This is a genomic window from Cereibacter azotoformans, assembly GCF_021391315.1.
Classification (GTDB): domain Bacteria; phylum Pseudomonadota; class Alphaproteobacteria; order Rhodobacterales; family Rhodobacteraceae; genus Cereibacter_A; species Cereibacter_A azotoformans.
The window spans coordinates 943,806-995,450 of record NZ_CP090021.1 but is presented as its reverse complement, the minus strand read 5'-3'; the positions used below and the strand labels follow the sequence as shown (position 1 = coordinate 995,450).

General features: G+C 67.4%; 74 protein-coding genes (2 of these 74 running past the window's edge). 28 read left to right on the top strand and 46 right to left on the bottom strand.

Features of this window, described 5'->3' with window-relative positions; genetic code table 11:
- The 10 genes from LV780_RS05035 to fabG form a co-directional block, all read right to left on the bottom strand.
- Positions 1 to 1,013 carry the 5' portion of a phage major capsid protein gene (locus LV780_RS05035; RefSeq protein WP_044247934.1) on the bottom strand. Its footprint begins 184 nt before the window's first position, so the window shows 1,013 of its 1,197 coding nt (coding positions 1-1,013); the start codon lies at positions 1,011 to 1,013; the stop codon falls past the left edge of the window.
- A 32-nt stretch (positions 1,014 to 1,045) separates the two neighbouring features.
- Positions 1,046 to 1,609, bottom strand: a complete 564-nt coding sequence (locus LV780_RS05030; protein WP_108220824.1) for an HK97 family phage prohead protease — start codon at positions 1,607 to 1,609, stop codon at positions 1,046 to 1,048.
- A 4-nt stretch (positions 1,610 to 1,613) separates the two neighbouring features.
- On the bottom strand, positions 1,614 to 1,847 hold the full coding sequence (locus LV780_RS05025) for a GTA head formation protein, RCAP_rcc01685 family (RefSeq protein ID WP_011908114.1): 234 nt from the start codon (positions 1,845 to 1,847) through the stop codon (positions 1,614 to 1,616).
- A gap of 1 nt (position 1,848) precedes the next feature.
- On the bottom strand, positions 1,849 to 3,015 hold the full coding sequence (locus tag LV780_RS05020) for a phage portal protein (protein WP_108220825.1): 1,167 nt from the start codon (positions 3,013 to 3,015) through the stop codon (positions 1,849 to 1,851).
- Positions 3,016 to 3,103: 88 nt separating this feature from the next.
- Positions 3,104 to 4,474 (bottom strand): DNA-packaging protein, encoded by a 1,371-nt coding sequence (locus LV780_RS05015; protein ID WP_233863954.1) that lies wholly within the window; start codon positions 4,472 to 4,474, stop codon positions 3,104 to 3,106.
- Positions 4,395 to 4,712 carry a hypothetical protein gene (locus LV780_RS05010; protein ID WP_233863914.1) on the bottom strand — a complete coding sequence of 106 codons (318 nt, stop codon included), beginning with the start codon at positions 4,710 to 4,712 and terminating at the stop codon, positions 4,395 to 4,397. Before LV780_RS05010 ends, LV780_RS05015 begins: the two co-directional genes overlap by 80 nt.
- Before the next feature lie 200 nt (positions 4,713 to 4,912).
- On the bottom strand, positions 4,913 to 6,091 hold the full coding sequence (gene mltG, locus LV780_RS05005) for an endolytic transglycosylase MltG (RefSeq protein WP_101340369.1): 1,179 nt from the start codon (positions 6,089 to 6,091) through the stop codon (positions 4,913 to 4,915).
- Positions 6,091 to 7,353, bottom strand: a complete 1,263-nt coding sequence (gene fabF, locus LV780_RS05000) for a beta-ketoacyl-ACP synthase II (RefSeq protein WP_108220826.1) — start codon at positions 7,351 to 7,353, stop codon at positions 6,091 to 6,093. Before fabF ends, mltG begins: the two co-directional genes overlap by 1 nt.
- A gap of 442 nt (positions 7,354 to 7,795) precedes the next feature.
- The gene (locus LV780_RS04995; RefSeq protein WP_002719616.1) at positions 7,796 to 8,029 is read right to left on the bottom strand and encodes an acyl carrier protein; all 234 of its coding nucleotides are present in this window, start codon (positions 8,027 to 8,029) and stop codon (positions 7,796 to 7,798) included.
- 177 nt (positions 8,030 to 8,206) lie between these two features.
- Entirely contained in the window at positions 8,207 to 8,944 is a 738-nt protein-coding gene (gene fabG, locus LV780_RS04990) for a 3-oxoacyl-[acyl-carrier-protein] reductase (protein WP_011908108.1), read from the bottom strand.
- A gap of 259 nt (positions 8,945 to 9,203) precedes the next feature.
- Here fabG and alr point away from each other — a divergent pair, with 259 nt between their 5' ends.
- The 8 genes from alr to LV780_RS04950 all read left to right on the top strand — a co-directional run bounded on the left by alr (position 9,204) and on the right by LV780_RS04950 (position 16,570).
- Positions 9,204 to 10,253 (top strand): alanine racemase, encoded by a 1,050-nt coding sequence (gene alr / locus LV780_RS04985; RefSeq protein ID WP_011908107.1) that lies wholly within the window; start codon positions 9,204 to 9,206, stop codon positions 10,251 to 10,253.
- Positions 10,250 to 11,032, top strand: a complete 783-nt coding sequence (locus LV780_RS04980) for an MlaE family ABC transporter permease (protein ID WP_011908106.1) — start codon at positions 10,250 to 10,252, stop codon at positions 11,030 to 11,032. The genes alr and LV780_RS04980 overlap by 4 nt, the downstream gene beginning before the upstream one ends.
- Entirely contained in the window at positions 11,029 to 11,775 is a 747-nt protein-coding gene (locus LV780_RS04975; protein WP_108220827.1) for an ABC transporter ATP-binding protein, read from the top strand. Before LV780_RS04980 ends, LV780_RS04975 begins: the two co-directional genes overlap by 4 nt.
- A gap of 1 nt (position 11,776) precedes the next feature.
- Positions 11,777 to 12,202, top strand: a complete 426-nt coding sequence (locus LV780_RS04970) for a paraquat-inducible protein A (RefSeq protein WP_101340365.1) — start codon at positions 11,777 to 11,779, stop codon at positions 12,200 to 12,202.
- A 66-nt stretch (positions 12,203 to 12,268) separates the two neighbouring features.
- Positions 12,269 to 13,627: a DNA repair protein RadA gene (gene radA / locus LV780_RS04965; RefSeq protein WP_101340364.1), complete on the top strand. Its 1,359-nt coding sequence runs from the start codon at positions 12,269 to 12,271 to the stop codon at positions 13,625 to 13,627.
- 18 nt (positions 13,628 to 13,645) lie between these two features.
- A complete protein-coding gene (locus LV780_RS04960; RefSeq protein WP_011908102.1) occupies positions 13,646 to 14,230 on the top strand; it encodes a CvpA family protein in 585 nt (194 codons plus the stop codon).
- Positions 14,231 to 14,313: 83 nt separating this feature from the next.
- The gene (purF, locus tag LV780_RS04955) at positions 14,314 to 15,774 is read left to right on the top strand and encodes an amidophosphoribosyltransferase (RefSeq protein ID WP_011908101.1); all 1,461 of its coding nucleotides are present in this window, start codon (positions 14,314 to 14,316) and stop codon (positions 15,772 to 15,774) included.
- 130 nt (positions 15,775 to 15,904) lie between these two features.
- On the top strand, positions 15,905 to 16,570 hold the full coding sequence (locus LV780_RS04950; protein WP_011908100.1) for an SDR family oxidoreductase: 666 nt from the start codon (positions 15,905 to 15,907) through the stop codon (positions 16,568 to 16,570).
- A gap of 718 nt (positions 16,571 to 17,288) precedes the next feature.
- On the opposite strand, the gene LV780_RS04945 is transcribed toward LV780_RS04950, so the two are convergent.
- The 10 genes from LV780_RS04945 to LV780_RS04900 form a co-directional block, all read right to left on the bottom strand.
- Positions 17,289 to 17,543: a hypothetical protein gene (locus LV780_RS04945; RefSeq protein ID WP_117344941.1), complete on the bottom strand. Its 255-nt coding sequence runs from the start codon at positions 17,541 to 17,543 to the stop codon at positions 17,289 to 17,291.
- A 205-nt stretch (positions 17,544 to 17,748) separates the two neighbouring features.
- Positions 17,749 to 20,025 (bottom strand): hypothetical protein, encoded by a 2,277-nt coding sequence (locus LV780_RS04940; protein ID WP_117344940.1) that lies wholly within the window; start codon positions 20,023 to 20,025, stop codon positions 17,749 to 17,751.
- 153 nt (positions 20,026 to 20,178) lie between these two features.
- A complete protein-coding gene (locus LV780_RS04935; RefSeq protein WP_117344939.1) occupies positions 20,179 to 20,640 on the bottom strand; it encodes a hypothetical protein in 462 nt (153 codons plus the stop codon).
- 12 nt (positions 20,641 to 20,652) lie between these two features.
- The gene (locus LV780_RS04930) at positions 20,653 to 21,453 is read right to left on the bottom strand and encodes a M15 family metallopeptidase (protein ID WP_117344938.1); all 801 of its coding nucleotides are present in this window, start codon (positions 21,451 to 21,453) and stop codon (positions 20,653 to 20,655) included.
- A 79-nt stretch (positions 21,454 to 21,532) separates the two neighbouring features.
- The gene (locus tag LV780_RS04925; RefSeq protein WP_117344937.1) at positions 21,533 to 21,733 is read right to left on the bottom strand and encodes a hypothetical protein; all 201 of its coding nucleotides are present in this window, start codon (positions 21,731 to 21,733) and stop codon (positions 21,533 to 21,535) included.
- 64 nt (positions 21,734 to 21,797) lie between these two features.
- Positions 21,798 to 23,972 carry a phage tail protein gene (locus tag LV780_RS04920; RefSeq protein WP_181969636.1) on the bottom strand — a complete coding sequence of 725 codons (2,175 nt, stop codon included), beginning with the start codon at positions 23,970 to 23,972 and terminating at the stop codon, positions 21,798 to 21,800.
- Positions 23,965 to 24,384 (bottom strand): DUF6950 family protein, encoded by a 420-nt coding sequence (locus LV780_RS04915; protein ID WP_233863912.1) that lies wholly within the window; start codon positions 24,382 to 24,384, stop codon positions 23,965 to 23,967. Before LV780_RS04915 ends, LV780_RS04920 begins: the two co-directional genes overlap by 8 nt.
- Positions 24,381 to 24,968, bottom strand: a complete 588-nt coding sequence (locus LV780_RS04910) for a hypothetical protein (protein ID WP_117344936.1) — start codon at positions 24,966 to 24,968, stop codon at positions 24,381 to 24,383. Before LV780_RS04910 ends, LV780_RS04915 begins: the two co-directional genes overlap by 4 nt.
- The gene (locus tag LV780_RS04905; RefSeq protein WP_117344935.1) at positions 24,965 to 25,615 is read right to left on the bottom strand and encodes a hypothetical protein; all 651 of its coding nucleotides are present in this window, start codon (positions 25,613 to 25,615) and stop codon (positions 24,965 to 24,967) included. Before LV780_RS04905 ends, LV780_RS04910 begins: the two co-directional genes overlap by 4 nt.
- Complete coding sequence (locus LV780_RS04900; protein ID WP_117344934.1) at positions 25,615 to 28,371, bottom strand: tape measure protein; 2,757 nt, start codon at positions 28,369 to 28,371, stop codon at positions 25,615 to 25,617. The genes LV780_RS04905 and LV780_RS04900 overlap by 1 nt, the downstream gene beginning before the upstream one ends.
- A gap of 11 nt (positions 28,372 to 28,382) precedes the next feature.
- On the opposite strand from LV780_RS04900, the gene LV780_RS04895 reads away from it, so the two are divergent.
- Complete coding sequence (locus LV780_RS04895) at positions 28,383 to 28,871, top strand: hypothetical protein (RefSeq protein WP_117344933.1); 489 nt, start codon at positions 28,383 to 28,385, stop codon at positions 28,869 to 28,871.
- On the opposite strand, the gene LV780_RS21915 is transcribed toward LV780_RS04895, so the two are convergent.
- From LV780_RS21915 to LV780_RS04790, 22 genes are all read right to left on the bottom strand, one after another.
- A complete protein-coding gene (locus LV780_RS21915; RefSeq protein WP_267964960.1) occupies positions 28,840 to 28,974 on the bottom strand; it encodes a hypothetical protein in 135 nt (44 codons plus the stop codon). The genes LV780_RS04895 and LV780_RS21915 overlap by 32 nt on opposite strands.
- Before the next feature lie 20 nt (positions 28,975 to 28,994).
- A complete protein-coding gene (locus LV780_RS04890) occupies positions 28,995 to 29,411 on the bottom strand; it encodes a gene transfer agent family protein (RefSeq protein ID WP_117344932.1) in 417 nt (138 codons plus the stop codon).
- Complete coding sequence (locus LV780_RS04885; RefSeq protein WP_117344931.1) at positions 29,408 to 29,854, bottom strand: phage tail tube protein; 447 nt, start codon at positions 29,852 to 29,854, stop codon at positions 29,408 to 29,410. Before LV780_RS04885 ends, LV780_RS04890 begins: the two co-directional genes overlap by 4 nt.
- A gap of 68 nt (positions 29,855 to 29,922) precedes the next feature.
- On the bottom strand, positions 29,923 to 30,366 hold the full coding sequence (locus LV780_RS04880; protein ID WP_117344930.1) for an HK97-gp10 family putative phage morphogenesis protein: 444 nt from the start codon (positions 30,364 to 30,366) through the stop codon (positions 29,923 to 29,925).
- 141 nt (positions 30,367 to 30,507) lie between these two features.
- Positions 30,508 to 30,921, bottom strand: a complete 414-nt coding sequence (locus tag LV780_RS04875) for a DUF3168 domain-containing protein (RefSeq protein ID WP_205029381.1) — start codon at positions 30,919 to 30,921, stop codon at positions 30,508 to 30,510.
- Positions 30,921 to 31,277 (bottom strand): head-tail adaptor protein, encoded by a 357-nt coding sequence (locus LV780_RS04870; protein WP_117344929.1) that lies wholly within the window; start codon positions 31,275 to 31,277, stop codon positions 30,921 to 30,923. The genes LV780_RS04875 and LV780_RS04870 overlap by 1 nt, the downstream gene beginning before the upstream one ends.
- Complete coding sequence (locus tag LV780_RS04865) at positions 31,277 to 31,759, bottom strand: head-tail connector protein (protein ID WP_117344928.1); 483 nt, start codon at positions 31,757 to 31,759, stop codon at positions 31,277 to 31,279. The genes LV780_RS04870 and LV780_RS04865 overlap by 1 nt, the downstream gene beginning before the upstream one ends.
- Positions 31,756 to 31,944 (bottom strand): hypothetical protein, encoded by a 189-nt coding sequence (locus LV780_RS04860; protein ID WP_117344927.1) that lies wholly within the window; start codon positions 31,942 to 31,944, stop codon positions 31,756 to 31,758. Before LV780_RS04860 ends, LV780_RS04865 begins: the two co-directional genes overlap by 4 nt.
- Positions 31,941 to 32,402 carry a hypothetical protein gene (locus tag LV780_RS04855; protein ID WP_117344926.1) on the bottom strand — a complete coding sequence of 154 codons (462 nt, stop codon included), beginning with the start codon at positions 32,400 to 32,402 and terminating at the stop codon, positions 31,941 to 31,943. The genes LV780_RS04860 and LV780_RS04855 overlap by 4 nt, the downstream gene beginning before the upstream one ends.
- 69 nt (positions 32,403 to 32,471) lie before the next feature.
- The gene (locus tag LV780_RS04850) at positions 32,472 to 33,776 is read right to left on the bottom strand and encodes a phage major capsid protein (protein ID WP_117344925.1); all 1,305 of its coding nucleotides are present in this window, start codon (positions 33,774 to 33,776) and stop codon (positions 32,472 to 32,474) included.
- A gap of 2 nt (positions 33,777 to 33,778) precedes the next feature.
- The gene (locus LV780_RS04845; RefSeq protein WP_117344924.1) at positions 33,779 to 34,723 is read right to left on the bottom strand and encodes a S49 family peptidase; all 945 of its coding nucleotides are present in this window, start codon (positions 34,721 to 34,723) and stop codon (positions 33,779 to 33,781) included.
- Between the two features lie 14 nt (positions 34,724 to 34,737).
- Positions 34,738 to 36,000 (bottom strand): phage portal protein, encoded by a 1,263-nt coding sequence (locus LV780_RS04840; protein WP_117344923.1) that lies wholly within the window; start codon positions 35,998 to 36,000, stop codon positions 34,738 to 34,740.
- Positions 36,001 to 36,002: 2 nt separating this feature from the next.
- Positions 36,003 to 37,715: a terminase large subunit gene (locus LV780_RS04835; RefSeq protein ID WP_117344922.1), complete on the bottom strand. Its 1,713-nt coding sequence runs from the start codon at positions 37,713 to 37,715 to the stop codon at positions 36,003 to 36,005.
- Positions 37,715 to 38,209: a hypothetical protein gene (locus tag LV780_RS04830; protein WP_117344921.1), complete on the bottom strand. Its 495-nt coding sequence runs from the start codon at positions 38,207 to 38,209 to the stop codon at positions 37,715 to 37,717. Before LV780_RS04830 ends, LV780_RS04835 begins: the two co-directional genes overlap by 1 nt.
- Before the next feature lie 100 nt (positions 38,210 to 38,309).
- Positions 38,310 to 38,489 (bottom strand): hypothetical protein, encoded by a 180-nt coding sequence (locus LV780_RS04825; protein WP_117344920.1) that lies wholly within the window; start codon positions 38,487 to 38,489, stop codon positions 38,310 to 38,312.
- Positions 38,486 to 38,806, bottom strand: coding sequence for an HNH endonuclease (locus LV780_RS04820; RefSeq protein ID WP_233863910.1), 321 nt, complete (start codon positions 38,804 to 38,806; stop codon positions 38,486 to 38,488). Before LV780_RS04820 ends, LV780_RS04825 begins: the two co-directional genes overlap by 4 nt.
- Positions 38,807 to 38,990: 184 nt before the next feature.
- Complete coding sequence (locus LV780_RS04815; protein WP_117344918.1) at positions 38,991 to 39,515, bottom strand: hypothetical protein; 525 nt, start codon at positions 39,513 to 39,515, stop codon at positions 38,991 to 38,993.
- Positions 39,512 to 40,099: a hypothetical protein gene (locus LV780_RS04810; RefSeq protein WP_117344917.1), complete on the bottom strand. Its 588-nt coding sequence runs from the start codon at positions 40,097 to 40,099 to the stop codon at positions 39,512 to 39,514. The genes LV780_RS04815 and LV780_RS04810 overlap by 4 nt, the downstream gene beginning before the upstream one ends.
- Before the next feature lie 219 nt (positions 40,100 to 40,318).
- Positions 40,319 to 40,963 carry a DUF1376 domain-containing protein gene (locus LV780_RS04805; protein WP_117344916.1) on the bottom strand — a complete coding sequence of 215 codons (645 nt, stop codon included), beginning with the start codon at positions 40,961 to 40,963 and terminating at the stop codon, positions 40,319 to 40,321.
- A complete protein-coding gene (locus LV780_RS04800) occupies positions 40,953 to 41,246 on the bottom strand; it encodes a helix-turn-helix domain-containing protein (RefSeq protein WP_117344915.1) in 294 nt (97 codons plus the stop codon). The genes LV780_RS04805 and LV780_RS04800 overlap by 11 nt, the downstream gene beginning before the upstream one ends.
- Positions 41,243 to 41,710: an AsnC family protein gene (locus tag LV780_RS04795; protein WP_117344914.1), complete on the bottom strand. Its 468-nt coding sequence runs from the start codon at positions 41,708 to 41,710 to the stop codon at positions 41,243 to 41,245. The genes LV780_RS04800 and LV780_RS04795 overlap by 4 nt, the downstream gene beginning before the upstream one ends.
- A complete protein-coding gene (locus LV780_RS04790) occupies positions 41,707 to 42,225 on the bottom strand; it encodes a DUF1937 family protein (protein WP_117344913.1) in 519 nt (172 codons plus the stop codon). The genes LV780_RS04795 and LV780_RS04790 overlap by 4 nt, the downstream gene beginning before the upstream one ends.
- A 248-nt stretch (positions 42,226 to 42,473) precedes the next feature.
- Between LV780_RS04790 and LV780_RS21910 the strand changes: the two genes are divergently transcribed.
- Positions 42,474 to 42,599 (top strand): hypothetical protein, encoded by a 126-nt coding sequence (locus tag LV780_RS21910; protein WP_267964959.1) that lies wholly within the window; start codon positions 42,474 to 42,476, stop codon positions 42,597 to 42,599.
- Positions 42,600 to 42,609: 10 nt separating this feature from the next.
- On the opposite strand, the gene LV780_RS04785 is transcribed toward LV780_RS21910, so the two are convergent.
- From LV780_RS04785 to LV780_RS04770, 4 genes are all read right to left on the bottom strand, one after another.
- Positions 42,610 to 43,176 (bottom strand): hypothetical protein, encoded by a 567-nt coding sequence (locus LV780_RS04785; protein ID WP_181969635.1) that lies wholly within the window; start codon positions 43,174 to 43,176, stop codon positions 42,610 to 42,612.
- Positions 43,177 to 43,331: 155 nt separating this feature from the next.
- Positions 43,332 to 43,607 (bottom strand): hypothetical protein, encoded by a 276-nt coding sequence (locus tag LV780_RS04780; RefSeq protein WP_117344911.1) that lies wholly within the window; start codon positions 43,605 to 43,607, stop codon positions 43,332 to 43,334.
- Positions 43,604 to 43,945 carry a hypothetical protein gene (locus tag LV780_RS04775; RefSeq protein ID WP_117344910.1) on the bottom strand — a complete coding sequence of 114 codons (342 nt, stop codon included), beginning with the start codon at positions 43,943 to 43,945 and terminating at the stop codon, positions 43,604 to 43,606. Before LV780_RS04775 ends, LV780_RS04780 begins: the two co-directional genes overlap by 4 nt.
- Positions 43,945 to 44,169: a hypothetical protein gene (locus LV780_RS04770; protein ID WP_147326418.1), complete on the bottom strand. Its 225-nt coding sequence runs from the start codon at positions 44,167 to 44,169 to the stop codon at positions 43,945 to 43,947. The genes LV780_RS04775 and LV780_RS04770 overlap by 1 nt, the downstream gene beginning before the upstream one ends.
- Positions 44,170 to 44,259: 90 nt before the next feature.
- Here LV780_RS04770 and LV780_RS04765 point away from each other — a divergent pair, with 90 nt between their 5' ends.
- The 18 genes from LV780_RS04765 to LV780_RS04685 form a co-directional block, all read left to right on the top strand.
- Positions 44,260 to 44,637 (top strand): hypothetical protein, encoded by a 378-nt coding sequence (locus tag LV780_RS04765; RefSeq protein WP_117344908.1) that lies wholly within the window; start codon positions 44,260 to 44,262, stop codon positions 44,635 to 44,637.
- Between the two features lie 174 nt (positions 44,638 to 44,811).
- Complete coding sequence (locus LV780_RS04760) at positions 44,812 to 45,324, top strand: hypothetical protein (RefSeq protein WP_117344907.1); 513 nt, start codon at positions 44,812 to 44,814, stop codon at positions 45,322 to 45,324.
- Positions 45,297 to 46,064: a hypothetical protein gene (locus LV780_RS04755; RefSeq protein WP_147326417.1), complete on the top strand. Its 768-nt coding sequence runs from the start codon at positions 45,297 to 45,299 to the stop codon at positions 46,062 to 46,064. Before LV780_RS04760 ends, LV780_RS04755 begins: the two co-directional genes overlap by 28 nt.
- Before the next feature lie 197 nt (positions 46,065 to 46,261).
- Positions 46,262 to 46,459: a hypothetical protein gene (locus tag LV780_RS04750; RefSeq protein ID WP_117344905.1), complete on the top strand. Its 198-nt coding sequence runs from the start codon at positions 46,262 to 46,264 to the stop codon at positions 46,457 to 46,459.
- Complete coding sequence (locus tag LV780_RS04745) at positions 46,456 to 46,695, top strand: hypothetical protein (RefSeq protein ID WP_117344904.1); 240 nt, start codon at positions 46,456 to 46,458, stop codon at positions 46,693 to 46,695. The genes LV780_RS04750 and LV780_RS04745 overlap by 4 nt, the downstream gene beginning before the upstream one ends.
- On the top strand, positions 46,692 to 47,015 hold the full coding sequence (locus LV780_RS04740; protein WP_117344903.1) for a hypothetical protein: 324 nt from the start codon (positions 46,692 to 46,694) through the stop codon (positions 47,013 to 47,015). The genes LV780_RS04745 and LV780_RS04740 overlap by 4 nt, the downstream gene beginning before the upstream one ends.
- Positions 47,016 to 47,132: 117 nt before the next feature.
- Positions 47,133 to 47,408, top strand: a complete 276-nt coding sequence (locus LV780_RS04735) for a DUF2312 domain-containing protein (protein ID WP_117345043.1) — start codon at positions 47,133 to 47,135, stop codon at positions 47,406 to 47,408.
- Positions 47,409 to 47,509: 101 nt separating this feature from the next.
- A complete protein-coding gene (locus tag LV780_RS21905; RefSeq protein ID WP_267964958.1) occupies positions 47,510 to 47,641 on the top strand; it encodes a hypothetical protein in 132 nt (43 codons plus the stop codon).
- Complete coding sequence (locus LV780_RS04730) at positions 47,641 to 47,790, top strand: hypothetical protein (RefSeq protein ID WP_181969634.1); 150 nt, start codon at positions 47,641 to 47,643, stop codon at positions 47,788 to 47,790. Before LV780_RS21905 ends, LV780_RS04730 begins: the two co-directional genes overlap by 1 nt.
- Entirely contained in the window at positions 47,787 to 47,948 is a 162-nt protein-coding gene (locus LV780_RS04725) for a hypothetical protein (protein WP_181969633.1), read from the top strand. Before LV780_RS04730 ends, LV780_RS04725 begins: the two co-directional genes overlap by 4 nt.
- Positions 47,945 to 48,202, top strand: coding sequence for a hypothetical protein (locus LV780_RS04720; protein ID WP_117344902.1), 258 nt, complete (start codon positions 47,945 to 47,947; stop codon positions 48,200 to 48,202). Before LV780_RS04725 ends, LV780_RS04720 begins: the two co-directional genes overlap by 4 nt.
- 4 nt (positions 48,203 to 48,206) lie before the next feature.
- On the top strand, positions 48,207 to 48,404 hold the full coding sequence (locus LV780_RS04715) for a hypothetical protein (RefSeq protein ID WP_117344901.1): 198 nt from the start codon (positions 48,207 to 48,209) through the stop codon (positions 48,402 to 48,404).
- Complete coding sequence (locus LV780_RS04710; RefSeq protein ID WP_117344900.1) at positions 48,391 to 49,083, top strand: hypothetical protein; 693 nt, start codon at positions 48,391 to 48,393, stop codon at positions 49,081 to 49,083. The genes LV780_RS04715 and LV780_RS04710 overlap by 14 nt, the downstream gene beginning before the upstream one ends.
- A complete protein-coding gene (locus tag LV780_RS04705) occupies positions 49,076 to 49,279 on the top strand; it encodes a hypothetical protein (protein WP_117344899.1) in 204 nt (67 codons plus the stop codon). The genes LV780_RS04710 and LV780_RS04705 overlap by 8 nt, the downstream gene beginning before the upstream one ends.
- A complete protein-coding gene (locus tag LV780_RS04700; protein ID WP_117344898.1) occupies positions 49,272 to 49,682 on the top strand; it encodes an ASCH domain-containing protein in 411 nt (136 codons plus the stop codon). Before LV780_RS04705 ends, LV780_RS04700 begins: the two co-directional genes overlap by 8 nt.
- Positions 49,679 to 50,197, top strand: coding sequence for a hypothetical protein (locus LV780_RS04695; RefSeq protein ID WP_117344897.1), 519 nt, complete (start codon positions 49,679 to 49,681; stop codon positions 50,195 to 50,197). Before LV780_RS04700 ends, LV780_RS04695 begins: the two co-directional genes overlap by 4 nt.
- Positions 50,190 to 50,543 carry a DUF4326 domain-containing protein gene (locus LV780_RS04690; RefSeq protein WP_117344896.1) on the top strand — a complete coding sequence of 118 codons (354 nt, stop codon included), beginning with the start codon at positions 50,190 to 50,192 and terminating at the stop codon, positions 50,541 to 50,543. The genes LV780_RS04695 and LV780_RS04690 overlap by 8 nt, the downstream gene beginning before the upstream one ends.
- 107 nt (positions 50,544 to 50,650) lie before the next feature.
- Positions 50,651 to 51,645, top strand: partial view of a DNA cytosine methyltransferase gene (locus tag LV780_RS04685; RefSeq protein WP_117344895.1) — the 5' portion only. 1,054 nt of this gene lie beyond the right edge of the window; 995 of the gene's 2,049 nt are visible here — the first part of the coding sequence; the start codon lies at positions 50,651 to 50,653; its stop codon lies beyond the right edge, outside the window.

The following is a 51,645-nucleotide window of genomic DNA, read 5'->3' as shown; positions in this document are numbered from 1 at the left end:
TTGGCGGCGATGTCCGGCATGTCCTCGCACAGCAGCACCGGATAGCCCATCAGCCGCGCGGGCTCGGCCGCGGCCAGACCATCCGACCACAGGAAGCGGCCGTCCGAGTCCTTCATCTTCCGCACCGCGCCCGCGGTCTTCGAGTTCATCACGAAGGTCGCGTTGGCGCGGTAATCGGCGCCCAGCGCATAGATCAGGTTGATGATGCAGTCGGCCGGGTTCGTTCCAAGAAAGTCGTTCGTCGCGCCCGTGGGAATGTATCCGATGTTGCCCCAGGTCCAGGACGCGTTCGGCACCTTCGCAGGCGCGAGGAACCCGCGCGGCTTGTCGGCGCCGTCGCCGCTCACGAAGGCCGCGCTCTCGGCCCGCATGAAGCGTGTGGCAATCTTGCCCGCAAGCCACCCCTCCACGTCGAAGGCCGCGTCGTCCAGAAGCCGCTGGCTCGCCTTCGGCATGGCCGACAGCTCGTGGAGCTTGATCGAGATGCGTTCGATCGCGGGCGTCGCACTCTCGCTGATGGCGCTCGCCTCGGTTGCCCAGCCCGAGCCCACTTCGGTACGGTCGATGAGAACCTCGAAGCTCGTGGCCTCCACATTGACCACACCGGCGATCTGCCGGATCGAGGCCGTCGAGAGCAGCATCGAGCGGATCGTGTCCGACGTCTGGGAATCCACCAGATAGCCGCCGTCCGCCGCCACCGCAGTCGTCATCGCCTTGCCCTCCAGGACAAGCCCGCGCAGCCCGTCGTCGTCGCCCGAGCGGAGATAGGCCCCAAAGGCCTTGCGATGCGGGGCCTCCTGGTCGGCAGCGGCCGAGAGCGCCGGGCGCCCGTAGATCATGGTTTTGCGGTCCAGCATGGTCAAACGCTCTTCCTGTTGTTGCAACACGGTCTTCACCTCATCCTGAAAGAGCTTGATCTCCCTCAGGAAGCCGGCCATTGCGGCTTTCGCCTCTCCAGCCGGGTCGGGGCCTGCGGACATGCCTGTCCCGGCCCGAGCCCAGGTCTCGGTCATCCTCATCTTCCTCTGGCTTGTGGTGGTTCGGGTCAGACGCCGGACAGGCTCTGCCGCGCGTCCTCGAAGAGTTCGGCGATGTCGTGCCAGTCCAGCTCGTCGTGGTCCTCGCCCTTCGCGGCGACGCGCGCCTCGGGCAGCATCGGGAAGGTGACAAGGGACACCTCCCAGAGTTCGATCTCGGCCAGCACGCGGTGCCCCTTCGCGTCCCGCTCGGACCGGACGGTGCGATAGCCGATGGACAGACCGTCGATCGCTCCTGCCGCAATGAGGGCCGCCGCCTCGCGCCCCCGGCCGATCTCGGTCAGGATGCGGCCCTTGACCCACAGGCCGGTTTCATCCTCATGCACCTCGTCCCAGACGCCGATCACCTCGGCCGGATCGTGCTGCCAGAGCATCTTCACCCGCCGGCCCTGCAGCCTCATCGCCTCGAGCGAGGCCGCATAGGCATTGCGCGCCACCACGTCGCCGCCATGGTCGGGGCGGCCGAAGATCGAGGCATATCCCACGATCATCGAGCCCTCCGACAGGACGAGGCCCGTCTCGGGCCGGTGGAACTTGCGCTCCGGGGCACCGAATTCGTCTCTCATTCGCATCCGCTCACTCCAAAAGGGCCCGCGCCACGGCCTCCGCCCCCTGCATCAACAGGAAGGCGGCGACACCGTAGAGCCAGAGCCACATGCGCTGCTCCACCCGCTCCAGCCCGTTCTCGATCCGCCCCAGCCGGAAATCGATCGCCGTCAGGCGCTCACCCGCAACGCGCTCGTTGGCATCGATACGCGCATGCGCCGCGTCGAAGCTCTGAAACAGGTAGCGCGAGCCGCTCTGGTCCATCTCATTCGTCCTCCGCGATCCGTGGCAGCCCCAGCAGCATCCGCTTCTCCGCCTCGGTCAGGAAACCCGCGTCCGAAACCCGCGCCCATTGCTGATCCCGCTCGGCCGCCAGCGCCGGCACCTGATCGAGATCCGGGCGAAGCTCCACCGCCTCTCCGGTGAAGCCGGCCAGCCAGTGCGAGATCGCCGCCGTGACCCGTGCCGCCAGAGGCAGCACCGTCAGCCGGTAGAAGGCGCGGTGGGCCTCCTGATAATTCGCGTAGGTCGCCTCGCCGGGTATGCCGAGCAGCATCGGCGGCACGCCGAAGGCAATGGCAATCTCGCGCGCGGCCGCCTCCTTGGTGGTGTGAAACTCCATGTCCGAAGGCGAGAAGCCCATCGGTTTCCAGTCGAGCCCCCCTTCCAGCAACATGGGCCGGCCGGCGTTGCGCGCCCCCTGATGGTTCGCCTCGATCTCGCTCACCAGCCGGTCATATTGCTCGGCGGAAAGCGCGCCCTGCCCGTCCACACCCCTGTAGATGATGGCGCCCGAGGGGCGCGCGGCATTGTCCAGCAGCGCCTTCGACCAGGCCGAGGCCGAGACATGCACATCCAGCGCCACCGCCGCTGCCTGAAGCGGCGAAAAGCCGTAGTGGTCATCCTGTGGATGAAAGGTGCGGATATGGCAGATCGGCATCGTCTCGGTCATGTCGAACCGGATGCGCCGTCCCCCCACCGCATAATCGTAGGCCACCGGCCATCCATCCGGCCCCGGCACAAGGCTCATCCGGTCCGACCGCAACAGATGCAACTCGCCCGGCAGCCGCGACAGACCCGCCACCGCCTCCAGATAGGCGTTGCCGGTCAGCAGCAGTTGCCCATAGACCGCCTCCAGCAGTTCCGCCCGGCCCTGAAGCGGGTTCGGACGGGCGATCAGCTCCAGGATCGGGTGGCTGTCATAGCGCCGCTCGTGATCCTGCAGCAGAAGCGGAAGCGCCGCCGCCGCCTCCGAGATCAGCTTGACCGAACGGAAGGCGATCGGGTTGCCGAGAAACCCGTTGCGGGTCAGCGACACGGTATCCCGCGGGCTCCAGGCCACGCGCCCCGTGCTCCAGCCCACCAGCGGGCCGGTGGCCGAGGCCTTCCGCTCGGGCGGCTCGGCCTTTTTCCTCAGGAAGTCGAACAGCATCGGCAAGAACTCCTCTGTCGCGCGGACATGCGCCGCCGCGCCGCGGCCCTTGCAGGCCGCGGATCCCCCCGCTCTCCGGGGTCAGCCGTTACAGCAGGCGCATCCGCGGGTTCACCCAGGCCCGCGCCGGCTCGATCATCAGGTCGGTCAGCGCCCAGACCAGCGCATCCAGCCGGTCAGGCGAGCCGCGGCCGTCGTAGCCGCGCACCGTCATCCGGCACATCTGATCCTCGAGATCGCCCAGACCCCGCAGATGCCGGACCCGCCCCTGCTCGTAGAGCGCGGCAACGGGTTCCGCCCGCGCCGCCTTCCCGCGCGAGGCATGGACAGCCCGGAACGGCACGAGCGGGTCGATCTGCCGGATCACCGTTTCCACCAGATCACCTCCCTGGTTCACCTCCGCCACCAGCCGATCCGCCCCATGCCGATGCAGCGCATCAAGCGCCGCCCGTGCCCAGCGATCCGGGCTCGCAGCCCCGACCGAGGCATCCTCGAGCACGACCGCCTGCCAATCCTGAGGCGGGCCGTCGGTCCGCGCGCCCACCACCACGATGCCGCATTCGTCCGAGGCTTCGTGCCCGGTCACGGGCGGATCGACCGCCACCACGATCCGGTCGAGGGGACCGGCCTCCTCGGCCCGCAGCGCCTCGATCCGCACCGTGGTCCAGAGCGCGCCCTCGACATCCTCCAGCAACAGCCCCTCCAGCTCCTGCCGCCCGAGGCGCGTGCCGTCGTAACGGGCATGGACCTCGTCGAGGAAGGACTTGGCCAGATAGGCACGGTTCGCCTCGGTCGGCGCATGCGTGACCACCGTCGAGGGGTTGTCGAGGATCTGGCGCAGCACCGGCACGTTGCGCGGCGTCGTCGTCACCACCTGCCGCGGCTGATCGCCCAGCCGCAGCGAGAATTGCAGCATGTCCCACGCCTCTTCGGCGCGGGCCCATTTGGCCAGTTCGTCGGCCCAGGCGGCGTCGAACTGCGGTCCGCGAAGGCTCTCGGGATCGTGGGCCGAAAACACCTGCGCCACCGCCCCGTTCGGCCACACGAGGCGCTTGCGCCCCGCCTCCCATTCGGGCCGCCGATCGGGGGGCGAGCAGGCCAGCAGGCCGCTCTCGCCGAAGACCATCACCTCGCGGGTCTGATCGACCGTCTCGCCCACCAGCGCCACATGGCGCGACCGGCCCGGATCTCCGGGCCTCGGGCCCTCGACCTCCGAGCGGACCCACTCGGCCCCCGCCCGGGTCTTGCCCGCGCCCCGGCCGCCCATCACCACCCAGCTCTTCCACCCGCCCTCGGGCGCAAGCTGGTGCGGCAGCGCCCAGAACTCGAACATCCAGGGCAGCGCAAGCAGCGCATCCCCGCCCAGCCGCCCCAGGAACTCATCCGCCCGCTCCTGCGTCACGGAGGCGAGCCAGGCGGCGCCCGACCTCAGCCCGTGCGGCCTCGAGGTCGAGGGCATAGTCATGGACGATCCCGCCCGCTGTCCTGCGTAGCCGTTCAACCCTTGCCCTTTCATCCATCACCAGTTGAAGCGCGACCTTGAGATCCTTCACCGCCTGCACGGCGGCGCGAACCTCCTCGGCCCGGCCTTCCGTCAGCTTCCTGCGGGCGCGGACCAGATCCTCGGCCGCCTCGCGGTAAAGCTCTTCCGTCTCCGCCAGCAGATCCACCGGCGGGGGTTTCTTCACGATCGTCATGTGCAGCTGCTTCCGCCTCCCGAGGCTCGGCCGGCCAAAGGAAAAGCGGCCCCGGGTTGCCCCGTGCCGCTTGCCCACCTCTTCCAGCATGTCACAAGGGATACATCGGACCGCCCGCCAAGTCAAGCGGAAAACCGTTCCCCGTCAAAGACTTATCGTGCGATCCCTTAACCTTTCGGCAAGGATCGCGCCCCGCCCGGTCACTCGCCCTGGATCCCCACCGGAGGCGGCATCCCGCGCTCGGCCTCGATCCGCCGCCAGGCAGCCACATTGCGGTTGTGCTCGGCCAGGGTCCGCGCGAAGGCGTGGCCCCCGCTGCCATCGGCCACGAAATAAAGGTAATCCGTCTCGGCCGGGTTCAGCGCCGCCTCGATCGAGAGCCGGCCCGGATTGGCAATGGGCGTGGGCGGCAGCCCGTCGATCACATAGGTGTTGTAATCGGTCCGGCGGCGTAGCTCGCTCTGCCGCAGACCGCGGCCGAGGACGCCCTTGCCCTCGGTGATGCCATAGATCACCGTCGGGTCCGTCTGCAGCCGCATCCCCTGCGCCAGCCTGTTGACGAAGACGCTCGCCACCTGCGGCCGCTCCGAGGAAATGCCGGTCTCCTTCTCGACGATGCTCGCCATGATCATCGCCTCTTCGGGCGATCCATAGGGCACGCTCGGGGACCGCGCGGCCCACAGCTCGGCCATGATGCGCGCCTGCCGCTCCTGCATCTGCGCCAGAAGCGCCGCCCGGTCATCCCCCCGCGCCACCTCGTAACTGTCCGGGGCCAGCGAACCCTCCGGCGGAACCTCCTTGATCTCGCCCTCGAGGAACTCGGCCTTGCGCAGGCTCTCGACCACCTGCCAGCTCGTCACGCCCTCCGCCAGCGTCACACGCCAGCGCAGGTCGCCTTCCCCGGCCGCCTCCCGGTAGGCTTCGGGCGCCTCACCCTCCCCCGGCACGAACTTCGCCACCTCGACATAGCGGCCCTCGCCCGCGTCGAACTCGCGCAGGATGATCTCGGCCGCCACCACGCCGATCCGGTAATTCACCTCGCGCCCGCAGGTCGATTGCCCGCCCGCCGTCAGAATGTCGAGGATCTGGGCCATCGAGGCGCCCGGCGGCAGCAGATAGCTGCCGAACTTGAGCCCCGCGGCCTTGTCGGAATAGTCCGCCCCGATGCGGAAGATGCGCGCATCGCTCACCGCGCCCTGCGACTCGAGCCGCCGGCTCACGACCGACAGCGAGTCTCCCCGCTCGACCCGCAGGCAGACGGCCTCGGTCAGCGGCCCGGGGCCGATGTATTCCTGCCGCCCCCAGGCCAGCAACCCTGCCGCCGCCACCAGCACCACGATGAACAGGGTGAGCGCGTTGGAGGCGACAGAGCGCCACATCACGAAGTGACCCGCCCGAGGATGAGCGACGCGTTGGTGCCGCCGAACCCGAACGAGTTCGACAGCGCCACGTCGATCTTGCGCGGCCGCGCCACCTTCGGCGCGAGGTCGATCTTCGCCTCGACCGCGGGGTTCTCGAGGTTCAGCGTCGGCGGCGCCACCTGATCGCGGATCGCGAGCACGCAGAAGATCGCCTCGACCGCACCGGCCGCGCCCAGCAGATGGCCGATGCTCGACTTGGTCGAGGACATGGTGGCCTCGGCCGCGGCATCGCCCAGAAGCCGCTCGACGGCGCCCAGCTCGATCACGTCGGCCATGGTCGAGGTGCCGTGGGCGTTGATGTAGTCGATGGCCGAGGCCTCGAGACCCGCGCGCTTCAGCGCCATGGTCATCGAGCGGAAGCCGCCGTCGCCATCCTCGGAAGGCGCGGTGATGTGGTAGGCATCGCCCGACAGGCCATAGCCCAGCACCTCGGCATAGATCTTCGCGCCCCGCGCCACGGCATGCTCATACTCCTCGAGCACGACGACGCCCGCACCCTCGCCCATCACGAATCCGTCGCGGTCGGCGTCCCAGGGCCGCGAGGCGGCCTCGGGCTCGTTGCCCCGCTTGGTCGAGAGCGCCTTGCAGGCGTTGAAGCCGGCGATCCCGATCTCCGAGATCGGGCTCTCGGCGCCGCCCGCCAGCATGACGTCGGCATCCCCCAGCTGGATCAGCCGCGCCGCGTCGCCGATCGCATGGGCGCCGGTCGAGCAGGCGGTGACGACCGCATGGTTCGGCCCCTTGTAGCCGAAGCGGATCGAGACCTGCCCCGAAGCCAGGTTGATGAGCGCCGAGGGGATGAAGAACGGCGAGACGCGCTTGGGCCCCTTCTCCTTGATCAGGACGGCCGTGTCGGCGATGGCCGAAAGCCCGCCGATGCCCGAGCCGATCATCACGCCCGTGCGGCAGCGCTGCTCCTCGGTCTCGGGCACCCAGCCCGAGTCCGTCACCGCCTGCCCGGCCGCGGCCATGGCATAGAGAATGAAGTCGTCGACCTTGCGGCGGTCCTTCGGCTCCATCCAGTCGTCGGCGTTGAAGGTGCCGTCCGTGCCGTCGCCCAGCGGGATCTCGCAGGCATATTGGGTGGTCACGCTGGACGCGTCGAAGCGCGTGATGGGCCTCGCACCGGACTTCCCGGCCAGCAGGCGTTTCCACGTCTCCTCGACGCCGCACGCCAGCGGCGTGACCATGCCCAGCCCCGTGACAACCACTCGACGCATGCCATGACTCCTCTGCCAGCCCGTGCCCGGGCCCTTGTGGGTTGCGGTCTTACACGCGGCCACCGTCCTTCGCAACAAGCGCGGCCGCGGCCATGCGCCTGTCCGCCGCTCTCCGGGGATGCCGCGAGAGGGGGCATCGACCCCCCTCCCGCGGCGTTGCCACGGACCGGGAACCCGCGGTCCTTCGAAGGGCGATGGGGGAGCTGCCGCGCGTCCCGCCGCGGCAGCTGCGCGCCGATGGCCGATCCGGGGCCGGTCGATGGGCCCGGCCCCGGCAGGGCCGGTTGCGGGGGTTCGATGCCCCCGCAACCGGCACCTCCCCGTCCGGCCGTTCACAACTGACCGGGGTGCAAGGGCCCGAGCCTGTGCCGCACGCAACGAAAACCCCCGCCGAGCACGCTCGACGGGGGCCAATGTCGCGGACCCGAGGTCCGGTGGAAGCTCAGGCGGCTTCCGAGATGAACTTCACCGCATCGCCGAAGGTCTGGATGGTTTCGGCCGCATCGTCCGGGATCTCGATGCCGAACTCTTCCTCGAAGGCCATCACGAGCTCGACCGTGTCGAGGCTGTCCGCGCCGAGGTCGTCGATGAACGAGGCATTCTCGGTCACCTTTTCCTCTTCGACGCCCAGATGCTCGACGACGATCTTCTTCACGCGATCAGCGATGTCGCTCATGTCACTTCCTCATTCGTTGCGGGAGGGTTCCCGGCTCGTTGTCCCTTGCCCTGCGGCAACTGGTGCAGTTCAGCCGGCGGCGTCAGCCCCGGCAACTCTGACGGGCCTATAGCAAGGCTCCTTCGCCAAGGCAAACGCTTTCCCGCGCCGAAAGTGCCGCATCCCGCCGGCGCTTTTTCAGAGCATGGCCATGCCGCCGTTCACATGCAGCGTGGCCCCCGTGACATAGCCCGCCTCGAGGCTGGAAAGATAGAGAACGGCCGCCGCGATGTCCTGCGCCTCGCCCATCCGCCCCATCGGAACCTGGCCGAGGATGCGTGCCTTCTGCTCGTCGTTCAGCTTGTCCGTCATGGCCGTCCCGATGAAGCCCGGCGCCACGGCATTGACCGTGATGCCCCGGCTCGCGACTTCGGCGGCCAGGCTCTTCGACATGGCGACCACTCCCGCCTTCGAGGCGGCATAGTTGGCCTGTCCCGTATTTCCCGTCGCGCCCACGATCGAGGTGATGTTGACGATGCGCCCCCAGCGCGCCTTCATCATGCCGCGCAGCACGCCCCGGCAAAGGCGGAAGGTCGAGGTCAGGTTGACCTCGATCACCTGCGTCCAGTCCTCGTCCGACATCCGCATGGCCAGCTGGTCGCGCGTGATGCCCGCGTTGTTGACCAGGATATCCACCGCGCCCATGGCGTCCGCCGCCTGCTTCGGCAGCGCCTCGACCGCCGCGGCGTCCGAGAGGTTGCAGGCCAGCACATGAGCCCGCCCGCCCAGCTCCGCCGCCAGCTCCTCGAGAGGGCCCGTCCGCGTGCCCGACAGCGCGACCGTCGCCCCCGCCGCATGGAGCGCGCGCGCGATGCCACCGCCGATACCGCCCGAAGCGCCTGTGATCAGCGCAGATTTTCCCGTCAGATCGAACATGGTCCGTCTCCTCGCATTGGCTTTGGCGCCCTTTACCAGCGGCAGGACAGGCGCGCCACCCGACTTCGCCGCCGCAACGCCGCGACAGGATGCACGCGATCTTCCGCCGCCTCGCCTGCCTCGCAGAGGCTCGCCGGAGACGCCGTCCGCGAACAGGCCGCAAAGGCTTCCGGTTTTCGTGATCATCCGCCGGGCGGCGGACCGCCCGGCCGGGGCTTTCTCCCCTTGACGTCGCACTCGCGGCGGTGAAAACACCGCCATGGCCACCGCGACCCTCACCATCGACCTGGACGCCATCGCCGCCAACTGGCGCGCGCTCGACCAGATGACCGCCTCCGACTGCCAGACCGGCGCCGTCGTGAAGGCTGACGCCTACGGGCTCGGCGCGGCCAAGGTCGCCCATGCCCTCGCCCGGGCCGGCGCCCGGCGCTTCTTCGTCGCCGCCTGCGAGGAAGGGGCCGAGGTGCGCCGCGCGCTCGGCTCCGGCCCGCAGATCTGCGTCTTCTCGGGCCATATGGAGGGCGACACCGCCCTCATCCGCGACTTCGACCTCACGCCCATGCTGAACTCGATCGAGCAGCTCACCCGGCATTTCGAGACGCTCGGCGGCCAGCCCTTCGGGCTTCAGCTCGACAGCGGCATGAACCGGCTCGGGCTCGAGCCCGGCGAGTGGGAGGCCGTGGCCGCCACCGCCCTCGAGGCGGGCCCGGAACTGCTGATGAGCCATCTCGCCTGCGCGGACGAGCCCGACCATCCGATGAACACCGAGCAGCTCCGCGCCTTCCGCGCCATGACCGACGGGACCGGCGTTCCCCGCTCGCTCTCGGCCACCGGCGGCATCCTGCTTGGCCCCGCCTGGCATTTCGAGCTGACCCGCCCAGGCATCGGCCTCTACGGCGGCCGCCCGTTCGAGGAGGCCCGCCCGGTGGTGCATCTGTCGCTTCCGGTGGTGCAGGTGCGCGAGGTCGAGATCGGCGAGCCCGTGGGCTATTCCAACAGCTGGACGGCCGAACACACCTCGACCATCGCCACGGTCGCCGCGGGCTACGCCGATGGCCTGCCGCGCACGCTGTCCTCGAGGGCTTCGCTCTTTGCCGGCCGCGTGCCCTGCCCGCTCGTCGGCCGTGTCTCGATGGACCTCATCACCGTGGACGTGAGCCATCTCCCCGAGGTGCCGGACGCGCTCGACATCCTGTGCCGCCACCAGACGCCCGACGATCTGGCCGACACGGCGGGAACCATCGGCTACGAGATCCTCACCAGTCTCGGGCGCCGCTACCAGCGCCGCTACGGGGCGCTCGCGGCGTGAGCCCGGCCGCTCCCATCGCGGCGCTCGGGCGGGCGACGCTCGGTGCGCTGGCGGCCATCGGCCGGATCGCGCTCTTTGCGGCCGCGGTCATCAGCCACCTCTTCCGGCCGCCCTTCTACCCGCGCGAGTTCCTCAACGCGCTGATCCAGATCGGCTGGCTCTCGCTGCCGGTCGTCGGCCTCACCGCGATCTTCACCGGGGGCGCCCTCGCGCTCCAGATCTACGCGGGCGGCGCGCGCTTCTCGGCCGAGGCGGTCGTGCCCTCGATCGTGGCCATCGGCATGACGCGCGAGCTTGGCCCCGTCCTCGGCGGGCTGATGGTCGCGGCCCGCGTGGCCTCCTCGATCGCGGCCGAGATCGGCACCATGAAGGTGACCGAGCAGATCGACGCCCTCGTGACCCTCTCGACCAACCCGCTGAAGTATCTTGCCGTGCCCCGCGTGCTGGCCGCCACGCTCGCCGTGCCGGTCCTCGTGGCCGTGGGCGACTCGATCGGCATCGCCGGCGGCTGGCTCGTGGGCGTGAACCGGCTCGACTTCAACTCGGCCACCTACATCAAGAACACCGTGGACTTCCTCGAGGTGTGGGACGTGGGCTCGGGCCTCGTGAAGGGCGCGGCCTTCGGCTTCATCGTGGCCCTGATGGGCTGCTATCACGGCATGAACTCGGGCCGCGGCGCGCAAGGCGTCGGCCGCGCCACCAAATCCGCCGTCGTCGCGGCCTCGGTCCTGATCCTTGCCGCGAACTACCTGCTGACGGAGGTGTTCTTCACCTCATGATCGAGCTTTCCGGCGTCACCAAGAGCTTCGGCTCGAACCAGGTCCTGCGCGGCATCGACCTGCGCATCGAGAGCAACAGCTCGATGGTCATCATCGGCGGCTCGGGCACGGGCAAGTCGGTGCTGCTCAAGTGCATCCTGGGCCTTGTCGCGCCCGATGGCGGCCGGATCCTGCTGAACGGCGAGGATGTGACCCGCGCCGAGCGCGACGCCTTCCTGGCCCGCTTCGGGATGCTGTTCCAGGGCGCGGCGCTCTTCGACTCGCTCCATGTCTGGGAGAACGTGGCCTTCCGCCTGCTGCGCGGCGCGCAGAAGCGGCCCAAGGCCGAGGCGCGCGAGATCGCCATCGAGAAGCTGCGCCGCGTGGGGCTCGGCCCGCAGGTGGCCGACCTCTACCCGGCCGAACTGTCGGGCGGGATGCAGAAGCGCGTGGGCCTCGCCCGCGCCATCGCGGCCGAGCCCGAGATCATCTTCTTCGACGAACCCACCACCGGGCTCGACCCGATCATGGCCGGCGTCATCAACGACCTCATCCGCGAGATCGTGACCGAGATGGGCGCGACCGCCATCACGATCACCCACGACATGACCTCGGTCCGCGCCATTGCCGACAACGTGGCGATGCTCCACCGTGGCAAGATCCGCTGGACCGGCCCGGTCTCCGAGCTCGACACCACACCCGATCCTTACGTCCAGCAGTTCATCCACGGCCGCGCCGAGGGCCCGATCGAGGCGCTGCGCTAGGATGCTGCGCGCGGCCAATCTCGCGCTGCTGCTTCTTTTTCCGATGGCCTGGTTCGCGCCCCTGATGCGGGCGGGGATGCTGCCACTCTTCGGCCTGTCCGAAATATCCGTCGTCTCGGGCCTCCAGTCGCTCTGGGGCACCGACGTCGGTCTTGCGCTGCTCGTGACCTTCTTCGCGATCTTCGCGCCCTACCTGAAGACCATCGGCCTCGCGCTCCTCCACGCCCGGCTGCTCTCGCCCCGCGTCCTGCCCGCGCTTCACCTGCTGGGCCGGCTCGCCATGGCCGACATCTTCCTGATCGCGCTCTATATCGTGCTCATCAAGGGTGTGGGCCTCGCCACGGTCGAGACCGCCTGGGGCCTCTGGTTCTTCACCGGCTGCATCCTCGCCTCGCTCGCCATCTCGTTCCTGACGCCCTCGCGTTGAACAGGCGCCGTGGCGGGCCTCCGCCTGCCGGCTTGCGCCCCCCTGCCCGAGCGGGCAAAAGGCGCCATGGCCAAATCCTCCCCCGTCTTCACCTGCCAGACCTGCGGCGCCGTCCACCGCAAGTGGGCCGGCCGCTGCGACGCCTGCGGCGCCTGGAACTCGATCACCGAGGAGACGCCGCTCTCGACCGGGCCGAAGGCGCTCGGCTCCAAGGGCCGCACCATCGCGCTCACCGACCTTGCCACCGAAGAGGCGCCCCCGCCGCGCACCTCCTCGGGCATCGACGAGCTTGACCGCGTGCTCGGCGGCGGCCTTGTGCCCGCTTCGGCGATCCTTGTGGGCGGCGATCCGGGCATCGGAAAATCCACGCTCCTCCTGCAGGCGGCCGCAAGCTTCGCCAACGGCGGGGTGAAATGCCTCTACGTCTCGGGCGAAGAGGCCCCGGCGCAGGTGCGGATGCGCGCCCAGCGGCTCGGCCTCGGGCAGGCCCCGGTGGCGCTCGGCGCCGAGACGAACCTGCGCGACATCCTGACAACGCTCGACGCCGAGCGCCCGGCGCTCGCCATCATCGACTCGATCCAGACCATGTGGCTCGACAATGTCGAGTCGGCCCCCGGCTCGGTGGCCCAGGTCCGCGCCTCGGCCCACGAACTCGTGACCTTCGCCAAGCGGCGGGGCGTGGCCATCGTCATCGTGGGGCATGTGACGAAGGAGGGCCAGATCGCCGGCCCCCGCGTGGTCGAGCACATGGTCGACACCGTCCTCTATTTCGAGGGCGAGCGCGGCCACCAGTTCCGCATCCTGCGTGCCGTCAAGAACCGCTTCGGCCCCGCCGACGAGATCGGCGTCTTCGAGATGACCGGCGGCGGGCTCGCGCAGGTCTCCAACCCGTCCGCGCTCTTCCTGTCGGACCGCGACCAGCCCGCTCCCGGCTCGGCCGTCTTCGCGGGCATCGAGGGCACGCGCCCCGTCCTCACCGAGATCCAGGCCCTCGTCGCGCCCTCGCCGCTCGGCACACCGCGCCGGACGGTGGTGGGGCTCGACAGCGGCCGGCTCTCGACCATCCTCGCCGTCCTCGAGGCGCGCTGCGGCATCCCCTTCGCGGGCCTCGACGTTTTTCTGAATGTGGCCGGGGGCATGCGCGTCTCGGAACCCGCCGCCGACCTCGCCGTGGCCGCGGCCCTCGTCTCGGCGCGCGAGGATGTGGCAATTCCGCCCGACATGGTGCTTTTCGGCGAGATCTCCCTCTCGGGCGCCCTCCGCCCCGTGACGCAGACGGAAAGCCGCTTGAAAGAGGCCTCGAAACTTGGTTTCTCGCAGGCAGTTGCGCCGACCCGCTCGAAAGTGGGCCAGGATGCGGGGATGCGGGTGCGCCAGATGCCCGACCTCGCGGCATTCGTGGGTGAGATGTTCGGGGCAGGGTAACGCCGAAGGAGCGGGCACATGGAAGGCTTCACCATCATCGACGCCGTGGTTGCGGCTGTCATCGTGCTGTCGGCGATCCTCGCCTATTCGCGCGGCCTCGTCCGCGAGGTCATGGCGATAGCCGGCTGGGTGGCGGCGGCGGTCCTCGCCTTCGTCTTCGCGGCGCAGGCCCAGCCCCTGATCAAGGAGGTGCCGGTCCTCGGCGACTTCCTCGGCGACAGTTGCGAACTGTCGATCATCGCGGCCTTCGCCGCGGTCTTCGCCCTCGCCCTCGTGCTCCTGTCGCTCTTCACGCCGCTCTTCTCCTCGGCGATCCGCAATTCCGCCCTTGGGGGCCTCGACCAGAGCCTGGGCTTCCTCTTCGGCGTCCTGCGCGGCGTGGTGCTCGTGGCGGTGGCGCTGATCGTCTATGACCGCGCCGTGGCCTCGAACACGGTCCCGATGGTGGACAATTCCCGCTCGGCCCGCGTCTTTGCCTCCTTCCAGGAGAACATCGACCAGTCCATTCCGTCCGACGCGCCCGGCTGGATCGTCGCCCGCTACGAACAGCTGGTGAGCAGCTGCACCGCGCCCGCCACCCCCGCCCCGGCACCCGCGAACTGAGGGGAACGGCTTTGTGAGGGTGACAGCGGCGTGACAAGCCACTACATGAGGGGCCAATCTCCCCTCGGATTCGGAGCCCTCCCATGCGCCCCTTCCTGAGCCACCCCTTCGACGATGACAAGTTGAAGGAAGAGTGCGGCGTTTTCGGTGTCATCGGCGTATGTGACGCAGCAAATTTCGTGGCCCTCGGCATGCATGCCCTGCAGCACCGCGGGCAGGAAGCCGGCGGCATCGTTGCCTACGATCCCGAACACGGCTTCAACTCGGCCCGCCGCTTCGGCTATGTGCGCGACAACTTCACCGACCCCGCCACGATGTCCACCCTGCCGGGTGCGCTCGCCATCGGCCATGTCCGCTATTCCACCGCCGGCTCCAAGGGCGCGACCGCGATCCGCGACGTGCAGCCCTTCTTCGGCGAGTTCGCGATGGGCGGTGCGGCGATCGCCCACAACGGCAACCTGACCAACGCCGCCGCCCTGCGCCGCGAGCTGATCGAGCGCGGCTCGATCTTCCAGTCCTCCTCGGACAGCGAATGCATCATCCACCTGATGGCGCGCTCGATCCAGAAGAACATCCCCGAGCGGATGAAGGACGCGCTGCGCCGCGTCGAGGGCGCCTTCTCGGTCGTGGCCATGACCCGCACGAAGCTGATCGGCGTGCGCGATCCGCTCGGCGTGCGCCCGCTGGTGATCGGCCGGATCGGAGAGGGCTGGGCGCTGTCGTCGGAGACCTGCGGCCTCGACATCATCGGCGCCGAGTTCATCCGCGAGGTCGAGCCGGGCGAGATGGTGGTGATCGACGAGAAGGGCATCGAGAGCTTCCACCCGTTCGACCGTCGCGCCGCCCGCTTCTGCATCTTCGAGCATGTCTATTTCTCGCGGCCCGACTCGATCCTCGGCGGCCGCTCGGTCTATGAGACCCGCCGCCAGATCGGCGTGGAACTGGCCAAGGAAGCGCCCGTTGACGCCGATCTGGTCTGTCCCGTCCCCGATTCCGGCACACCGGCCGCCATCGGCTTCAGCCAGCAATCGGGCATCCCCTATGCAATGGGGATCATCCGCAACCAGTATATGGGCCGGACCTTCATCGAGCCGACTGAGCAGATCCGCAACATGGGCGTGCGGCTGAAGCTCAACGTCAACCGCGCGCTGATCAAGGGCAAGCGGGTGATCCTCGTGGACGATTCGGTTGTCCGCGGCACGACGTCGCGCAAGATCAAGGACATGATCCTCGATGCGGGCGCGGCCGAGGTGCATTTCCGCATCGCCTCGCCCCCCACGGCCTGGCCCTGCTTCTACGGGGTGGACACGCCGGAACGTGCCAAGCTTCTGGCCGCCAACATGTCCGAGGACGAGATGCGCGACTGGATCGGCGTGGATTCTCTGCGCTTCATCTCGCTTGACGGCCTCTACCGGGCCGTGGGCGAGGCCGCGGGCCGCGATCCCAAGGCCCCGCGCTATTGCGACGCCTGCTTCTCGGGCGATTATCCCGTGGCCCCCTCGGACAAGATCGATCAGGGGTTCGAGATGAAGGCGGCCCAGTAGGCCGTCCTTCGCGCGGCGCGCACCTCCTGCCCGCGCCGCCCGCCGCTTGCGCCCACCCGTGTTTTTGGCCATAGGCTGAAGCGCCGCAGACCCGGAGTCGCGGCGTTTTTCCAGTCAGAAGGCCGCCCCGATGAGCACCCTGCCCTCGCCCCGCATCGCCCTTGTAACCGGAGCCTCCCGCGGGCTCGGCACCGCGATCGCCGAGGAACTCGGCGTTGCGGGCTGGCATGTGGTCGCCGTCGCTCGCACCACCGGCGGGCTCGAGGACATGGACGACCGCATCCGCGGCCGCAGGCCGGGCGCCGAGCCCGCCACGCTCGCACCGATGGACGTGACCAACGACGACGCGATGCGCCACCTCTGCCGCTCGATCTATGACCGCTGGGGGGCGGTGCATCTCTGGGTCCATGCGGCCATCCATGCGGCACCGCTCTGCCCGTCGGGCCATATCGAGCCCAAGGACTGGGACAAGTCGATCGCGACCAACGTGCGGGCCACCGGCATCCTGATCCCCATGGTCGAGCCGCTGCTGCGTGCCGGACAGGGCACCGCGCTCTTCTTCGACGATCCGCGGGGCGGCGAGCCCTTCTTCGGCTCCTATGGCGCGACCAAGGCCGCACAGATGGCCCTCGTGCGGAGCTGGCAGGCCGAGACCCGCAAGATCGGCCCGCGCGTCCAGATCGAGACCCCGAATCCGATGCCGACCGCCACCCGCGGCCGTTTCTACCCCGGCGAGGATCGCGCGAAACTCGCCGACATCCACACCGAGGCGCAGCGGATCCTGGCGCTGATCTGATCCCTGATCCCGCGTGCAGCCGTGCCTTCCGCGCGGCTGCCGTTGCCGGCACGGAAGCGTCCCCACGCGACGCCGAAAGCCCGCGCTCTTGCGCGGGCGTCTGCATGGCGACTGTGCCGGGAATGTGCGGTATGATGGTGGGCGATAACGGATTTGAACCGCTGACATCTTCGATGTGAAAAAAGCAGCCGTAGCGCAACCTATTGAAACCTATTGATCTGCACGCTTTTTATTTCATGCCGAAAGGCAGGTTTCGCGATTTACCCCGGTTCACGCAGGTTCAATGAACCGGGGAGCGCTTCGTATGGCCGGACCACAGGCCCGGATCTCGTCGTCACTCACCTCGGGCACCGGCCCTACAACGCGGTCACTCACGCAACATAGGCGGGGGCGAAACCCGATGTGCGAGTTCGCGTTCGACCGCGCGTAGGCCGCGCTCAGCGCCCACACACCCGCCGAGGCACCGGTGTTCCAGTTGCCGCCGCGGATTTGCAATCAGCGCCGATCTGTTGATTTCGCGGGATAAAATTGGGCAATCGCGCTCGGACATAGATCGAACATTTAGAGAATGTCGGAAACGCGTCCGCGCTTCTTTTCGTGTGGGGCTGCGCGCGCGACGAGCTCATAGCCGACCCGCCCCGCGGCCCTAGATCACCCCCAATGCGCTGGACACGCCGCCCCACCGTCATCTCCGGCCGCACCTATCCTGACGACTGGCCTACCGCCACTCCACCGTCACAGCCCCGCCAGTGACGCGCACCTCGGCATCCGGCTCGCCGCCCAGATGCACCACCCCCGCACGCTCGGCCAGCACCCCGTCGCGAATGCGCCGTTGCTCCGCGGCAAGCCAGCGCATGAGGCCGCCGGCGCCGCCAGCGACGGCCACCCGGCCGGCCTCTCCTCCGATCCACGCGGCGATCATGCTGCCGCTGAGCAGCACCGTCTCCCACGCGCCCGGGCCACTATCAGGCATCACGCCGCACCCCGCTCATCTTGCGGAATCACCCGCACGTCATCATTCGGCGATCAGCCATGATCGAGGCTCCTATGCTCGGTGGTGGTCAGGCCGCGGGCGGGGTGGCTGCCCTGTCCGCGGCCGCTTGTCGTGGATCAATGGCTTGCGCTGGAAGAGAGACACGCTAGCCGTACTCTCCGGTCTTGAGCCGAGAGTACTGGTATCAGGCCGCAAGTTCGGCAGCGAACAGCGCGTCCAGATCGGCTGTGCTCAGCGCGCCAGAACCTGCACCGATTGCCCACACTGGCGAGGCAAACGAGCATTTAGGCTTATCGATGCGGCCTCCATGCGAGATTAGTGGATCAGACACCACTGAGGCCGCATCGAGGCTTGTGCCAGCCTTGTATGCCGCGATGTCCGTATATGCTGTCCCACCAACCTCAGCATCCATTGTAGCCGGATAGAAGCTGTTAAGGTCCGAGATGAGAGTGGCCCCCGACGGAAGCGTGAATGCTTTTGCGCCGCCATAAACGAGGTTTCTTCTGAATGTGACTGCCGCAGATGCGGAAAGAGCTTGCAGTGCGGTCGTCGGTACGCCGGACGGATCTGCAAAAATCAGGTCGCAGTTCTGGATGTCGATCCCGTCAGCAAACGCGCCGTACACCTGCGCCCCGATGACGGCGCGAGAAACGATTGTGACGCCCCGCAACAGCCAAAACCCGCCACCACCGTCTGAGGATATTGGCCGACCGGCAAGCGCGCTTGCCGCATCCCAGGTTGACAACAGGCCGCCCAGAACAACCGTCCTGTCGGTCGATGTTGTGCCGTCGTTCGAAATGCCCCTCTTGCAGCGCAGGGCCACGCAGTCGCGGTGGATCGCGAGCTGGTAGTTGGCACCGGCAAATCCGCTGGCGCAGTCCATCGCCATGCACCGCTCGTAGATGATTGCCGCGTGCTTTGTCGCCCCGGCCGTGTGGGAGTAAAAGCCGACGTGGCCGGCAGTCGCGCCCCGCCCGATGGCAACACAATCGATGAACCGCGCAGACTTGCCAGTCCCGACATCGTTATAAGCCACAAACAGCGTCGAGGCCCCGGCCGTTACGAATGTCTCGGCCAGATAGGCGAGGCACCTCTCCATAGTCCCTTGGTTGAAGAAGTTGTGTTTCGTGCCGTCTTGAGCGACACACCCGTAGGCGTAGTCATAGCTGATCAGGCTGCCGTCATTGTGCCCCTGCCGACCTGTCCATATGCCGCTGATCTCGCCCGCCCGTGCGCCGACGAGGCAATAGGCTCTGGTAGCCGCCTCGTAGAGAGCGCCATCCGCCGAAGGATCGACACTGCCCGGCGCATGGACGGAAATCGTCGATGCCGACCCGGACGGAGCGGGGGCGTAGAAGGCGCCTGGCGTGCTGTCGAGTGCCGCCTTGGAGGTCACGCGCGTCAGGCGCGCGCCGTTCCTCCAGACGGAAAATGTCTGGTTTGACGATGTCATGGTATGAGGCACCGTCACGTCGTATATGTTCGCGTATCCGGCAGCCTTGGAAAATCCGCTGTTTGCGACCACATCGGCGCCATCGATCATCGGGTGCTCTCCGCTGGCGCCATACGCCAGCACATAGCCTCGCGCAAAACCCATGCCCAAGACCAGCGACTCGCGCCAGTATGATCCGCGCATGAGCCAGATGCGATCTCCGGGCTGCACCAGCGCCCGCGCCGCCGCGAGGGTCGCCAGCGGCTTGTCTGCGGTCAGGCCGCTGTTACTGTCCGATCCGGCCAGCGAGCGCACTCTACCAAACCGATCGAGGGCGCTGGAAACATGAATATCCCGCCCCCGCAGTGCCGATGCGGCTCTGTCGAGCCTCACCCCGCCTGCGGTCGCAAGTGCATATGTCGATGCACTCGATGCCAGCACAGAGAAACTGTACCCCTCGGCCCGCGTTCGCACATACTGCCCGACCGTGACCTGCCCCGGCCCTGACGTGTATTTCAGCGTGGTATCAGCCAGAAGGGCGGCTACGTCGTTGAGCCAGACGCCCTCGTAGAGCGCGGCCTGTGACGCCGAGAGCGCCGCTGCAGATGCCGCTGGCGCAGCTATTTCGGCCGCCACCTCAGCCACCGCCGCCGCCGCGAGGCACTGCGCCAGCGCGTCGGGCTGGGTGGACTCGGGCGGGCTGACGGCGAGCAGCGTCCCAAGCGCGACGGGTCCGGTGGCCGGGACGGCGATGCGGCCCAGGCGCGTCTCGCGCTGCTGGCGGACGGCATCGGAGTAATAGCGCAGCGTGACGTCGTAGAGCGCGCCGCCGGAAAGCGTCGTCGTCGTCTGCAGATCCGCCTCGATCGTGCCGTCGGACGCAACCTGCACCTCGACCGGGCCGGGCACGAAGATGTTGGCGCCATTCTTGTCCCACTTCGACAACACGAAGCGGACACGGGACATTTGCGGGGTCGCCCCGTCGGGCAGATCGACGGTGCCGGTGATGCGCGTCGTCGTGAGGGTCATTCGGTGCTCCGGTGATCAGATGGTGCGGTGCGGGCCGCGAGGGCGAGGATGCAGTCCGCCCACAGCACGAGGGCGGACCATTGGTCAGCGCGGGTCATGATCTGGATCGGCCCCAGCGCCTCGGCCGGGGGCGCAGCGGGACGGGCGGGCGCATCAGCGTCCGGCGGCATCGATCAGCTTGGAGCGGATCAGCCCGTCCAGCGTCTCGGCCGACGGCGACAGCCGCTTGAGCGCGTCCGGGACCGAGGCGCGGACATAGGCGGCGATGAACTCGGTCGCGACCTCGCGCGTGAGCCCGCGGGCGATGGCCGTGCGCGCCGCGGTCATGATGGCCGAATGCAACGCCTCGCGGTGCCGTGCCTCGATCTGGACCCCGGTCCACGCCGCCCACTGCCGCGCCGCTGCGCCGATGATCAGGGTCAGGATAACGCCGGCCAGATCGAGCAGACCGGGCGCAAGGGGCGTAAGGAACTCGCCCACCGTGGTGGCGGCGGCCGGGTAGGCGAGCGCCGAGAGGATCACGGCCGAGACGAGGACGCGCGTCGCGACCAGAGGCCAGCCGACCAGCGGGAAGAAGGCCAGCGCGCAGAGCGCGAAGGCGAGGACGATGGACATGGTTTCTCTCCTTCAGAGGCGGGCGAACTGGAAGTGCATCCAGTCGCGATTGCAGGCGCGGCCGAGGCTGGTGGCGCCGGCGGCTTCGACGATGTTCCAGAAGGCGTCGTAGTGGCCGACCGCGAAGCTCGCCCGGTCGCGGCCCCACCGGAGCTGGTTGCGCTCGGGGTCCAGATCGACGGCGATGCCCCAGGCATGCATCGAGAGGCTCGATCCGCCCCGCATGTTGCGGTAGTTGTAGCAGCCGCCGAAGATGTTCAGCCGCAGGCTCTCGAACTGGTCCGCGCCGTAGTGCGACACCGCCTCGCGGAAGATCCGCGTCATCGGCGCGGCGACGAGCTTGTGGCAGCGGAAGCTCGTGATGCTCGTGTTGAGATCCCAGGCGAGCCGGAACGGGATCGGCAGCTCGACGATCCCGCCGGTGCAGTCCGGCCCGCCGGCCGTGCCGTAGAAGGTCGCGACCGACTCCTGCCGCGGATAGGTGCCTTGGGCATCGGCGACCGAGTAGCCGGCCCCGACGATGCGCTCGACAGCGGCCTTGAGGGGACCCGACGCCCACTCGGTTAGGGCCTCGCGCGTGTTCGGCCCCATGAGCCCGTCGATCTTGCCGGGCTCGTGCCCGAGGACCAGGAGCACGGCCTGCCCGGCGGCGATGAGCTGGCGGCTCTTTGGCCAGGCTTTCCACGGCACCGCATCATGCCGGCCCAGGATGACGGCGGCTGCCGCCATGGTGAGCGGGCCGGGGTCGCCGTCGATCGCGCCCCTGTAGAGCCCCACGGCCGCAAGCAGCCGCTGGATGTCCCTCACGTCCACATCATTCTCCCATGAAAAAGCCCCGCGCGATGGCGGGGCGGATGATCGGCTTGCCGGCGCCGGCAAGGTGATGGGCGGTTCAGACCTTCGGCGGCTTTGCGGGTCCGGCCAGAGCCCGCACGATCTGAACGACGAGCCAGATCACGCCGAAGATCGGCATGAGCATCCCTGCGACCTCGGACGCCGATTTGAGAGACGGCAGCCATGCCGCACTGGTCACCCCGGCCACGGCTATGGCGTTCGTCGTCTGTGTGGTGGCGGTCTCGATCCTGTCGGCCACTGCTGGCTCTCCTGTCCCGGTGGTGGCGCGCAGCCCGTTGGCCGGGCCGTCGCAGGTCGTCGTTCTAGACGACAGTCTTCGTGACCGGCCCGGACCTCGGGCCGGCGATGCCAGAGGCGTTGATGCCCTCGGCCCAGTAGGTCCAGGTGCCCACGCCCGGATTGTCCACGTAGCCGTCCGGGTTCGACGGGATGCCGTATTCCGTGCGCACCACGATCGCGTCCGCAAAGACCGTCGTTTCCGAGCGCCAGATCCGCGCCGCGAAATACCGGGCGTCGTTCGGGGCCTCCCAGGTCAGGGAGACCGCGCCGCCGATCACCAGACCATCGAAGCCGCTGAGTGAGCCGGGAGGGGTCGTGTTCGCGATGGCGGTCACCGACACCGGATCGGTCGGATACCATGAGGATGTCCGCCCTGATGCCGTGCGGTTGCGGATCTGCGCCTCATAGACGCCACCATCGACCAGCCCGCCTTGCGTCAAGCTCGTCTGGTCCCGGCCCGCCGTCAGCACCTCCCAAGGCCCGCCGTTCACCCGCCACTGCAGCTGCTGCACGTAGTCCTCGTCCTGCGCTGGCCACAGCCATCTGATGATCGCGGTGCCCCCGGTCTGCGTCACGACCTGCCCCGTGAGGCTCGCCGGGGTCTCAATGTCATCAGAGGACTCCACGCTCCCACGAGCCGGGCGCGGAGGCTCCTCGGTGGCCGCCACAAACGCGAAGTCTTCGGCAGTCGCGGATGTCGCCTCGAGGCTGAACGAGATCCTGCTGCTCTCGCGCACGAGCCGCCCCACCTCGACATTGCAGGAAATGCCCAGCTCCGCCAGCTCGATCCGAACGAACCTCTGGCCGATCAGCTCGTAGCCGATGAGCTTGAGCTGGCCTGCGATGGTGTATTTCGGGCGCTGCGCGCGCCCCAAGCGCTTGGCAATGCGCACCGCCTGGTTATGCGAGGTAATCAGATCGGAATCGGCCACGGAGCGCGCGCTGTTGGGCTCCATGACGATGGCGCCGCAGGTCTGCTCGCCATAGTCATAGGCCGGCTCGATGTAGCGCACGGCGAACTCTCCCGGCACGTCCGGCGAGCTGTCGCCCTCACTGATCTCGATCGACAGGAAATCGCGATCGGTCAGCGTGACCGTCGGCTCCTCCCACGCCCCCACCTTGAAGCCCACGGAGCCGTCGGGCCGCTCATAGAACCAGGCGTCGCAGGCCAGGGCCAGCCGGTCCCGCACCTGTTCCCACGGTTCGGTCGAAAGGAACACGCCGTCGATGGTCCAGCGCGGCTGCGTGCCGCCGGAGGCATTGGTCACCGTCTGGTCGCAGATGTCCGCCTGTGCGGCCACCTCTGGCCAGTGGACCGCCTTGCCATAGCGCAGGCAGTTGTGGGCGATGATGAGCGCGGCATTGCGGGTCCAGCCGTAGGCGCCGGTCCGCGGATCATAAATCCGATCATGGCCGTCCCAGATCGGGTTGTACGTCCATTCGCGGGCGTTCGGGAACACCTTCTGGAAGTCGCCATCCTTTGCGGGCCGGCCGGCGTAGAGGACGGCATAGCTCAGGCCTGCGAAGTCGTGTGCGCTGGTCACGGCGGGGAAGGTCTCGACCAGCAGCGGATCGGCGGCCTGGGCAGGCTTGCCGGTATAGGGGCGGATGGACGCGAGGACACCGTCCTCCCCGCCGGCGGGCGTCGAGATCACGGCGCCGGTCGCGTTCACATCCACTTCCCACTTGTCGAGGTAGTGGGTCACCGGCCCCTTCGTCCGGTGCGCGGCGATCAGCACGGCATAGTGCCGCCGGGACTTCTTCTTCGTCAGCGTTACGCCGATCGAGGTGTTGATCTGGACAGTCGTCCGCGCGAAGCCGGTGAAGGCCAGCGGCCCGCCCTTGCGGACGCGGCCATAGACCCATTCCATCGGCGCCAGGTCCTGCGCGAAGTTGACCTTCCGCTCGGCCGGGCTCGGGATGTCGAAGCTCTTCTGTGTGAGCTTCTGCGCGATGATCGACAGGCCGATGGAGAGCAGCGTCTTGCCGACGATGGTCGTCAGCAGGAACGTGCCCGTAGCAAAGCCGGCGGCCGCAGCGCCGCCGAGGGCCGCGGCCACCGCACCCGTGGCGGCGGTCGCCCCGATCGAGGCGAAAAATCCGCCAATGAACGCGCTCACCGGGTCCGCGTGCGCCTCATCCGCCGAGCTCACGATGGCGGTCGTGGAGAGCAGCGCTGCAATGATGACCCTACGCACGATACCCCATCCCCCATGCAGCGATGATTTCCGGGCGGTAGCAGGTGATCCCGCGCTCGCTCTTGACCGCCCATGTCTCGCCCAGGCAGATCGTGCCGTGCGGGCGCATCTGCCCCTCGATCATCGCCAGCGCGATGCCGACATCCCCGGTCACCGGCCCCTCGGTGCGGCCGATGCCAAGTGGCTCGAGACGGCGCGCGAAGGCGCCCACGGGGTCGGTGAAGAAGCGCGTGGCGCGCTGGCATTCTCCGGCCGAACCATAGGTCAGCCGGTCGTCGGCCATCGGATCGACCCCGCGCAGATGCAGCACCCAGTCGGCCACGATCGTGCAGCAGTCGCACGAGCCCCACACGAACGGGCGGCCGGCCCACAGATGCAGGTGCGCGAAGAGAGGCGACATCGTGCAGGTCATCCGAACAGCTTCTGCTCTTGATAGTTATCGCGCGGCATGAACTGCAGGCTCGGGTTCGGCGCCCCGGTCAGACGCGCGTGATCCTCGGTCGTGTAGAAAAGGTTCGGCGCCGTGTTGCGGCCCGCGAAGGGCGTCTCGAACCCGACCGTGATCCTCCGCTCGAGAGAGCCCGACGCGGAGAACGTGAGCCGCGTCATCGTCCGGCGGGCCCACGGGATCGGCGGCAGGGCTGGCGCGTGGAACTCCTCAAACGAGCGCAAGGGCTGGAAGAGAAGCGTGATCACCCGCCCGCGCACATAGTCGATCCCGAGCTCGCGCACCTCCTGCACGAGGTCCGGCGCGTCCGGGTCCTGGAAGAAGGTCAGGCCGATCTCTCCGGCCGGCGCCGTCCCCTGGATTGCACTCTCGATCTCGGAGCACGAGACGAGGCTCGACCCGACATAGGTGACGCCATCCGTGGCCGTGAACGTCCCGTCCACGCCGCAGAGGAACCCGAACACCCCGTCGGGCGTGTCGATCTGCACGAGATCCAGCGCGCCCACCACATCGGCGCGCGGGTCGAAGCCGGCAGGAAAGAAGCTCATCGGCCGATCCACTCGATCACGGAGAGGGGCACCCCGAAGGACCCGCGGCTGAAGGCCGGCAGGCCCATCGCGTCCTCTGTCGAAAGGAAGATCCCGCGCGCGAACACGTCGATCAGCGCTCCGTCCGGGATGGCCTTGCGCAGCATCCGCACGGTGAGCGTCACAGCCGAGCCGGAGCCGCTCCGGGCGACGACCGCGAAGGGCCAGTCATTGTGGCTCAGGTAGCCTCCGACGCGGATCGGGGACGGCAACCCGGTCTCATCGACGACCAGCGATGTCTCACCGGCCGACACGGCCCCCACGACCGGCACGCGAGGGCGAGGCTCGACGTAGTGCCCGGTGAGGAATGCCGCGATGTCGTCGCGCAGCCGGCCGCTCCGAGGCATGCCGTAGCTGACCGGATCCACCATCCGCATGCGGTAGGCGTTCCGGCGGCCCTCACCGCGCATGATCAGCGCCCGCCAGTGGCCGCGGAGGTCGCGTGGTATCTCGAGCACGGGGGCGCCCACGAACCGCGGCAGGCGGTTGTAGACGATCTGCTCCCCGTCGATGCCTTCGCCGGCCGACTGGCCCCGCCAGTCGATCCGCCAGTCGTGGGCGGACGGCCGCATGAAGATGCGCGGCACGTCGATGATCGTGCGGTTCATCAGGTCGTTCCCCGCGCGCTGTAGTTGTTGATGGACGATCCGAGCTGCCGCTGCTGCCCGGCCGCGGTGGCGGCTGACGTGGCCAGGGCGACGCGCCGCATCGTGCCGATGATCCGGCCGTCATCATCGGCCGAGACCTGCGCCACATAGGGCTGAGGCACATAGACCACGCGCGGGGCCTGCGCCTTGGCCGCCATGGCTGCGATCGCCTTCGGCGCCGGGACGCGCGGCATCTCGGGTATAACGACCCCGCCGGACGCATAACCCTTGGCGCCGCGCCGCATCGCCTCGACCACGGCCACGCCGCCGGCCCGCGCCACGTCACGCTGAGACCAGACCACCTCGCCCCGGTGCACCACGCCGGCCGGCTCGTCCTTCGCGCCCGCGCCGGTATAGCCGCCTTCGGAGAACCCGCCGAGCCCGCCGACGAGCCCGCTCACCGCATTGCCGATCACGCCGTTCCACATGGCGTTGAACGCGGCGTTGAGGGCGATATCGGCGAGCTTGTCGATCACCATCGAGAGCGCGTCGCTGAAGCCATGGGCCCCCTTGATGAGACCGGAAAATGCCTGGCTCATCGTGCCCTTCGCATCCTGCAGGTTACTCTGGAACTCCTCATGCCGCTCGGTCGCCATGGCGTTCGCCTCGGCCTCGCGCTGCCAGTCATCTGCGAGACCTCGAACCTGCTCGCGCAGGGCAGGCGTGATCGTGAGCCCCTTGTTCTGGAGGTCCTGCAGCATTTCGGCTTCCTTGCGGGCGCGAGCCACAGCGGTGCCGTACCTGTCCTGTCCGAGCTTCAGTTGATTGAGCGCGTCAGTCTCCGCCTTGAGCCCCTCGGTCTCCTTGAGGATCCGGTCGTCGAAGCGCTCGACGGCCTTGGCCTCGCGACCTCCTCCACCGCCGCCACCCTTCCGGCCCTCCTCGGCGCGACGCGCGGCCGCGGCCAGGTTGCCCCGCGCAGCCTCGGTCAGGTCCTCGTCGCTGACGGTCGCGCCGTCGGGCACGCTCTTGCGCAGGCGCGCGATTTCCGTCTCGAGCGCGAGTTGCTCACGGGTGAGGCCTTGCAGGCGGCGTTGCTCATCGAGGTAGGCGCGACCTGCCCGGGAGGCGGCCACTTCAGCTTCCTGTCGGGCATAGGGATTGCCGAACCGGCCCATGTCCGGCGCATAGGCCCCTAGCGCCGCCTGAATGTCCGACTGAACCTGCCGCGCCGCGGCCGATGTCAGGTTGAGCATGTTCCAGAGCTGCGTGATCGAGGAGATCAGGCCCTGACCGAGCCCATTGATCTCTCCGAGGCTGGTCAGGGCGGCGTCAAGATCTTTCGCACTGGCGGTGCCGTCCATGGCACGGCGATTGAAGTCCTCGAGCGTCTCACGCTGCTCGTCGGTGATGATGCCGAGCCCATTCAGGTGCTGCACCTGCTCCATGGCCAGCCGCAAGTTGGTGCGAATGGCATCGAGGTTCGCCTCGGCTGCATCGCTCTCAAGTTCGAGCTTGAGCACCTCTGGCCGAGATATGCTCTCCATCGCCTCCTTCGCACGACGCGCGCCATCCTCCACAGCCGTGGCCATCTGGGGCGCCGTTTCACGGATCGAATTCAGCCGCTTCTCGAAGGCTTCCGAAGCCTCGCGCGCGTCGGCCGTGCTGGCCGAGTACAGCATCAGCGCGCCCACCGCGGCCACGCCAACCACGGCCCCGATCGGCCCCGCTGCCGCGCTCAAGCCGCCGATGGCCGACGCCACGCCAGAGACGGACGATGCCGCCCGGATTGCGGCGACGAACTTCGTTGCGGCCATCCCGGCGAGGCCGAGATTGCCGACCATTCCGGCGATGGACCGGCCGAGCAGGCCGGCCCCGATCAGGGCGGCCACCTTCACAGTGATATCGGCAATGGCGTCGAAGTTGTCGGCCAGCTCCGACAGGCCCTCTACCAGCCGCTGCGAGGCCCCGAGGCTCTCATCGGTCTGGCCGATGTAGCGCGTGAACGCGTTCTCGACCTTCGTGATGCCCTGCTCGATCGTGGTCGTGGCATTGGCCGCCATGCTCTGGATGGTGGGCAGGCCGCGCAGGAATGCCTGGAAGAACTGCTGTCCGCTGACCTTGCCGTCGATCACCATCTGCCGAAGCTTCGAGACAGACCCGGCCGCACCGTCCATACCATTTGCGACCGCAATCAGGATTGGCCTCGCACCCTCGTTGATCGAGTTGAACTCTTCCGCGAAAACCCGCGTCGAAGAGATGGCTTGACCAAGTTGCGTCAGAGCCCCCTGTGCCGTCGTCACATTGGTGCCGGCGACACGAAGAGCCGTTCCAACACCCGCGGAGAACTTGATCAGATCCTTCTGAGAGGCTCCCAGCATGTCAGCGGACTGTGCGGCACGGCCATAAAGCGTGGTTAGGGCGGTCAGGGGAGCTGCGTTATCCTGTGCCGCGCGATACAGCTGATTGAGCACCTCCGTCTGGTTTTTGCCCACCACTCCAGCGACTGCCAAACTGTTTTTGGCCCCTGTCCAAGCGTCAGCATATCGGGCGACCTCGCGAACCGAGAGAGCAGCGCCGATGCCGAGCAGGGGCGTCACCAGCGACCGGGCGGCGGTGCGGCCGATGTTGTCGAGGTTCCGGTTCATCAACTTGAAGCGGTTCTCGATCTCGCGGGCCTGCTTGTTCGACACCCCAACGGCCTTGTTCATCTCGCGCTGATACTGCTTGATGTCCGCGGAGAGCTGGACGACCAGCTTTTCGAGATCAGTTGCCAAGGGGTATCTCCATGCGCAGGACCATGCTGCTCATCTGCTTTCTCGCCGCGGCTGGCGCCGCTCACTCTCAATTCAGGCTCGACGTGACGCCCGACGAGTACCGGGCGTGGAAGGGCGCCGTGACGCTGGATCAGATCTCGGTAGGCGAGAGCATCATCGCCATGACGCCGGGCTGCACGAGCGACGGCCAGCTGTTCATGCCGCGAGACACCGAGGCCATGGATAGGCCCGCCCAGTTCCTGACCCGCTACCGCGTCGAGCGCCTTCCGGGATCGAAGGTGGCCGTGACGATCATCCCCGGCGCCGGAAGCGAAAGTACCGAGCGCATGATCTCGGATGCCATGGCCGGGATTGTGGCACTGACCCTTCAGCCGGACAGCTGCGCCAGGCTGGCCGTTCCACTCGACCGGCTATTTCCGATCGCGAGCATCAATGGCCACACCAGCACGAAGCAGATGATGGACGCAATCACCGCTCCCCCATCTTCTGCTGCACCATAGCCCACAGGTCGTCCTCGTCCTCAGGCGTGAGCTTGCCGGCCTCTTCCGGACAATTCGCCTCGATCCACCCATCCACGGCGGCGGCGTACTCCCAGACCGACATGTCCTTCACCTCGGCTACGCTCAGGCCGATGGCGGCTCCGGTGCCGTAGATTCGGGCGAAGCGGATCTTTCCGCGCGGGAGCGCGTCGCCCTCCGGCCTCCCGCGCGCGGCTTTCCCGTCCGCTCCTCCGGCGCGCCCAGCAGCGCCGCCGACAGGATGGCCTGCGCGTGCTGCAGGTTCTCGAAGGGCGGGCGGTCCTCGACGTAGGCTCGGACCTTCTTGAGCGCAGCGGCGGGCGCCATGCCGCCGCCGATCAGGCCGAGGCGGATCGTGTCCGAGATGTCGCCGACCTTCCAGGAACCATCCGCAAGACGACCCAGAACCACGTAGGGACCGGCGTCGCATTTCTCCTGCAGCTCGCCCAGCTGGCCCCATTTCAGTGCGAACAGGTACGTCCCGTCCGCCCAGTCGAGGGTGATTTCCGCGCTGCGGCTCACGGCGTCGCCGTCCAGGTTCCGACCATCTCGCCGTCGGACTGCATCGAGACCGCGATGGTGCAGCGCTGGCCACGCTCCGCGCCGATGGTCAGGGACTCGACGTGCATGCGCCCGAGATACTTGAGCACACCGGCCGAGAACGCGATCTCCACCTCGACCTCGATGCTGTCGGTGCTCTCGTACGCGGCCAGCCACGCCGGGATGGCCGAGGCGGCGAGCACGCCCTCCCCGCTGACAGATGCCGACAGGCTCTGCACATCCCGACCGAGCCAGTCGGGCGCGTCCGGATCGTCGCAGTCCGGGATCGAGATCTCCGACAGGTTCTTCGAGAGGGCCAGCGACTTCGAGGTGAAGCCGCAGGGGGCGGCGAAGACGGCGGGCGTGGCACCGTTCGACAGCGACACGGTGAAAGCGCCCGCCTTGGCGGTGACAGGTCTGGCCATGTGTGGTTCTCCATGTGAAAGGGCCCGCCGCGGCGGTGCCAGTGAGGCCGATGCTGGCCGGTGAAAAATCAGCCGCCGGCGGCGACCTTCTTCGCCGCGCGCCGCACGCCTGCGCGGATCTTGCGGCCGGCGGATTTCTTGTTGGCGCGGTAACTCACGTAGAAGTAGGGGCGAGCCGTCATCTTCTGCGTGCCGAACTCGACCCACCGCGCGTAGTAGGCGTCCATGTCGCCGAGGCCCTTGTCCCGCGAGCCAGCGTAGATCGTGATCGTCAGCTCGCCCCCGAGGCTCGCCTTGACCGCCGCAATGACCATGGAGCCCTTCGGAGCCTTGCCCCAGGTCCAGCCGATGCTGTCCTTCAGGGCGCCCGTGTCTTCAGGGACGAGGCTCTTCATCATCGCGACCATCTCCTTGGCCGCCGCCTCCATCGCCGGCTTGATCTCGGCCAGCGCGGCCGTGGGCAGGCGCCGCAGCTTTCGCTCGAGCCGGGCGAGGTTCAGGATCCTTGCCACGCCGCACCTCCTCCGCGGCGCCCGCCGCGATTGCTGCCGATGCGCAGGCCCGCGTCACGTTCAGCTTCATGCCGGGAAGGTAGCGGATCTTTGCCTGGGGCGTTGGGCGCCACCAGAACTCCCGCGAGAACTGGACCCACATCAGACCTCCTCGATCGTCGCTTCGATGGGTACCACCGCATGCCCGGTGATCCCGTCCGGATCGCGAAACACACGCACCGGGCGGACGCGGATCTGCACCAGGGCGTTGGCCGTGAACTCGACCGATGCTCCATGCAGGTCTGCCTTGATCGCGTCCGCCAGTTCCCGCGCGCCACGGAGCTTGCCGCTGTCGCGTGTCCAGCCGTCGAGCTGGAGCGTCTCGATGCGGGCCGGGATGCCGTCGGCATCGTCCTCGACATGATCGGACGGGCCGAAGGACACATAGGGAAAGGCCGCTGGGGACGGCACGTTGTCGTAAACACGCCCGGCGGTGAGCGCCAGCGTGGCGCTGCCCGGTGCGGTCAACAGTTGGTAGACGGCAGTTTGCAGCTCGACGGATGGGCTCACAGGCATCAGACAGCCACCCCAGATTCCGCGGTGATCTCGAGCCAGCGACGATCATCGCTCGGCACGATTGACCGGATATTGTAGACCACGCCGCGCCCAACGTCGCGCATGCGCCAGTCCGTCCCAACCGCCCGCGCCTCGACGCTGTCTCTGATCGAGACCACCACCGGCTGTCGGCCAGCCAGGCGGGCCGCCTGTATCGTCTCCCCGCCCCTGAGATAACGGATCGAACCTCGGCAGATCAGGCGCTCGCCCCAATCAGCCGTCGTCCCGCCCGATCCGTCGGCAATCTCGATCGGCGCGTCAAATGCGACTTCATCCAGAAGGCGCGCCGCGCCATCACGTTCGCTGATCCTATCCATCAGACGCGCGCCCAGCAGAGCTTGTCGACCAGTTCGTGATAGGCCGGCGAAAGATCAGAGCGGTCGAACAGGTGCTCGACATACAGACAGATGACCACCTTCGCGATTTCCAAATCGCCGGCACCGAGCCCGCAGGTAAACTCGACCGTCACCTCGCGCGCGGCGCCAAACAGGGAGACGACCGTCCTCCGGCCATTGAGGGCGACAGCAGCTTCGACCGGCTCACCATCGGCCGTCACAGAGACATCCGTCACGTCAGGCATGGCCAGGATGTAGGGGCCGGACGTGAAGGTCTGGCGCCACGTCTGCGGGAGGATGGCCCGGCCGAGGATGCCGCCGGGCCCATCCAGTCTCGCGACCGCCGCCGCCTCCAGCGCCGACAGCTGAGCATCGTCTGCGCCCGTGCTTATTCGCAGATGGCTCTTCAGTCGCGGCAGATCCACGACTGGCGCCGACGGAGGGGTGACGATCACGAGGCTCATTTGCGGGCCGCCTTCGGCTTTGGCATCGGGTCGGACGGCTCCGCCGCTTCTTCGTCAGCGGCGGGAGCATTCAGCGGCGATGCGACGCCGGCGGCGACCAGCTCGGCAGCCTCGGCATCAGGGAAGCCGGCGACCTCCCCGCTGTTGTAGCGCCCGTGGTGCTTCGTGAACCTCACGGGCGTCATTGCGGCAGGCTCTCCGCGCCGCCGAACGCGATGACGCCAGAGAGGGCGGCGGTGTCGGTAGCCGTGGCCGAGAGATCGGGCGTCACGTTCAGCCGGACGTAACGCTTGGCGCCCGCCAACGAGACGTTGACCTCGAAAGTACCGGCCAAGGTCCCGCCGCCGGTCGGCCCGGTCGCGACCACGGCCGCGTCGGCACTGGCGAGCGCGCTTGCGTCCGCGAGATCCGAGGCATCGCCGTGCTGCAAGGCGTACGCGAGCGAAAGCGTCTTTCCTGCGGCCAGGGTCGCGGTGTAGGGAACGGCCAGCACAGCCGATTTCGGCCACCCGAGGGCAGCGCGGTCGATGATGGCGCCAGTGACGGCGGTCGCATCGCCGGTACCTCCGGCGGTGGCGGCGGTGTTCGCAATCGCGCGGCGCACGCTGATCTTGTCGCCGATCGAGCGGATTTCGGTGGTCATGAAAGTCTCCTCTCCGGGCGTCAGCCCTCTGCAGGTGGCGGAGCCGTCAGCGACGGCCCCGACGGTTCATCAGGCGGACGGCGACCAGGTCACGCCGGTGAGGATCGCGACCGCAGGCAGATGCCGCAGTCCGATGTCGTGCTGCATGATCATCCGCATCAGCGTCTCGTCGCGCGAGAAGGCCGCCTGCATGGTTCCGGAGGCATCCTTGTAGGCGGCCTCGGTGGACATCGCGACCTCGATGCCCATGTGCTCGCCCACCATGATGTGGGTCGGGTCCGCGAGCATGATCTCCGTCTCGCTGCCGCTGGCGCCAAGGTTCTCCGGGATCTCGGTCGTGACGTGCACGGGCTTCCGGCGCAGGCGGCCGTTCTGCATTTCGGGGAAGGCGAGGTTGCCGTTCCCGTCGCGCAGGTTCGAGAGATAGCTCTCGGTGCGGGGCGACATGATCCAGTGGGCATTGGTCTGCACCACGTTGTGGGTCGCCAGCGCGAGCTCGAGACGCGCCAGGTCGTTGGTCACTTTCTGCAGGTCCGGCGACGCCGTCATGACCAGGACATGGGTCGCCTCGAACGGACTCCCGAGATGCTGATAGCGCAGGCCACGGGGCGAGAACTCCGTCCCGGCACCGCGCAGGAAGTGGCGGTCCTGGATCAGAGCCGCGTCGGCGATCGCATCGTCACGGATCATCCGGTCGACCGACACGGATGCGGAACGCAGCAGGTCGTTCGAGACGGGGATGATGCCTCTGAGCTTCTTGGCGGAGAGCTTCACCTGTCCATAGGTGTAGCCGGTCGCCGGAGCGTCCGTCTGCTCGCCGCCGTAGCCGAACGTCGCTCCGGTCGCGCGCCGGTTGGTGGTCAGGTTGCCGTTCGGCATCGGCACGATGCGCGGCCCCATCGCCGTGACGACGCTCGCCGGGCGGAGGAGCTCGATCACCTCAGCCGAGACATCCTCGGGCACGAGGAAGCCACCCGCGACGCCAGACCCCATGTTCTGGTTCGCGAAGAGGCCGCTGTCCCCGTTCGCCTCGGCAATCTGCTGGGCGACATAGGCATTGCCGCCGGCAGCGGCGATCGTGCGTATCATGCGCGCGAAGGTAATGCCCTTCTCGGCCGCCTGGGCCGGCGCGGGCGCCGCCGGAGTGACGCCGGGCAGCGGCTGCACCGGCCGGGCGGCGGCGGCGCGACGACGTTCGAGATCCTCGGCCCGCGCGAGGTCCGCGGCCACCTTGTCATCTTCAGCCTTGAGCGCGTCGAACTGCGCGGCCTGGTCGGCAGTCATGTCTTCGCCATCGGCGACCGAGGCGACCAGCGCTTCCATCTGGTCAATGATGCCCGCGCGGCGGGCTCGCAGGGCCGTGATCCGGTCCATTCTCAGCTCCAATCTGCGGCCCGACGCCGCGTTTCGACTTCGGCGGCGGCCAGCGCACGGCGACCTCCGGTGTTGACCCGGGTGCGCCCGGGATTGCGCAGCACGCCCTCGAGCGTGCCGATCCTGTCGGCCATGCCAGCATCAATGGCGGCGCCAGCGGGGACCATTGCTCCGCGGCCAAAGCTGGCGAGCACATTGGCCGCAGTCGTCTTCCGGCCTTTCGCCACGTCGCCGACGAATACGGCTTCGATGGCGTCAACCTCCTCCTGGATCGCGGCCCGACCCTCATCCGTTGACGGATCGGGGCGCTTGCGAGGCGCGCCAGAACTGACAATTTCGTAGCTGCGGCGGCCGTCCGCGCCGGGGCCCTCCTGCCTCGATGTCGAGGCAACCACACCGATCGATCCGACAGAAGCCGCGCGTTCGACCACCAGCTCTGCCGTCTGGCTGGCCAGCCAGTAGCCGGCGCTGGCGGCGATCCCGGTGACAAAGCCGGAAATCGGCTTGCTGGCGCCCCGGATGGCTTCGGCCGCCTCGCCCAGACCGGACACGACGCCGCCGGGAGTGTCGAAGAGCATGACGATCCGCTCGACGTTGCCGTCGGCCAAAGCCACCCGCATGTCGCGCATGATCGCATCGAGCGATGTCCCGCCCGCCGAACTGTTGATCATGTTGGCGCGGGGAAAGATGGGGCCGAAGACAGGCACCACCGCCACGCCATCCCGCACGGTGCTCATGCGCGCCCCTTCGAGAGGAGTTCCGACAGCCGCCACCGCCGAAAGGCTATCCTGCAGCCGCGCCTGATGGCCGTCATTCGCCACCGGGCGCAGGGCTCCCGATTCGAAAGCGCGCGCCGCGACGGCCTCGATTGCCTCCAGATAGGCGGGCTGGATAGCCCAGGGATGCGCGCGGATAGCCGCGACGAGCGCGGTGATGTCGTTCGTCATCTCGGGAGGTCCTTTCAGGTTTCCACCGCTGCCTGCGGCGCTTGCTGCGCCGGCGGCGTCCCGGCCAGCGTCATGTTGCCTGGGCGCCAGTATTCCTCACCGGCGCCACCTTCGATCGGCGCGAGGTTGTCGCGACGGCGCAGTTCGTTGGCGTTGACCATCCCCATCTGCCGCTGGAGCCAGTAGGCCTCCATGCGGCTCTTCACATCGCCCTTCACCAGAGCGTCGGTGACATGTTCGAAATAATAGGCATCCGCGGCGAACTGGCGCGTGGCCGACTGGCTCACCCGCTCGTAGTGCGGGCCGAGGTGGAACACGATGAACTCGAGGCTCTGCTGCTCGATATTCGAGAAGGTGGCTCTCGACAGGTCGAAGATCAGATGCGGCGGCACGCCCCAGAGGCGCGCCAGGTCCATGACCTGAAAGCCGCGCGTCTCAAGGTACTGCGACGCCTTGTTGTCGTGGCTGAGGAACTGGGCCTCCAACTCCTGGTCGAGGACGGCAATGTCGTCGCCGAACGGACCGCCGTAGATCGCCTTCCAGTCGGACTTGATCTGCTTTCGCGCGATCGGGTCCACCTTGTGCTTGGTCTTCAGCAGGGTGCTTGGCCGCCCCCCGTTCCCCCAGAACTTCGCGGCATGGTCAGCCGTGGCGATGGCCCCGCCGATGGCGTCGCGCGCGAACTGGATCGGGTTCAGTCCGGCCAGCCCATCACGGCTCATGCCTGCAATGTGCCAGATGTCCCGGGCGGGAAACCTCTCCCGCGACCCGTCCGGCAAGGTTGCATCATAAAAGAGCGTGACCCCCTCCGAGCGATCGAAGTACTCCGCAATCAGGACGCTGCCGGGCTTGAGGCGCGTCAGCGCCTTCGGACGGCCGGCGAAGTCGCGGCTGACATAGGCGTAGAAGTTCCCCGACAGCAGCAGGTCCATCTTGAGCAGTTCGCGGAAGGCGAACGCGGTCTGATGGCTGTTCGGCCGGTCGTGAAGGAGGGCTGCGATGTCATCCGACACGCGCTCGCGGCCATCACCGGTGCGGCGGAAGTAGTGCAGGGGCGTCATGGCGAACACGCCGGACAGGACACGGATCGCCTGAAGTGTCGCCGGGATGGAGAGCGCCGTGGTCTCGCTGACCCGCACCCCTGACCTGGAAACACCGCCGGTGACGAAGCCGTGCCACTGGCTCGGGCTCTGCACGTCACCGGACGCCTGAGCTACCACGGGCGGCTCCGATCGGGTCGCCTGCGGTTCGCTCCGGAAAAAGTCGAAGAGGCCCATCCCTACATCCCGGTGTATTCGAAGGCCGCAGAAGCAGCCGTCGGGTTCATGTCCATCAGGATCGCCGCGTTGAACAACGCGATCAGTGGATCGATCTTCGCGATGCCAGCAGTTTGCTTCGTGATGTACACGTTGTTGCCCTTCTGCTCCGACTTCGCGTTGCCGACCGCCCAGTTCATGAGGCGCTGACCCCCGTGACGCAGCCTCCCGTCAAGGAGGCGGCGCTCAAGCCCCTTGACCGCTCCGTTCAGCTTGTAGCCCTGCCCAACGGCCATGATGTGCACGTTCGGGTCGAAACCCTCTGCCTCCAGGGCATCGACCAGAGCCGCCACGCCATGCGGATCGAGCCCTATCCCCAGCTTTTCCGGCATCAGACCTGCATCGCGGACACGGGCGCAGATCTCGACCATCTCGATGGTGTGCTCGTCTGCCGTCGCGGTGATCCGCAACTCACCTGCGTCCCGCAGCTCCTCAAGCCTGGGCGCGATCTCCTTGCGCCTGACGAGGACGTCCCTGACGCACCACGCCCAGCCCCACGCTTGCCACAGCCTGGTCTCCCGATGCCGACCTATGGCGGCGAGGCTGCAGAGGTCGTCCGCACCACCCACGTCGCCGCCCAATACGATGACCTCGCATTCTTCGAGCATGTGCTCGAAGGTCAGGCCGTGGTCCGCGTTCTTCAGCCAGTAGTCTGCGCCTACCCAGCGGTTCGCGTGGAGACCCAGACCGATCTCAATGTTGAGGTGTTGGGAGGCCCACCTGATCTCCTCGGCGGGGCCCTTCTCCACCGCGGTGCGATAGTCCTGCACCAGGCGCTCTATCGTGACGGACCGGCCCAGGTTCGGCAGGACCATCGGCCACAGCTTCGGGTCGCGCCACGGCTTCGCCTCGTCGCGCTGCACGTCTTCCGGGAACTCGTAGAGGATTGGCAGCATGCGCACTGATGCGGTGATCCGGCCGTCCCTGACGCCGCGAGCGTAATCCAGTTCCGACTTGAAGACGCCTGTGGGGACGATCTCCGACTGGGTCGTGATGATGATCAGAAGGCTCTCATCGTTCGTGATCATGCCGCCGCGGATCTGTCCGATCACGCGCTCCGCATGGCTCATCTCCGCCATGAGGTGCAGCTCGTCGATGATCGCAAACGCCGGGATCGAGCCTGTAACAACCTTCGGATCGAAGCTCTTGATCTTCAGCTTCGCATTCATCCGCGTCCCGGTGCTCTCATCCTTGTGCAGGTCCAGGATCGTCTTCTTGTGTTCGATCACCTTGAACCGCTTCCGCAGGTAGGGATCGGCATCGATCATCCCGGCTGCCTGATCGAAGCACTTCTGGGCAACCTCATGCGTCGGTCCGATGATCACGCCGTCGATGTTCGGGCGCCGATTCATCAGGAGCGCGATCAGCCCCAAGGCCGCAGCGTTCGTCGTCTTCGAGTTTTTCTTTGGGATGAGGTTGAAGATCTCCCCCACGAACCGCTTTCCCGTCGCGGGATCGATCGATCCGAAAGCCGCCCGGATCACCTCGCGGAACCACTCACCAGCGACCTCGCCCATCGTCGGCTGCCCGGTGACATCCGGGATTCGCAGGAGGTTGAAGAGATCGACCGCCGCCTCCGCTGCAACCGGGTCGAGCGGCAAAGCCGGAACCGGCACCTGGCCACGCTTCAATCTGTCTGCCCAATCCGGGCAGGCGAAGCTCACATCGAGCGTCATCAGTGGCGGCCCCTCAGGCGGTCGAATATCTCGCCATAATTGTCGGGCACCTGCTGGGCCTCCCGCAACGCCTGCTCCTTCTTGCCGGCGGGCCGAGCCGGTACATCTGCATCCTCATCATCCGCTTCCGCATCCGGCCGCCGGTTGCGCGGTGCCTGCGGGGCCGCGGTCTCGTAGCGATCCAGCAGCGCCTTGACGGAAGGGACATGGCCGTCCCGCGCCCGCTTGTGCAGGATGTCCAGCATCTCGCCCACCATGAAGATGCGACCCGAGGAGAGCTCACGGGAAAAATGCTTGCGGAGCGTTTTCGCATCGATCCCCATATCCTCGGCGATCATCTCGTGGGTCCAGCCATCCGCGGCGCGACGTGATACAAACGCCTGATTTTCCTTGTCTTTCTTGAATGACTTGCGCCCCCGCCGATCACGGATCGGAAGCCGCGGAAGGCCGAACAGGTCAACCTCCCCGCCCACCTCTGAATTTTCGTGATCCACAGGAAAAAAATCCCTCCATGTTAGGGGCGCGGGTCTAGCGCCACCCCGAGCCCCAGACTTTCGCCCCCCCCCTCTCCGGATGGGCCGGGCCAGGGGACCGTCACTCATCGCCGCGGCACAGGTGGAGCCGCACAAGCAGAGGGCCAAGGCCGATCTCAACCGAATCGTCCCAGAGGAGGAGGCCGAAGAGCCATCTCCCCCAATCCATCAGGCCGATAGAGGCGTGCGCGCCGATGAATAGGAACCACCCGAAGCCGTCGATTCTCTTGAGCCTGATCATGGCCTTCGCTCCTCGCGCTGCTTGTCCCGGTCGTGGCAGGTCTTGCAGAGGCACTGCAGGTTGGCGGCGTCCCAGAAGAGCGCCTCGTCGCCCCGATGGGGGATCTTATGGTCGGCGACCAGCAGCGACGTGTCGGCTTCAAGGCGGCCACAGCCCTCGCGCTGGCAGGTGAACAGGTCCCTGACCAGCACCGACCAGCGCAGCCGCTGCCACCGCGCGGTCTTGTACCAGCGCCGCCACGGCTGCGTCTCATCCCGATGGCGATGCCGCTCGCGCTCGGTCGAGGGGACCGGCGAGCACGCCAGGCGCGACGGCATCGTTGCCAAGCGTCCCGGAGCCTGCTTGAGCCGCGCCATGACTGCCTGCCGAAGTTGAGAGGGTGAAATGCAAAGCGCCCGCTCGGGTGACCGGCGGGCGCTATGGTGGATGCGGGAGTTGCTCCTTCACACCTCTCGCGATGGTGCCAAGATGCCCACTTGTTTTGGGAACGTCAAGCGGATGCTAGGCCCATGCCTCGCACAAGGCTTGCAGGCCGCGCTGCAGGCGGTCCAAGTGGCGGGCTTCGGTCCGGCCATCGACGCACCCAGGCATGCTGCGCAGCGAGTTGTCCCGGAGGATGACGTGTTCAACCACCGGCCGCGCATAAGTTGGGACCTCCGCCCACATGCGGAAGAACTTGCGGCGGCGATCCACTCGCGCGGCCTCGTGATCGAAGTCACCGGCCGAGGCATCCACCCGGATGATCGCTGCCAGCGGATCGCGGGTCGGCATCCCGGCCGAAGCCTCGAACAGTTCAACCGCAATGTTCGCCTGCGCATCCGTCAGCTTGCCCTGACGATGGTAGCGGCCGACCCATGTCTCACGCCGCGTGCGGATGACCCCGTTCGGGTTCACCCGCTTGCCCGTCTCCGGGTCTTGGTAGGTCGCCTCCTCGATCGTCTTGCCGGCGATCTGCGACGGCGTCAGTGGACCGAGATCCCACGGAGCCGCCGCCAACGTAACCTTGTCCACCTTCACAGCCATCATGCCGCATCCCCTTCCGTGACGTCCTTCCGCGCGCGCCCGGCCTCGACCAGGGCGCGGGCCTGTTCCTGATCCCGCAGATACTGGCCGAGCCAGTCCCGATCCTCCCGCGTCGCCGTCTCACGGGCGATCCGGTCACGCACCAGCTCGACGCGGCGCGCGTTCTCCGCCGCCCGCTCGTGGATCTCGCGCATGTCCATGGCTAGAGGCGGCCGAGGATGCTTGAGCAGCCAGCGGTAAAGCTCGACCAGATGCCCGCCCGCCTCGGCCTTCGGCCCCTCGACCGACGCCAGCCAGCTCGACACCAGCCGCCGCTCGGCCGCCGGCGGCTCCTGGATCGCGCGGGCGAACTGGCGGATCACCACCTCGGCCGGCCAGACCCCATCGGGCGCGCTGTCGATCAGCGCCTCGGCCAGCGTCATCAGGTTCTCATCGCTCATGTAGGCGAGCTGCTCGCACAGCCGCGCCATCGCCGCCTCGTGCGCCGCCGCGGCCACGCCGCGCTTGCGCACCATCCCGGCTTGATCGAGCCGATCAACCACCAGCGCCTTCACCCGCGCCCTGTCTTCCGCCTTCGCTCCACTCATGGCCCCGTTCCCTTTCTCAGCCATCCACGCCTGCCGCGCTCGCTGCCGCCTGATCCTTTCACCCCACCAGAAGGAGTGTTTTGTCAGGTTCTGTTTTGTCCGGTCCGGTCCTGTCTTGTCCTGTAGGGCAATTTCACTTCCGGGCCTGAAAGGTTACTGCAATCCTACAGTCGATTACTGTAACGGTTGCAGTAATTTACAGTTGATTACACTGTTAACTCATTGGAACTGCACAAGCTTCGGCCCGCCGCGCGTGGCCTCGAACGCCGCCCGCACATTGTCCGACGTGATGTAGAGATCCCGCTCCCCGAGCCAGTCCGCGATGGCCGTCACCACGTCCGCGCTCTCGGCCGCGCGGGTGCAGTTGATCTCGAGGAGCTTCTTCTTCACCCGCGTTCGGGCGACGGCCTTTGCGCCCTCGGTGCGCGCCTGGTCGCGCCCGCGCTTGCGCCGATGCATGTCGCGCGCGATGCCCGCGATCATCGGGTGCCCGAGGCGTGGATTGTCGGAGGCGCTGTCCTCGTTCACGATATGGGTCTCGCGCCAGCCGTAGAGGGCGCCCGCACGCGCCGCGCGCCAGCCCTCGATATCGGCACCGAATCCCGCGAGGCGCGCCAGCTCGAAGTCATTGTCGGGAAGCGTGCCCGCCGGGTCCTGCCGGAAGGCCTCGCACCACAGCAGGAGCGCGGTGCCGATGTCGGCCCGCCGCCCCTCGGCCAGCGCCCGGGCGACGAAGCGCGAGGTCAGCAGCCGGTTGATGTGCAGCGGCACCCATTCGTGGCTGGAGAGCGTTTCCCCAAAGGCCAAGGGATACTCCCAGAAGTCGCCGATGACTTCGGTCTCGTGCGGGTGGTCACTTTGCATTGGCTCCTCCCCGGCGCCGCTGCTCCCGGCGCAGCGCCTCGACGATGGTGGTGTGGTCGCGCCGCAGGACGTTGCCGATCTGGGGCAGCGAGAAGCCCTCGCGACGCGCGATGAAACAGGCGAGGTCGCGGGCCTGCACGAGACCGGCGAACATGCGCGGGCCGGTGATCTCCTGCGGCTCCCAGCCCGTCGCCTCTGCGACCTCGGCGACGATCTCGGCGATCCGGACCGGATGGCAGCGAGTGCGGATCGCGGCCGCGCGGGCGAGGTCCTCGGGCGTCATGCCACCCTCCTGTCAGGCTGAAGCCCCTTCTTGCCGTGGTAGGGCCGGTCCACCATCTCGCGCAGAGCCATCGCCGCGCGCGTTTCAGCGGCGGCCGCAGCGAGGCGCTGGCGAAGACGGAACTCGGCCAGAGGCAGCGCGGTCCAGCGACAGATCTTCCGCCGCCCGAGCTTCATCTGCCGTGCGGCCTTCGTGATCGTGTTGTGCGCCACGCCGAAGGCCTCCTCCATGTCGCGCAGGCTTACGCCCGCGCGCCACATCTCGGCAAAGTCCGACGGCGGCACCCAGCGCGCCCATTCATTGGGCGCCACCGGCCGCGGGCCGAGCCCGCGCAGCGCAGCCCGCTGCTGGACCGCCTGATAGGTGATGCCCAGCCGGCGACCGATCTCGGTGATGCTGAGGCTCGGGTCCGCCCACAGCCGCCGCAGCTCCGCTTCGCTCGTGACCCGACCGCGGTGGATCATGGCTCCGCCCTCTCGGCATAAACAAACACCGGCATCTGGCAGGCGAGCGCGAGGCGCACCTCGTGCCAGATGCCATGGGATTGCGACCAGCCGCGGATGTCGGGCACCACGACGGCGGCGCAGGAATCGAGGATCGGGCGGCACCACTCCTCCCAGAGCGGCACGTTGAACGGATCGAGCCGCATGGAGGGGAACCGCGTCGCATGGATCATGGCCGCGCTCTGGACGATCGGTGAGACCGCACTGACACCGACCGCGAGCAGCCGGGCGCACTCCACCGCGGCATCGCGCATGGCGGCTTCCGACCGATGCTCGCACCACGAGCCGTCATCAGCCCGGGCCCGCAGGCTGTAGGGCGAGGCGAGATAGACCGGCCGGCCCCAGCGCGCATGCCGCGCGACGAGCGCGGGCGAGGCGCCGAACCGGAGAAGGCCATGCGCCTGTGCGCGATGCGCGGCGAGCACGGCCCATTGCGGGGCACGGGGCAAATCCGACGGGCGGAGGGGCGCGGTCATTGTGGCAGCCCCTGCGGCAGCGCAAAGGAAACCGCAGAAGTCGCTGCGGCACCTAAGGCGCGACTAATGCGCGCACGACAAGTTGACTCGGAGCGCTCGAATCGGGATATGGGAATGAGTGTGGTGGTCCGCCGCAAACGGACCACCACATGTGCGACACCCCGGCGCAAAGCACCAAACCGGGGCACCACCGGCATAGGCGGGAGAGAAGCCCGCCGTCTGCCACGCAGCCAGGGAAAGGAGTCCTTATGGCTACGTACTATCACCCTATTACAGGGGTGCTTCTGAACGACATTGTCGTCTGCCGCAAGTCGCTGAACGGCGCTGTTGCCATCGACCTTGCAAAACATGCCAATGGTGAGGCCGATGTTTGACAAGCAGAGCCTAGACATCCCCTGCCCCAACTGCGGAAAGAAGACGAAGAAGACTGTCGGATGGATCAAGACGCACGACAGCTTCACGTGCAGCGGATGCGCACGGGACATCAGCCTGGACAAAAAGGACCTCGTCTCCGGTCTCAAGGCGGCTGAGAAATCCATGAAGGGTCTCTTCGCCGGCTTCGGTAAGATCCGGTAACGCCCGGACGAGGCGGTCAAGGGCGGCCGTCAGCGGTGCGCCATCCAGCTTGATAGCCAGGGGCGGCGTCTTTGCGCCGTCGCCCCCTTCCTCGCCCTGCTTCATCGCCTTTGCCGCGGCAATCGCCCGACCGAGCGCCACGAACATGTCCTCGGCCATTTCGATGGGGAGCGCAGCCTCGATCGAGCATCCGTCCAGCGCCACCTTCATATCGACCATGGCGTAATCATCGAGCTCGCCAGTCCACACTGAGCCCAAGAAAGAGATGATCCCATCGGGCATCGCGAAAGGCAGATCATCCGGCTCAAGACCGTCTGTATCGAGGAGGCCCGAGATGAATGGGCCGCCGTGTTTGTCCGCATCCAGGTCCGTCATGACATCACCCTTTATCGTGTGGTCGCCGGGGGTTCTGGCGCCACCGCGCCCCGGGAGGAGGGCGGCGCCAGAATGGAAAAGGCCGGGGGCAGATGGAGCGAGCGCCCCCGGCAGAGTGGCCGCGCCCGGTGCAGGCGAGGGCGCGGCGGCGAATGTCATGCGAGCAGCAGCGCGACGAGCGCCGACACGGCGGCCCACATGACGATGGCCGCGATCCCGGTGCCGATGATCACGGCTGGCACCAGCCACCAGCCCGAGGGCAGGATCCGGTCGAACTCGGGAGCGTCGTCGTCGGACGGGGGCGCGGCCCTCTCAATCCGGGAAAAATACTTCATCGCCTTTTCCTTCAGCCGCAGGTGCTTGGAGAAGGCGCGGTTCGACCGCGCCTCGTTGAAACGCCCGGCGAGATGCCAGAAGATCAGCCGGCTCATTGCTTCCGTCCCTCGATTTTCGAGAACACAACCTCGCCGCCGGCGATGAGCACGACAGCGGTCACATAGCGCAGCGAGGCATCATGCTCCTCGCGCAACCAGTTCCGCACCTGACGGGGGCTGACCCCGAGCACCGCCGCCGCCTTCTGCGCCAGGTCATGCTCGGAGGGCGACGGGAAGGCCCGGCGCAACAGGTTCGAGAACCATCGACGGCTCGTTCGGGCGTGCTCGTCGGAATTGGCAGGATTTTTCACGGTGATCACTCCATCTTGACCCTTGCACAGGGGTTTCGATGACGAAGCGATTTCATGACGGGAGAAGGGGGCGGCGTAGGACATCACGCTGCCCCCTTCGTTTCTTGATCGGCGTCCGCCACTGTCGGCCGGTTCTTCTCGAACCACTCCATCGCAGCGTTGAAGCGCGAGACCGTGATGTCAGCGCCAGCCCGAAGGGCGCTGAGCTTCTTGCTGTCGCCGAACACGCGGTAAGAGACCGTGGCGTCGCTGTCGATGCCAGAGGCTTCCTTGTAGGCGTCGGCTTTCTTGAGGAGGTCATCGATCATGAGCATGCCGCTCACTATCGGTTATTTTACCGCTATGTCAACGGTTGTCTTACCGATACCCTTTCGGGCGCAGTGCGGTAGAAATACCGTATGGACATGAAGGCCGTTCTAGACCGGATCGAGGCATGGATCGCTGAGCGCAACAGCGCCGGCGAGCGCGTGTCCATATCCAGTCTGAGCAGAGAGGCCACCGGATCGCCAGACACAATCCGCAACTGGATAAGGGCGCGGGACGGCGGGCGGCGCATAGGCGGGACGGCCCTGAAGGTCGAGCAGATCGCAAAGGCAATGGGTGTCAGCCAGCACTGGTTGATCACGGGCGACGGCGCAGCCCCGAGTGGCAGGTCTGAGGATCTGGATGCAGAAATTGTCGCATGCTTGGTGCTGCTAACAGAGCAAGAGAAGGAGCTGCTGCTAGCTGCTGCACAAGGCTTTGCCGCTCGGCACCAGCCGGAAGGGCAACGATGATGCGGAGCAGGCGGAGCAAGGCCAACTTCTCGTTGTCAACGCTCTGTCCGCTCATCTTCAATCCCCATGTTCTTAATCCGTTCACGGTAGGCGAATGGTTAAGATTCGGTCAACACACCTCCGAAGGGGGTGCGACAGGGTGGCCGTCGTTGCGAGTTGGACCGGTTGCCGCGCATGACGGTGGATGAGCTTTGCAGCATTCTTGGCGAGAGGAAGCGCCTCGTCGGTGTAGGCCGCTGGACCAAAGTGCATGCTCAGCTGCGCCTGACGGCTGCGGTGGAGGTAGATGGGGCGACCTTGCCCGGCATCACTTTCATGGCGGCGACCAACTTTGCGCGCCCCGACGAAGCGGTCGCATTGCAGCTCAAGGCTGAAATCAAGCAGAAGCCAAGACCCTTTGCGCGAGTGGACTGGCGCGGCAGTCCACACGGAAACCTGACACACCATTGCGCGAGGATGAAGTATATTGATGCAGGCCGAACACACTTCCACGACACGAACCTGCATCGGCACATCGGCTTCGACGAACTATTCTTGGGGCGCCTGAACCTTCCTGTTGCAGCGCCCATCACTCCAGAGCCGACGACCTACCAGGACCTGCTGGCTTTGTCGGCCGACCTGTTGCACATTGACAACCTCACCAGCATATCGATCCCGCCATGGCAGCCTCCAACCTTCTTCATCTGACCGGTCCCTCGGCCAAGGCCGTTGACGACGCTGTTGCGCGGCTGGTTGCCACGGACGTGCTGAATGGGCGATATCGGATTTCGATGCCGGTCGCGACCTGCACCGGATCCATGATTGATGTGTCTGTCTGGCCCGAGCCAGGGGATACCTTCATGGTGTCCGATGATGGGGCTGCTCATTTTGAGGTTACCAGCGGCGCGTTCAGTGAGCGGGCCTTCCAGGCTGTTGCCAGAGCGCAGTGCGCCAACTACGGCGCCCTGTTCGACGGAGGAACAATGCTCTTCATGCGCGTGGCCGCGCACCAGTTGCGCGGCGCGATCATCAGCATGGCAACCTTGATCAAGGAGGTGGTGGACGAAACGGTTGCGCGCTCCATCAAGGCGAAGGCGGAAAGCTCGCTCGAGCGGCTGTACGAGCGGCTCGACATGGCCTTTGATGCATCCAAGGTGGCGCATGATGCTGAGGTCATTGGTGCCTCGACGGCGGGCTACAGGGTTGACGCTTTAGTGCGGGCAGAAACTGGAGATGTCGTGTTCGATCTGTTCACCAAGGACCCGAACTCAGTCTCATCCACCTTTACCAAGCTTTCGGATATATATCGCCTTGATGACGGTCCGAAGCTGGTCGCGGTGACGCGTGACCCGGATGCAGTGGGGCCGAAGCTGCAGCTGATCTCGAGCGTCGCTCCGGTGATCCGCCTTGACTCTGCCGTGGAAGTCTTCCGGAAGCAGGCCGCATAAGCGACTCTCCATGAACTCTGTCGAAGCCCGGCCTCGCGCCGGGCTTTTTCATGTCAGAGCCGATGGTGGTGCAGAGCGAGCATAGCACTTCGCGCGGGGCAGCCGACGCGTAGCTCGGTTATTTTACCGCTTACCGATTGACAGCGGTATTATTACCGACCATAGTCGCTCCCATCGCACCAGCATGGGAGCCCACCGTGACAGCCTGCGCCTTCCGCTATCCGCGCTCTGAGCCGAGGCAGCGCTTCGCCATCCTCGACCTGACCGAACCGCAGTTCCGCCTGCTGATTGATGCCGCCGATCGTGGTCTTGAGTTCGGCGACTTCGACGATCACGACGCCGCCGCCGAGCTGACCGCCATCCTCCAGCAGGCGCGGGAGGCGCTCGAGCAATGACCGACGTCACTCCCGCCGACATCGAGACCGCGGCAAACATCATCATCGACGCGATGCCCTCCGAGGTGGACCCCACCCTTTTCGGAGGCGCGGTTGGCGCTGCCGCCATGGCCCTGACGGGTGGCGACCGCATCGCCGCCATGGCGGCGCTCGTGCGAGCCATGTGGCTCGTGACCAACGCACCCTATGACGAGGCCGCCACGACGACCGAGGCGCCGGAGGCGCGGGTGCAATGAAACAGGATCTCCCGCTCTCGCCCCGCGATCTTGTCATGACCCGCCACCATGCCGAGCACCATCCGAACCCCGAGATCCGCGAGACGGCCCACCGCCTCCTGACGGATCACGAGCTGGCCGTGGCGACGGGCCGCCCGCTGCACCGCGCCGTGCCCCGGCCGGAGCTGCGCAAGCCCCGCCCGGGCCCCAACCTGACCGGCTTCCTCGTAGGCCTTCTGGCGCTCGTGGGCTTTGCCTTCGCGGCGACGGTCCTCTGGGCCCACGCGAGTGACGTGGCCGAGACCATGGCCCGGCAGTCCGCCGCCATGCGGGGGATGTGAGCCATGTCCAAGCACGAAAAGCCCGTGACCATGACGATGACCGTCGGCGACCAGACCACGCCGCCCTTCACGCTGGACGACCTCAAGCGCGCCACCGCGGCGCTCGGCAAGCCGCCCATGAAGGAGACGGCCGCGGACCGGAAGGTCGCGCTCGACGCCTACCAGGTGACCGCCGACGAGCTGCGCCAGTTCATCGAACGCTACGAGCAGCTCGAGGCCGAGAAGAAGGACGTGGCCGAGCAGCAGAAGGAGCTGATGGCCGAGGCCAAGGGCCGTGGATACGACACCAGGGTGATGAAGAAGGTCGTGGCCCTGCGCAAGCGCAAGCCCGACGACATCGCCGAGGAGGAGACCATCCTCGAACTCTACAAGGCCGCGCTCGGCATGGCCTGACCCCACCCCGAGCGCGGCGGGCATCCCGCGCAACCTCCCTGTTGGAACTCCCGGGCGGCAGGCCCGCCCGGGCTTCTTCCCGAGATCCGAGGAGCATCCCCATGAAACGCTACCGCCTGCACTGCAAGAAATCCGGCCGCTTCTGGGACCGTGGCCTGCCGACGATGGCCATGGTCGAGAAGGCCGTGCGCCGCCTCGGGCTGAAGGACTGGTGGGTCGAGGAGGTCGCGTGATGCACCGTGAAGCCGCCCACGGCCTGAACCCCCTCCTGCACCAACTGCATCAGGAGATCGTCCGGCAGGCCCGCGCGTCGCGCTGCCCGTGCCTCGGCGCCGACGATTACTGCGCCTGCCAGGGCGCCCGCACGGAGGGCCAGCAATGACCGCAGCACCGATCAGCATTGCGCTCCTTTGCGACGAGGTCCGCGACACCATCCTGCGAGCAGGTAACAGGCGGCTGGAGACGGGCGAACTGGCCCGCGTCTTCGGCGCGCTCGCGCAGATCAAGGAAGAAGCGAAGGCTCCTGAGGCGCGCGCATGACCGGCCCGAGCGAAACCGAGAAGCTCCGCCGCCAGCTGGACGAAGCCCGGCAGCAGAGCGCCTGCGCGCGCCGTCACGCGGCGTCGCTGGCAGCGAAGAACGCCAAGCAGCGGAACGAGATCGGCCGGCTGACCCGCGAGGTCGAGCAGCTGCGCTCCGACAAGTCGAACCTGCTTTTCGAGATCAACAAGATGCGGGCGGCCGAGCGCCAGCGCCGCGAGATGCAGACGGAGGCACGGGCAGACCATGGGTAAGCCGATGCACCAGATGAGCCCCGAAGAACATGCCGCGCTCGGCTGGGCTTGGGGCGCCTACAAGGATGGGTCCTGTTTCTCGCTCCTTGCCGGGAGCGCCAGCGCAGAAAGCCGCCGCGAGTTCTTCGCGCAGGCCGCTGACGACGGCTGCGAGGTTCGTGACCTTAGCAAGCTGAGGGAGGTCAGCCATGAGCACGGGTGAGCACGAGTATTTCACGGTCGAGCCGACGGCCTGCACCGTTCCGAAGCGCGGGGCGCTGGCGATCTACTGCGGCGACGCGCCTCGCAGGATCGAAGGTGGCACGAGCTTTTCCCTGCGCGCGCCGCTGCTGCTGATCCCGCAGGACATGTTCGCCGATGAAGCCGATATCGCGTCGAAGGTCGCCCGCGTCCTGAACGAGAACTCACACCTGTTCTTCAGCAGCGCGAAGCCTCAGCCCCAGCCGGCTGGGAAGGATGATGGCGGCGGCTGGGGCTGGTATGCTGGATCGGACGGAGAGAACTACCACACAGGCCCCCTTGCGTCTCGCGATCATGCGGTAGCTGCCCTCTACGGGGAGGCCGGCTACATCATTGAGGCGCGGCAGGATCTGCTGCCACTTTCCCACTACGTCGACGCCGAGGACATCCTCGATCGGGCCGATGAGTGCGCCGACGATATGAAGGGTGATGGCTGCGAGCCTATCTTCGAGGCGACGCCAGAGCAGGTTGCCGACCTCGATGCCCGCTTGAAGCGCTCCTGCGACGAGTGGCAGGCGGCCCATGGGCTGCGCTTCAAGCCGTGTGCGTTCACCGCTAGCCGCAACGAGGCGTGGATCGAGGCCATTGATCCGATAGATCTCGGAGAGGCCTGCGACGCGGGAGTGGTCGATCATGCTTGACCGCGACCAGATCGACGCCTTCGCGCGCGACCGCATCCTGTCCGTCTACGCCGAGCGCGTAGCCGCGACCGTGCCACATCTGCCGGGCGGGGAGATCACCCGCGAGGACCGGCCCGGCCTCTACAAGCGCGTGGCCAGCATCTGCGGTGTGACCGTTGATGCGGTGCGCGAAACGGTGGGGGTGCAGCATGGCTGACCGTGCCGACCTCCCGACCAAGGCCATCTCGATCCGCCAGCCGTGGGCGTGGGCGATAATCAACGCCGGGAAGAACATCGAGAACCGCGGCTGGCTCACCAACTTCCGCGGCCCGGTCTGCGTCCATGCGGCAAAGGGGGCAGCGCGCGCGGAGTATGATTTCGCCGCTGAATTCATCTTCCGCGCGACGGGGTCAAACGCGCCGGACGCCCCGGCGCTTGTTGATCGGGGCGGCATCATCGGCGTGGCCGAGATCGTGGATTGCGTCCGCACTCACCCGAGCCCGTGGTTCTTCGGCCCCTATGGCTTCGTGCTGGCGAACGTCAGGCCCGTGGAGTTCATCCCGGTCAAGGGCGCCCTCGGGTTCTTCGACTGGCGCAAGCGCGTGGAGGCCGCACGGTGAACCTCCGCATCCTCAAGAAGCTGTCCAAGCGCGCTGCGCCCTACCTGCCCCTGCTGGGCGACACGCGGGAGCAGTTCCAGGCGCGCTCGGATGACGACTACCACGGGACTCTGATCACCGATCGCAAGCACTTTCAGCGGCTCGGTTCGATCCATTCCGATCCTATGCCTTGGCTCCAACGGGAGATCATCACCGAGCCGCGATGCAGGGCCGGGACGCGGTGGCCGTTCCTGCGCATCTACCCTCCGCACCATCCGTGGTCCGGCACCATCATGGTGGGAGCCATGAGCGGCGGCTATGAGCCGGAGTGGGACGAGACGGACGCATGGGACGCGCTGGACGATTTGGTCCGCTGTCACTTCACGGATTGGGAGGCGATGGCCGCGGCCGATGACGCCGAAGACCGCGGCGAGGAGCGGCCCAAGCGCAAGAGCTACCTGACCGAAACCATCCGCGGCCCGGCCGACATCTTCCGGCTGGCTGACCGCATGATTGCGGAGGTGCAGCATGGCTGACCACCCCAAGCGCATCCAGCTTTCCCGCGCGAAGGGCTGGCGCATGCCGGCCGGCGCCGTGAAGGTCGATCGTTCGACCAAGTGGGGTAACCCGTTCACCGTCGCTCAGTGCCGTGAGGCCGGTTACCGCGGAAGCGATGAGCAGCTCGCGGCGCGGTGCGTCGAAGCGTTCCGTGTCTGGCTCGGCCCCATGTGGCGCTGCAACTGGGACGGCGCCGAGAGCGAGGCCGCGCGCGGGAAGATCCTCGACAACATTCACGAGCTGCGCGGCCGGGATCTCGCCTGCTGGTGCCCGCCCGGGTCGCCGTGCCACGCGGACGTGCTGCTGGAGATCGCCAATGCGTGACGCTATTCTACCCACGCTCCGGCGGAAACATTCGGTCAACCTAGGTCGGCTAGGGGAGCGTCTCGGGCGTAATGACGTTGGGCCGTCGGAGCACCGCGAGGTCAGCCATGGCTGACGGCGCCTTCTTCGACACCCGCCCGATGATCGTGGACAGCTTCGCCGGCGGCGGGGGAGCCTCGACCGGGATCGAGCTTGCGCTCGGCCGCGCACCGGACGTGGCGATCAACCACTCGGCCAGCGCCCTCGCGCTGCACGCCGCGAACCACCCCGAGACGCTGCACCTCGACAGCAACATCTGGGACGTGGAGCCCCGCACCGTTGTCGGGTCGCGCCGCGTTGGCCTGCTCTGGGCCAGCCCGGACTGCAAGCACTTCTCCAAGGCCAAGGGCGGCGCCCCGCGCGACCGTAACATCCGGGACCTCGCGTGGGTCGTGGTTCGCTGGGCCGAGGAGGTGCAGCCCGACGTGATCCTGATGGAGAACGTCGAGGAGTTCGTCACCTGGGGCCCGGTTGGCGAGGACGGACAGCCGATCAAGGAATTTGCCGGGATGACCTTCGAGGCGTGGGTGAAGCGCCTGAAGCGCGCGGGCTACAAGGTCCAGTGGCGCGAGCTGCGCGCCTGCGACTATGGCGCCCCCACGATCCGCAAACGCTGGTTCCTCGTGGCGCGCCGCGACGGGCGGCCGATCACATGGCCGAAGCCGACGCATGGCGACCCGAAGAGTGAGGCGGTCCGCAAGGGCAAGCTCCCGCCGTGGCGCACCGCGGCCGAGTGCATCGACTGGTCGATCCCGTGCCCGAGCATCTTCGCCACCTCGGCCGAGATCATGGAGCAGCACGGCCTCCGCGCGGTGCGCCCCCTCGCGGCCAACACGCTGGCCCGCATCGCGAGGGGGATGCGCCGCTATGTTCTGGATGCCGAACGGCCGTTCCTTGTGAACCTCACGCACGGGGGCCGAGAGGAGGATCTGGCGCAGCCGTTCCGCACGATCACGGGCGCTCATCGCGGCGAGAAGGCGCTGGTGGCGCCCAGCCTGACCCGCTTCAACGGCGGGGCAACAGGCTCCGATCTGCGTGAGCCCGCGCCGACCGTGACGGCGAA

Bases quoted from the DNA above. Each gene is read 5' to 3' on its own strand.
- LV780_RS05030 (WP_108220824.1), bottom strand. From the start codon at position 1,609: ATGCGAATGAGAGACGAATTCGGTGCCCCGGAGCGCAAGTTCCACCGG.
- LV780_RS05025 (WP_011908114.1), bottom strand. From the start codon at position 1,847: ATGGACCAGAGCGGCTCGCGCTACCTGTTTCAGAGCTTCGACGCGGCG.
- LV780_RS05020 (WP_108220825.1), bottom strand. From the start codon at position 3,015: ATGCTGTTCGACTTCCTGAGGAAAAAGGCCGAGCCGCCCGAGCGGAAG.
- LV780_RS05015 (WP_233863954.1), bottom strand. From the start codon at position 4,474: ATGCCCTCGACCTCGAGGCCGCACGGGCTGAGGTCGGGCGCCGCCTGG.
- LV780_RS05010 (WP_233863914.1), bottom strand. From the start codon at position 4,712: ATGACGATCGTGAAGAAACCCCCGCCGGTGGATCTGCTGGCGGAGACG.
- mltG (WP_101340369.1), bottom strand. From the start codon at position 6,091: ATGTGGCGCTCTGTCGCCTCCAACGCGCTCACCCTGTTCATCGTGGTG.
- fabF (WP_108220826.1), bottom strand. From the start codon at position 7,353: ATGCGTCGAGTGGTTGTCACGGGGCTGGGCATGGTCACGCCGCTGGCG.
- LV780_RS04995 (WP_002719616.1), bottom strand. From the start codon at position 8,029: ATGAGCGACATCGCTGATCGCGTGAAGAAGATCGTCGTCGAGCATCTG.
- fabG (WP_011908108.1), bottom strand. From the start codon at position 8,944: ATGTTCGATCTGACGGGAAAATCTGCGCTGATCACAGGCGCTTCGGGC.
- alr (WP_011908107.1), top strand. From the start codon at position 9,204: ATGGCCACCGCGACCCTCACCATCGACCTGGACGCCATCGCCGCCAAC.
- LV780_RS04975 (WP_108220827.1), top strand. From the start codon at position 11,029: ATGATCGAGCTTTCCGGCGTCACCAAGAGCTTCGGCTCGAACCAGGTC.
- LV780_RS04970 (WP_101340365.1), top strand. From the start codon at position 11,777: ATGCTGCGCGCGGCCAATCTCGCGCTGCTGCTTCTTTTTCCGATGGCC.
- radA (WP_101340364.1), top strand. From the start codon at position 12,269: ATGGCCAAATCCTCCCCCGTCTTCACCTGCCAGACCTGCGGCGCCGTC.
- LV780_RS04960 (WP_011908102.1), top strand. From the start codon at position 13,646: ATGGAAGGCTTCACCATCATCGACGCCGTGGTTGCGGCTGTCATCGTG.
- purF (WP_011908101.1), top strand. From the start codon at position 14,314: ATGCGCCCCTTCCTGAGCCACCCCTTCGACGATGACAAGTTGAAGGAA.
- LV780_RS04950 (WP_011908100.1), top strand. From the start codon at position 15,905: ATGAGCACCCTGCCCTCGCCCCGCATCGCCCTTGTAACCGGAGCCTCC.
- LV780_RS04945 (WP_117344941.1), bottom strand. From the start codon at position 17,543: ATGCCTGATAGTGGCCCGGGCGCGTGGGAGACGGTGCTGCTCAGCGGC.
- LV780_RS04940 (WP_117344940.1), bottom strand. From the start codon at position 20,025: ATGACCCTCACGACGACGCGCATCACCGGCACCGTCGATCTGCCCGAC.
- LV780_RS04935 (WP_117344939.1), bottom strand. From the start codon at position 20,640: ATGTCCATCGTCCTCGCCTTCGCGCTCTGCGCGCTGGCCTTCTTCCCG.
- LV780_RS04915 (WP_233863912.1), bottom strand. From the start codon at position 24,384: ATGACCTGCACGATGTCGCCTCTCTTCGCGCACCTGCATCTGTGGGCC.
- LV780_RS04910 (WP_117344936.1), bottom strand. From the start codon at position 24,968: ATGAGCTTCTTTCCTGCCGGCTTCGACCCGCGCGCCGATGTGGTGGGC.
- LV780_RS04905 (WP_117344935.1), bottom strand. From the start codon at position 25,615: ATGAACCGCACGATCATCGACGTGCCGCGCATCTTCATGCGGCCGTCC.
- LV780_RS04895 (WP_117344933.1), top strand. From the start codon at position 28,383: ATGCGCAGGACCATGCTGCTCATCTGCTTTCTCGCCGCGGCTGGCGCC.
- LV780_RS21915 (WP_267964960.1), bottom strand. From the start codon at position 28,974: ATGTCGGTCTGGGAGTACGCCGCCGCCGTGGATGGGTGGATCGAGGCG.
- LV780_RS04885 (WP_117344931.1), bottom strand. From the start codon at position 29,854: ATGGCCAGACCTGTCACCGCCAAGGCGGGCGCTTTCACCGTGTCGCTG.
- LV780_RS04875 (WP_205029381.1), bottom strand. From the start codon at position 30,921: ATGCCTGTGAGCCCATCCGTCGAGCTGCAAACTGCCGTCTACCAACTG.
- LV780_RS04870 (WP_117344929.1), bottom strand. From the start codon at position 31,277: ATGGATAGGATCAGCGAACGTGATGGCGCGGCGCGCCTTCTGGATGAA.
- LV780_RS04865 (WP_117344928.1), bottom strand. From the start codon at position 31,759: ATGAGCCTCGTGATCGTCACCCCTCCGTCGGCGCCAGTCGTGGATCTG.
- LV780_RS04860 (WP_117344927.1), bottom strand. From the start codon at position 31,944: ATGACGCCCGTGAGGTTCACGAAGCACCACGGGCGCTACAACAGCGGG.
- LV780_RS04855 (WP_117344926.1), bottom strand. From the start codon at position 32,402: ATGACCACCGAAATCCGCTCGATCGGCGACAAGATCAGCGTGCGCCGC.
- LV780_RS04850 (WP_117344925.1), bottom strand. From the start codon at position 33,776: ATGGACCGGATCACGGCCCTGCGAGCCCGCCGCGCGGGCATCATTGAC.
- LV780_RS04845 (WP_117344924.1), bottom strand. From the start codon at position 34,723: ATGACGAACGACATCACCGCGCTCGTCGCGGCTATCCGCGCGCATCCC.
- LV780_RS04840 (WP_117344923.1), bottom strand. From the start codon at position 36,000: ATGGGCCTCTTCGACTTTTTCCGGAGCGAACCGCAGGCGACCCGATCG.
- LV780_RS04835 (WP_117344922.1), bottom strand. From the start codon at position 37,715: ATGACGCTCGATGTGAGCTTCGCCTGCCCGGATTGGGCAGACAGATTG.
- LV780_RS04825 (WP_117344920.1), bottom strand. From the start codon at position 38,489: ATGATCAGGCTCAAGAGAATCGACGGCTTCGGGTGGTTCCTATTCATC.
- LV780_RS04820 (WP_233863910.1), bottom strand. From the start codon at position 38,806: ATGCCGTCGCGCCTGGCGTGCTCGCCGGTCCCCTCGACCGAGCGCGAG.
- LV780_RS04815 (WP_117344918.1), bottom strand. From the start codon at position 39,515: ATGATGGCTGTGAAGGTGGACAAGGTTACGTTGGCGGCGGCTCCGTGG.
- LV780_RS04810 (WP_117344917.1), bottom strand. From the start codon at position 40,099: ATGAGTGGAGCGAAGGCGGAAGACAGGGCGCGGGTGAAGGCGCTGGTG.
- LV780_RS04805 (WP_117344916.1), bottom strand. From the start codon at position 40,963: ATGCAAAGTGACCACCCGCACGAGACCGAAGTCATCGGCGACTTCTGG.
- LV780_RS04800 (WP_117344915.1), bottom strand. From the start codon at position 41,246: ATGACGCCCGAGGACCTCGCCCGCGCGGCCGCGATCCGCACTCGCTGC.
- LV780_RS04795 (WP_117344914.1), bottom strand. From the start codon at position 41,710: ATGATCCACCGCGGTCGGGTCACGAGCGAAGCGGAGCTGCGGCGGCTG.
- LV780_RS04790 (WP_117344913.1), bottom strand. From the start codon at position 42,225: ATGACCGCGCCCCTCCGCCCGTCGGATTTGCCCCGTGCCCCGCAATGG.
- LV780_RS21910 (WP_267964959.1), top strand. From the start codon at position 42,474: ATGGCTACGTACTATCACCCTATTACAGGGGTGCTTCTGAACGACATT.
- LV780_RS04785 (WP_181969635.1), bottom strand. From the start codon at position 43,176: ATGACGGACCTGGATGCGGACAAACACGGCGGCCCATTCATCTCGGGC.
- LV780_RS04780 (WP_117344911.1), bottom strand. From the start codon at position 43,607: ATGAGCCGGCTGATCTTCTGGCATCTCGCCGGGCGTTTCAACGAGGCG.
- LV780_RS04775 (WP_117344910.1), bottom strand. From the start codon at position 43,945: ATGTCCTACGCCGCCCCCTTCTCCCGTCATGAAATCGCTTCGTCATCG.
- LV780_RS04770 (WP_147326418.1), bottom strand. From the start codon at position 44,169: ATGATCGATGACCTCCTCAAGAAAGCCGACGCCTACAAGGAAGCCTCT.
- LV780_RS04765 (WP_117344908.1), top strand. From the start codon at position 44,260: ATGGACATGAAGGCCGTTCTAGACCGGATCGAGGCATGGATCGCTGAG.
- LV780_RS04760 (WP_117344907.1), top strand. From the start codon at position 44,812: ATGACGGTGGATGAGCTTTGCAGCATTCTTGGCGAGAGGAAGCGCCTC.
- LV780_RS04755 (WP_147326417.1), top strand. From the start codon at position 45,297: ATGGCAGCCTCCAACCTTCTTCATCTGACCGGTCCCTCGGCCAAGGCC.
- LV780_RS04745 (WP_117344904.1), top strand. From the start codon at position 46,456: ATGACCGACGTCACTCCCGCCGACATCGAGACCGCGGCAAACATCATC.
- LV780_RS04740 (WP_117344903.1), top strand. From the start codon at position 46,692: ATGAAACAGGATCTCCCGCTCTCGCCCCGCGATCTTGTCATGACCCGC.
- LV780_RS04735 (WP_117345043.1), top strand. From the start codon at position 47,133: ATGAAGGAGACGGCCGCGGACCGGAAGGTCGCGCTCGACGCCTACCAG.
- LV780_RS21905 (WP_267964958.1), top strand. From the start codon at position 47,510: ATGAAACGCTACCGCCTGCACTGCAAGAAATCCGGCCGCTTCTGGGAC.
- LV780_RS04730 (WP_181969634.1), top strand. From the start codon at position 47,641: ATGCACCGTGAAGCCGCCCACGGCCTGAACCCCCTCCTGCACCAACTG.
- LV780_RS04725 (WP_181969633.1), top strand. From the start codon at position 47,787: ATGACCGCAGCACCGATCAGCATTGCGCTCCTTTGCGACGAGGTCCGC.
- LV780_RS04720 (WP_117344902.1), top strand. From the start codon at position 47,945: ATGACCGGCCCGAGCGAAACCGAGAAGCTCCGCCGCCAGCTGGACGAA.
- LV780_RS04715 (WP_117344901.1), top strand. From the start codon at position 48,207: ATGCACCAGATGAGCCCCGAAGAACATGCCGCGCTCGGCTGGGCTTGG.
- LV780_RS04710 (WP_117344900.1), top strand. From the start codon at position 48,391: ATGAGCACGGGTGAGCACGAGTATTTCACGGTCGAGCCGACGGCCTGC.
- LV780_RS04705 (WP_117344899.1), top strand. From the start codon at position 49,076: ATGCTTGACCGCGACCAGATCGACGCCTTCGCGCGCGACCGCATCCTG.
- LV780_RS04700 (WP_117344898.1), top strand. From the start codon at position 49,272: ATGGCTGACCGTGCCGACCTCCCGACCAAGGCCATCTCGATCCGCCAG.
- LV780_RS04690 (WP_117344896.1), top strand. From the start codon at position 50,190: ATGGCTGACCACCCCAAGCGCATCCAGCTTTCCCGCGCGAAGGGCTGG.